Source organism: Alteromonas sp. 009811495 (assembly GCF_028865455.1).
Lineage (GTDB): Bacteria > Pseudomonadota > Gammaproteobacteria > Enterobacterales > Alteromonadaceae > Alteromonas.
In genome coordinates this window covers 3,170,995-3,228,665 of the sequence record NZ_CP113972.1, presented here as the reverse complement: position 1 = coordinate 3,228,665, position 57,671 = coordinate 3,170,995, and the positions used below count along the sequence as shown (strand labels likewise).

The 57,671-nt window shown below is 44.9% G+C and carries 47 protein-coding genes and 1 other RNA gene (2 of these 48 only partly in view); 28 read left to right on the top strand and 20 right to left on the bottom strand.

The genetic code is table 11. The features are described 5' to 3' along the window. From aceF to OZ660_RS14655, 3 genes are all read left to right on the top strand, one after another. Positions 1–942, top strand: the final stretch of a protein-coding gene (gene aceF, locus OZ660_RS14665; RefSeq protein ID WP_274741417.1) for a pyruvate dehydrogenase complex dihydrolipoyllysine-residue acetyltransferase. It extends 1,062 nt beyond the left edge of the window; 942 of the gene's 2,004 nt are visible here — the last part of the coding sequence; the start codon falls outside the window, past its left edge; its stop codon occupies positions 940–942. A gap of 132 nt (positions 943–1,074) precedes the next feature. Next, on the top strand, positions 1,075–2,496 hold the full coding sequence (gene lpdA / locus OZ660_RS14660) for a dihydrolipoyl dehydrogenase (protein WP_159626855.1): 1,422 nt from the start codon (positions 1,075–1,077) through the stop codon (positions 2,494–2,496). 227 nt (positions 2,497–2,723) lie between these two features. Continuing rightward, a complete protein-coding gene (locus OZ660_RS14655) occupies positions 2,724–3,164 on the top strand; it encodes a hypothetical protein (RefSeq protein WP_232369587.1) in 441 nt (146 codons plus the stop codon). 28 nt (positions 3,165–3,192) lie between these two features. Here the strand turns inward: OZ660_RS14655 and OZ660_RS14650 are convergent, their stop codons facing one another. After that, positions 3,193–4,275 carry a LysR family transcriptional regulator gene (locus tag OZ660_RS14650; RefSeq protein ID WP_274741416.1) on the bottom strand — a complete coding sequence of 361 codons (1,083 nt, stop codon included), beginning with the start codon at positions 4,273–4,275 and terminating at the stop codon, positions 3,193–3,195. A 642-nt stretch (positions 4,276–4,917) separates the two neighbouring features. Between OZ660_RS14650 and OZ660_RS14645 the strand changes: the two genes are divergently transcribed. The 7 genes from OZ660_RS14645 to OZ660_RS14615 all read left to right on the top strand — a co-directional run bounded on the left by OZ660_RS14645 (position 4,918) and on the right by OZ660_RS14615 (position 13,408). Then, a complete protein-coding gene (locus OZ660_RS14645) occupies positions 4,918–6,180 on the top strand; it encodes an efflux RND transporter periplasmic adaptor subunit (protein ID WP_274741415.1) in 1,263 nt (420 codons plus the stop codon). Further along, positions 6,180–9,302, top strand: a complete 3,123-nt coding sequence (locus OZ660_RS14640) for an efflux RND transporter permease subunit (protein ID WP_274741414.1) — start codon at positions 6,180–6,182, stop codon at positions 9,300–9,302. Before OZ660_RS14645 ends, OZ660_RS14640 begins: the two co-directional genes overlap by 1 nt. Before the next feature lie 167 nt (positions 9,303–9,469). Further along, a complete protein-coding gene (locus tag OZ660_RS14635; RefSeq protein WP_274741413.1) occupies positions 9,470–10,180 on the top strand; it encodes an SIMPL domain-containing protein in 711 nt (236 codons plus the stop codon). 153 nt (positions 10,181–10,333) lie between these two features. After that, positions 10,334–10,612, top strand: coding sequence for a DUF1289 domain-containing protein (locus OZ660_RS14630; protein ID WP_274741412.1), 279 nt, complete (start codon positions 10,334–10,336; stop codon positions 10,610–10,612). A 90-nt stretch (positions 10,613–10,702) separates the two neighbouring features. After that, on the top strand, positions 10,703–11,527 hold the full coding sequence (locus OZ660_RS14625) for an HDOD domain-containing protein (protein WP_274741411.1): 825 nt from the start codon (positions 10,703–10,705) through the stop codon (positions 11,525–11,527). 120 nt (positions 11,528–11,647) lie between these two features. Next, positions 11,648–12,451, top strand: a complete 804-nt coding sequence (locus OZ660_RS14620; RefSeq protein WP_159626869.1) for a DUF481 domain-containing protein — start codon at positions 11,648–11,650, stop codon at positions 12,449–12,451. Positions 12,452–12,661: 210 nt separating this feature from the next. Beyond that, the gene (locus OZ660_RS14615) at positions 12,662–13,408 is read left to right on the top strand and encodes a DUF481 domain-containing protein (protein WP_202262223.1); all 747 of its coding nucleotides are present in this window, start codon (positions 12,662–12,664) and stop codon (positions 13,406–13,408) included. A 78-nt stretch (positions 13,409–13,486) separates the two neighbouring features. Here the strand turns inward: OZ660_RS14615 and serA are convergent, their stop codons facing one another. The 8 genes from serA to ssrS all read right to left on the bottom strand — a co-directional run bounded on the left by serA (position 13,487) and on the right by ssrS (position 21,485). After that, a complete protein-coding gene (serA, locus tag OZ660_RS14610; RefSeq protein ID WP_202262222.1) occupies positions 13,487–14,716 on the bottom strand; it encodes a phosphoglycerate dehydrogenase in 1,230 nt (409 codons plus the stop codon). A 253-nt stretch (positions 14,717–14,969) separates the two neighbouring features. Then, complete coding sequence (rpiA, locus tag OZ660_RS14605; protein WP_202262221.1) at positions 14,970–15,626, bottom strand: ribose-5-phosphate isomerase RpiA; 657 nt, start codon at positions 15,624–15,626, stop codon at positions 14,970–14,972. Positions 15,627–15,781: 155 nt separating this feature from the next. Beyond that, positions 15,782–16,780 (bottom strand): hypothetical protein, encoded by a 999-nt coding sequence (locus OZ660_RS14600; RefSeq protein WP_159626873.1) that lies wholly within the window; start codon positions 16,778–16,780, stop codon positions 15,782–15,784. 295 nt (positions 16,781–17,075) lie between these two features. After that, positions 17,076–17,690 (bottom strand): 5-formyltetrahydrofolate cyclo-ligase, encoded by a 615-nt coding sequence (locus OZ660_RS14595; protein ID WP_274741410.1) that lies wholly within the window; start codon positions 17,688–17,690, stop codon positions 17,076–17,078. 24 nt (positions 17,691–17,714) lie between these two features. Continuing rightward, on the bottom strand, positions 17,715–19,340 hold the full coding sequence (locus OZ660_RS14590) for an ATP-binding protein (RefSeq protein WP_274741409.1): 1,626 nt from the start codon (positions 19,338–19,340) through the stop codon (positions 17,715–17,717). Positions 19,341–19,418: 78 nt separating this feature from the next. Further along, positions 19,419–20,360 (bottom strand): nucleoside hydrolase, encoded by a 942-nt coding sequence (locus OZ660_RS14585; protein ID WP_226432089.1) that lies wholly within the window; start codon positions 20,358–20,360, stop codon positions 19,419–19,421. Between the two features lie 24 nt (positions 20,361–20,384). Next, positions 20,385–21,281, bottom strand: a complete 897-nt coding sequence (locus OZ660_RS14580) for a ribokinase (protein ID WP_159626876.1) — start codon at positions 21,279–21,281, stop codon at positions 20,385–20,387. Between the two features lie 21 nt (positions 21,282–21,302). Next, positions 21,303–21,485: non-coding RNA, 6S RNA (ssrS, locus tag OZ660_RS14575), on the bottom strand. 597 nt (positions 21,486–22,082) lie between these two features. Between ssrS and OZ660_RS14570 the strand changes: the two genes are divergently transcribed. The 7 genes from OZ660_RS14570 to OZ660_RS14540 all read left to right on the top strand — a co-directional run bounded on the left by OZ660_RS14570 (position 22,083) and on the right by OZ660_RS14540 (position 30,542). Then, positions 22,083–22,649, top strand: a complete 567-nt coding sequence (locus OZ660_RS14570) for a UPF0149 family protein (RefSeq protein ID WP_202262218.1) — start codon at positions 22,083–22,085, stop codon at positions 22,647–22,649. 51 nt (positions 22,650–22,700) lie between these two features. Continuing rightward, positions 22,701–24,011, top strand: a complete 1,311-nt coding sequence (gene pepP, locus OZ660_RS14565) for a Xaa-Pro aminopeptidase (protein ID WP_226432087.1) — start codon at positions 22,701–22,703, stop codon at positions 24,009–24,011. A gap of 89 nt (positions 24,012–24,100) precedes the next feature. Next, positions 24,101–25,393 (top strand): 2-octaprenyl-6-methoxyphenyl hydroxylase, encoded by a 1,293-nt coding sequence (gene ubiH, locus OZ660_RS14560; protein WP_274741408.1) that lies wholly within the window; start codon positions 24,101–24,103, stop codon positions 25,391–25,393. An 18-nt stretch (positions 25,394–25,411) separates the two neighbouring features. Next, entirely contained in the window at positions 25,412–26,584 is a 1,173-nt protein-coding gene (locus tag OZ660_RS14555; RefSeq protein ID WP_274741407.1) for an FAD-dependent monooxygenase, read from the top strand. 92 nt (positions 26,585–26,676) lie between these two features. After that, the gene (locus OZ660_RS14550; RefSeq protein WP_274741406.1) at positions 26,677–28,305 is read left to right on the top strand and encodes a M28 family metallopeptidase; all 1,629 of its coding nucleotides are present in this window, start codon (positions 26,677–26,679) and stop codon (positions 28,303–28,305) included. Continuing rightward, complete coding sequence (locus OZ660_RS14545) at positions 28,305–29,180, top strand: EamA family transporter (RefSeq protein WP_202262213.1); 876 nt, start codon at positions 28,305–28,307, stop codon at positions 29,178–29,180. The genes OZ660_RS14550 and OZ660_RS14545 overlap by 1 nt, the downstream gene beginning before the upstream one ends. 72 nt (positions 29,181–29,252) lie before the next feature. Then, complete coding sequence (locus OZ660_RS14540) at positions 29,253–30,542, top strand: M24 family metallopeptidase (RefSeq protein WP_274741405.1); 1,290 nt, start codon at positions 29,253–29,255, stop codon at positions 30,540–30,542. Between the two features lie 87 nt (positions 30,543–30,629). On the opposite strand, the gene OZ660_RS14535 is transcribed toward OZ660_RS14540, so the two are convergent. The 4 genes from OZ660_RS14535 to OZ660_RS14520 form a co-directional block, all read right to left on the bottom strand. Then, positions 30,630–30,776 carry a hypothetical protein gene (locus OZ660_RS14535; protein WP_202262211.1) on the bottom strand — a complete coding sequence of 49 codons (147 nt, stop codon included), beginning with the start codon at positions 30,774–30,776 and terminating at the stop codon, positions 30,630–30,632. Positions 30,777–30,876: 100 nt separating this feature from the next. Next, positions 30,877–31,734, bottom strand: coding sequence for a LysR family transcriptional regulator (locus tag OZ660_RS14530; RefSeq protein WP_202262210.1), 858 nt, complete (start codon positions 31,732–31,734; stop codon positions 30,877–30,879). A 100-nt stretch (positions 31,735–31,834) separates the two neighbouring features. After that, positions 31,835–33,331 (bottom strand): tryptophan halogenase family protein, encoded by a 1,497-nt coding sequence (locus OZ660_RS14525; RefSeq protein WP_274741404.1) that lies wholly within the window; start codon positions 33,329–33,331, stop codon positions 31,835–31,837. Then, positions 33,331–34,356 carry a LacI family DNA-binding transcriptional regulator gene (locus OZ660_RS14520; RefSeq protein ID WP_159626934.1) on the bottom strand — a complete coding sequence of 342 codons (1,026 nt, stop codon included), beginning with the start codon at positions 34,354–34,356 and terminating at the stop codon, positions 33,331–33,333. Before OZ660_RS14520 ends, OZ660_RS14525 begins: the two co-directional genes overlap by 1 nt. Positions 34,357–34,575: 219 nt before the next feature. Between OZ660_RS14520 and OZ660_RS14515 the strand changes: the two genes are divergently transcribed. The 6 genes from OZ660_RS14515 (at position 34,576) to OZ660_RS14490 (ending at position 44,564) form a co-directional block, all read left to right on the top strand. Beyond that, positions 34,576–37,302, top strand: a complete 2,727-nt coding sequence (locus OZ660_RS14515; RefSeq protein WP_274741403.1) for a TonB-dependent receptor — start codon at positions 34,576–34,578, stop codon at positions 37,300–37,302. 141 nt (positions 37,303–37,443) lie between these two features. Beyond that, positions 37,444–39,957, top strand: a complete 2,514-nt coding sequence (locus tag OZ660_RS14510; RefSeq protein WP_274741402.1) for a family 20 glycosylhydrolase — start codon at positions 37,444–37,446, stop codon at positions 39,955–39,957. An 84-nt stretch (positions 39,958–40,041) separates the two neighbouring features. Then, a complete protein-coding gene (locus OZ660_RS14505; RefSeq protein WP_274741401.1) occupies positions 40,042–40,941 on the top strand; it encodes a BadF/BadG/BcrA/BcrD ATPase family protein in 900 nt (299 codons plus the stop codon). After that, positions 40,941–41,951, top strand: a complete 1,011-nt coding sequence (gene nagB-II / locus OZ660_RS14500; RefSeq protein ID WP_274741400.1) for a glucosamine-6-phosphate deaminase NagB-II — start codon at positions 40,941–40,943, stop codon at positions 41,949–41,951. Before OZ660_RS14505 ends, nagB-II begins: the two co-directional genes overlap by 1 nt. Then, the gene (nagA, locus tag OZ660_RS14495) at positions 41,948–43,189 is read left to right on the top strand and encodes an N-acetylglucosamine-6-phosphate deacetylase (protein ID WP_274741399.1); all 1,242 of its coding nucleotides are present in this window, start codon (positions 41,948–41,950) and stop codon (positions 43,187–43,189) included. Before nagB-II ends, nagA begins: the two co-directional genes overlap by 4 nt. A gap of 22 nt (positions 43,190–43,211) precedes the next feature. Then, complete coding sequence (locus OZ660_RS14490) at positions 43,212–44,564, top strand: sugar MFS transporter (protein ID WP_274741398.1); 1,353 nt, start codon at positions 43,212–43,214, stop codon at positions 44,562–44,564. Positions 44,565–44,566: 2 nt separating this feature from the next. On the opposite strand, the gene OZ660_RS14485 is transcribed toward OZ660_RS14490, so the two are convergent. Then, positions 44,567–45,574, bottom strand: a complete 1,008-nt coding sequence (locus OZ660_RS14485; RefSeq protein ID WP_274741397.1) for a hypothetical protein — start codon at positions 45,572–45,574, stop codon at positions 44,567–44,569. A gap of 49 nt (positions 45,575–45,623) precedes the next feature. On the opposite strand from OZ660_RS14485, the gene OZ660_RS14480 reads away from it, so the two are divergent. Next, complete coding sequence (locus OZ660_RS14480; protein WP_274741396.1) at positions 45,624–46,694, top strand: 5'-methylthioadenosine/S-adenosylhomocysteine nucleosidase; 1,071 nt, start codon at positions 45,624–45,626, stop codon at positions 46,692–46,694. A gap of 183 nt (positions 46,695–46,877) precedes the next feature. Here the strand turns inward: OZ660_RS14480 and OZ660_RS14475 are convergent, their stop codons facing one another. Beyond that, positions 46,878–47,381, bottom strand: a complete 504-nt coding sequence (locus OZ660_RS14475) for a hypothetical protein (RefSeq protein WP_274741395.1) — start codon at positions 47,379–47,381, stop codon at positions 46,878–46,880. Positions 47,382–47,639: 258 nt separating this feature from the next. Here OZ660_RS14475 and gcvT point away from each other — a divergent pair, with 258 nt between their 5' ends. The 3 genes from gcvT to gcvP all read left to right on the top strand — a co-directional run bounded on the left by gcvT (position 47,640) and on the right by gcvP (position 52,164). Beyond that, the gene (gene gcvT / locus OZ660_RS14470; RefSeq protein WP_159626894.1) at positions 47,640–48,719 is read left to right on the top strand and encodes a glycine cleavage system aminomethyltransferase GcvT; all 1,080 of its coding nucleotides are present in this window, start codon (positions 47,640–47,642) and stop codon (positions 48,717–48,719) included. A gap of 26 nt (positions 48,720–48,745) precedes the next feature. After that, a complete protein-coding gene (gene gcvH, locus OZ660_RS14465; RefSeq protein ID WP_159626895.1) occupies positions 48,746–49,135 on the top strand; it encodes a glycine cleavage system protein GcvH in 390 nt (129 codons plus the stop codon). A 119-nt stretch (positions 49,136–49,254) separates the two neighbouring features. Continuing rightward, positions 49,255–52,164: an aminomethyl-transferring glycine dehydrogenase gene (gcvP, locus tag OZ660_RS14460; protein WP_274741394.1), complete on the top strand. Its 2,910-nt coding sequence runs from the start codon at positions 49,255–49,257 to the stop codon at positions 52,162–52,164. A gap of 296 nt (positions 52,165–52,460) precedes the next feature. Here the strand turns inward: gcvP and OZ660_RS14455 are convergent, their stop codons facing one another. Continuing rightward, positions 52,461–53,792, bottom strand: coding sequence for a hypothetical protein (locus OZ660_RS14455; protein WP_274741393.1), 1,332 nt, complete (start codon positions 53,790–53,792; stop codon positions 52,461–52,463). A gap of 505 nt (positions 53,793–54,297) precedes the next feature. On the opposite strand from OZ660_RS14455, the gene OZ660_RS14450 reads away from it, so the two are divergent. Beyond that, entirely contained in the window at positions 54,298–54,921 is a 624-nt protein-coding gene (locus OZ660_RS14450; protein WP_274741392.1) for a sce7726 family protein, read from the top strand. On the opposite strand, the gene OZ660_RS14445 is transcribed toward OZ660_RS14450, so the two are convergent. The 4 genes from OZ660_RS14445 to OZ660_RS14430 form a co-directional block, all read right to left on the bottom strand. Beyond that, positions 54,901–55,974: a beta family protein gene (locus OZ660_RS14445; protein ID WP_274741391.1), complete on the bottom strand. Its 1,074-nt coding sequence runs from the start codon at positions 55,972–55,974 to the stop codon at positions 54,901–54,903. The two genes, OZ660_RS14450 and OZ660_RS14445, sit on opposite strands and share 21 nt — an antisense overlap. Then, entirely contained in the window at positions 55,971–56,513 is a 543-nt protein-coding gene (locus tag OZ660_RS14440) for an ImmA/IrrE family metallo-endopeptidase (RefSeq protein WP_274741390.1), read from the bottom strand. The genes OZ660_RS14445 and OZ660_RS14440 overlap by 4 nt, the downstream gene beginning before the upstream one ends. Beyond that, positions 56,514–57,155, bottom strand: coding sequence for a hypothetical protein (locus tag OZ660_RS14435; protein ID WP_274741389.1), 642 nt, complete (start codon positions 57,153–57,155; stop codon positions 56,514–56,516). A gap of 322 nt (positions 57,156–57,477) precedes the next feature. Beyond that, positions 57,478–57,671: the 3' end of a serine hydrolase domain-containing protein gene (locus OZ660_RS14430; RefSeq protein WP_274741388.1), read on the bottom strand. Its footprint extends 1,318 nt past the window's final position; only the last 194 of its 1,512 coding nucleotides appear in the window; the start codon falls outside the window, past its right edge — the gene reads right to left on this strand; the stop codon is at positions 57,478–57,480.

Below are 57,671 nucleotides of genomic sequence, written 5' to 3'. Positions count from 1 at the left end.
AAAGGTAATGGCAAAGCCCATGCGTCGCCTTCGGTTCGTCGTATTGCGCGTGAGTTTGGTGTAGACCTAACGTTAGTAAACGGTTCAGGTCCTAAAAACCGTATCTTGAAAGAAGACGTTCAAGCCTATGTGAAAGCTGAGCTTGCTAAGCCTCGTACAGCCGCAGCATCGGGCAATGCGCCGGTGGGTGACAATGTGCTTCAAATTGTGCCAGTGAAACCTGTTGATCACAGCAAGTTTGGTGAAATCGAAGAACAGCCGTTATCGCGTATTCAGAAGATTTCTGGTCCGTTCCTACACCGTAACTGGGCGACTATTCCGCACGTTACACAGTTCGACGAAGCAGACATCACAGAAGTTGAAGACTTCCGTAAAGAGCAAAACGCTTACCACGCGAAAATTAAGTCTGGTCTTAAGATCACGCCACTTGTATTCGTCATGAAAGCCGTTGCTAAAGCGCTTGAAAAATACGAAGTATTTAATTCTTCATTGTCTGATGACGGTGAAAGCTTGATCATCAAGAAGTTTATCAATATTGGTATCGCGGTAGAAACACCAGGTGGCTTAGTTGTTCCGGTTATTCGCGACGTGAATAAGAAAGGTATTGAGCAGCTATCACGTGAGCTTATCGAGACCTCTCAGAAAGCGCGAGAAGGTAAGCTTAAAGCGGCTGACATGCAAGGTGGTACTTTTACCATCTCTAGCCTAGGCGGTATTGGTGGTACGGCGTTTACACCTATTGTAAACGCGCCAGAAGTCGCCATATTAGGTGTATCGAAGTCTGAGATGAAGCCAAAGTGGAATGGTAAAGAATTCGAGCCGCGTTTGATGGTGCCGCTGAGCCTGTCATACGACCACCGAGTAATCGATGGTGCAGTAGGTGCGAGATTCTCTACTGAGGTTGCAGCAAACCTTACTGATTTGCGCAGAATCATACTTTAAATAAAAGGTCGAAAAAGTTTACAATATCAGTAACATTTTCGACGATTTTATAAGCCCATTTGGTGGCATTTAGGTTATGCTATTGCACAAAAGTAATAGCATGACCCTACAAGAACAGGATTGAGGTTCACAATGAGCGAAATTAAAACGCAATTGGTGGTACTGGGCGGCGGCCCTGGCGGTTATTCAGCAGCATTCCGTGCGGCTGACTTAGGTATTGAAACAGTTATCGTTGACTCTCGTGACACACTTGGTGGCGTTTGTCTTAATGTTGGCTGTATCCCTTCAAAAGCCCTTCTTCACGTTGCAAAAGTGATGAAAGAAGCGAAGCACCTTGCAAGCCATGGTGTAACGTTTGGCGAGCCAACCATCGATTTAGACAAAATCCGCGATTATAAAGACAGCGTAGTTAAGCAATTAACTAACGGTCTTGGCGGCATGTCTAAAATGCGTAAAACCAAGCACGTACAAGGCTTTGGTAAATTTACAGGCGCAAACACCCTTGAAGTAAAAAATGGTGACGACGTTACTACTATTACTTTTGAAAAAGCAATTATCGCAGCGGGTTCTGAGCCTGTAAGCCTACCGTTCATCCCAGAAGATGAGCGCGTAATTGACTCAACTGGCGCACTGGAAATGAAAGACATTCCAGAGAAAATGCTAGTACTAGGCGGTGGTATCATCGGTCTAGAAATGGGTACAGTATACGAAGCGCTTGGCTCAAACATCGACGTAGTTGAATTCTTAGACCAGCTTATTCCAGCAGCTGACAAAGACATCATGAAAGTATTCATGAAAGACTACAAAGAAAAATTCAACATCATGCTAGAAACGAAAGTTACTGCAGTTGAAGCAAAAGATGACGGTCTATACGTAACATTTGAAGGCAAGAACGCACCTGCTGAGCCAGTACGTTATGACAAAGTACTTGTTGCTGTTGGTCGTAAGCCTAACGGTAAACTAGTGGGCGCAGAAGCTGCTGGCGTTAATGTTGACGATCGCGGCTTTATTAATGTTGATAAGCAAATGCGTACTAACGTTGACCACATCTTCGCAATCGGTGACCTTGTAGGCCAGCCTATGCTTGCGCACAAAGCGGTTCACGAAGGTCACGTTGCAGCAGAAGTTATTGCTGGACAGAAGCACTACTTCGACCCACGTGCAATTCCTTCAGTTGCGTACACTGAGCCAGAAGTAGCTTGGGTTGGTTTAACTGAGAAAGAAGCGAAAGAGCAGGGCGTAAGCTACGAAACAGCGGTATTCCCATGGGCAGCCTCTGGTCGTGCAATTGCATCTGATGCAACTAACGGTATGACCAAGATGATCTTCGACAAAGACACGGGTCGCGTTATCGGCGGTGCAATGGTAGGTACCAACGCGGGTGAAATGCTTGGTGAGATTGGCCTAGCCATTGAAATGGGTGCGGATGCAGAAGATGTAGCATTAACTATCCACGCTCACCCAACGCTGAACGAATCTATCGGTCTTGCGTCTGAAATCTTCGAAGGAAGCATCACAGACTTGCCAAATCCGAAAGCGAAGAAAAAGAAGTAAACGTCTTTTTCGCTAATTAATTAAAACCCGCTCAACGAGCGGGTTTTTTGTATCTTGCACTTTTACAGCTCTGTGCTTTTCCTTTCTTTCGCTTAAGTTCTAACATAAAAAATTTCTTATTTGTTGGTTTTTTATACTAAAGGGTGATTTACGTTATTGAACGAACAATTAAAATACGCGCCTCTTAAGTTATCCCATTTAATACTCAACATACATAACAGGTTTTAATGCAAAGTACTCCACCATCTCGTTTGTCATCTCCGGCTTCATTTTCTAAACACGGTGAATATGCCATTGAACTCAACGGCTGCGTTATAAAGGCAGAATTGAAAGGTATTGCAACGCAAAAAATGCTGCAGCAATATCACGACGATGTTCTCATGCTGACAGGAAACCTTGATGGTGCGCAATGGGGCTTCATCGGCTCAATTTTTGGGACCGGTGTATTAACACCCGAAGCGGAAGAGTGGCTTGTAGTGTCTATAAAGCGCCGTATGGAGCTTGGCATGCATGCAAGTGTGGTTATTGCAGATAGGGCAAAAGTGCCAGCCTTAGTGGTTAGGCAGTTTGAGCGGGTATTTCAGCAAGCGGGAATAAAGTACTTGTTCTGTAGTAGTGAGCAGGAAGGGCTAGATTGGCTTTCTTCATTGGGATGTAAAACCAACTAACCCTGTTACTTGTTCTGTTATTGCGTGTTTAAGCAATCACTTTTTCTTTAATTTTTTGGTTGGCTGCAACTTCTTCAGTGTCAAACTCCTGCGTTTTAAGATGCGCTGGCGTGAACTCATTGCAGTCCATATTGCGCTGTTCCATAAAGCGCTTAACGGTTTTTTCGCAGTAGGCTTTACGGCAACATTGAGACAGCAACATTTCGTGACGCTGAACCCGTTCGCGTATAAATTTAACTACCAAACCTCGAAGCCATTGTAATCCTGCATCTTGGTCTTGACGCTTGTGCCACATAACAGACAGTGGCGAACTTACAATTTCAATTGGCGTTTCAAAAACCGCAAGTTCACCAGAAAATATCTCACGCTCCATTACAAGCGATGGTGCAACACAAATAAGATTACTTTCTTTTAGCAGAGGCGTTGCGTTGTAAAACTGATTAACCGACATAGCTACGCGGCGCTTTAACCCTAAGTTAGCCAATACTTGATCGGTAGGGCCTGTCACATCGCCTGTCACAGAAACCAATAGATGATCAGCGGCCACAAACTCTTCTAATGTAAGCTGGCTTTTTGCCAACGGGTGATCAGGGCGCATCACCACAACCCAGCTGGGATCAAGTACGTGTTCAGCGCGTATAACTGAATCAGGCTCTTGGTATTTGGAAAACGTTAGTTCAGCTTCTGCGTCTTTGAGTATTTTGTCCGTTTCCATATCGTAATTAGGAATAGCGTGAATATTGATACCTGGCGCTTCGTTTTCGATAACTTGGCGAAGTGGTCCCCACACCATAGAAACAATACTGTCTGTCGCGGCAATTCTGAACGTACGCTTGGCCGTTGCAGGGTTGAAGTCTGTCGGGTTTACCGCAACTTCAAGTTCACCCAACGGGCCTTGAATTTGGCTCCACAAGTTCTTGGCAAATGAAGTGGGTTGAATACCGCGTCCGTCCTTTACAAATAATTCGTCTTTCCATGCAGTTCGCATACGTGACAGGGCATTTGATACTGCCGGCTGAGTCATTGACAGCCTATCTGCGGCGCGGGTAATAGCACCTTCTGTCATTATCGCATCGAATATCATTAGTAAGTTTAAGTCATGTGGACGCATAATCGTCTCCGGTCTTTAGATGCTTCTTGCGATAATCATTTAGCCAAAAAGGAGGAAGCGCTGCGTAAACGCGCCGTAAACCCATCCTTGGGGGCTCCGCTACCGCATCCCTGCGGTAGAGGGTTTACTCCGCGCTTCCACCTCTTTGTCTCTCGACTATCGCAAAAAGCGTCAATTGCTTTTTGTGTACCAAAAGGTACGAGTAAATTACTCCGCATTGACAACGTGTGTCATCTCGCTTTGTATCTACAGGCTTCGTTATTTTGCCTTAAGTCAGGTGAAGCTCACTTGATTTCACCTTTTTATTTTTCAGATATCGCAAAATATATCGATGTCATTGCAATGACATAGTTTCGTTATAGGTTATAGCTAAATGCATTTATTTTCCAAATGAATGCGATGAGTGACAGTGTTACACTGCGCCGCTGTAGCCCGCTAATTTCCTAAGTTCTCGCTTTCTAAGCAGTTATTTGCGTGATAAAGGTGAAACCACCTTTTTTACGTCTAAATTTTGTCCGCTAGATTCTCAATATATAACATTGTGTGATGTGTTGCATATAAAAAGATAATTATTTTTATTGTTTGGTGTGGTCCATAATGCATTCCATCAAACTTTAGTCGAACTTAAGAGAGAATCTTGCAATGAAAACTTTTACCCGTTTATTGGCTGTTTTAAGCCTTACTGCGCTAGTCGCTGCATGCGGTGGTGACGAGCAGGATCCTAGTCAGTCTATGCAGGCAAACGCTGGCGTACCTGTGGATGTGGCAGCGGTTGTCACGCAACGCCTTACCGAATGGGACAACTTCACTGGTCGCTTGGAATCGCCACAAATTGTAGCGCTTCGTCCTCGTGTTTCAGGTTACATCGATTTTGTCGCATTTAAAGAAGGCGAATATGTTGAACAAGGGCAAACTCTGTTCCTTATTGACAACCGCACTTTTAAAGCAGAAGTCGCTCGCTTGACTGCACAGCTTGAAGAATCGAAAAGTCGACTGGAGCTTGCTGAGCAAAATTACAAACGCGCCCACAAACTTCGCAAGACACAAGCGGTGTCTGAAGAGGTACTTGATGCCCGTTTAGCAGAGAAAAACCAAGCGCTAGCGAGCCTTAATCAAACTCAAGCCGCTCTTGAAGTAGCGCGCTTAAACCGAGGTTTTGCGCGCGTTGAAGCACCTATTTCAGGTCGCATTTCTCGCGCTAATATTACCGAAGGCAACTTTGTAACGGCGGGTCAAACTGAACTTACTCGTATCGTGTCAACAGACCGTTTATACGCTTACTTTGACATCGACGAGCAAACGTACCTTAATTATGTATCAAGCAGCAATGCAACGTCTGTGAACGACAAGCCTGTTGCACTGCGTTTAGCCAATGAGTCTGACTACCAGCATTGGGGCCAAATTGATTTTATCGATAACCAAGTGAATGGCAGCACAGGTACATTGCGAGTTCGCGCGGTGTTCAATAACGAAGAAGGTCGCTTAATTCCTGGTTTGTTTGCCCACCTTAAACTCGCTGGAAGTACAAACGAACAGGGCATTCTTATCAAAGAAAAAGCCATTGGTACCGACTTGAATAACAAGTATGTGCTTGTGGTAAATGAAGAAAACAAAGTGGAATACCGTGCGGTTACACTGGGTGACAAAGTTGGCAGCATGCGCATTATTAAAAGTGGGCTAGCGGCTAGCGACACCATAGTGGTAGACGGATTACAACGCGTACGTCCAGGGGCGCCAGTGTCGGCGAACGAAGTACCTATGGGTGACCAAGATGCATTAGCGAGCTTGCAGGACTGGCAGTCTCAGGTAGATAACGTAACAGAAGTAACCAACATGGCGCATTACGAGGACGTACTGTCTGGTGGTTCAGTGGCATCTGGCACTGTAACAGTAGGTCTTAAGTAATGAACATCTCGCAATTCTTTATTAGCCGCCCGATTTTTGCGGGCGTGCTATCACTACTCATTTTTATTGGCGGTGCCATTGCAGTATGGCAGCTGCCCATTACAGAATATCCAGAAGTTGTTCCGCCAACAGTAGTGGTAACAGCCAACTATCCGGGCGCAAACCCAGAGGTAATAGCCGAAACCGTCGCGACACCACTTGAGCAAGAAATTAACGGCGTTGAAAACATGTTGTACATGTCTTCACAAGCAACCAGCGATGGCCGCATGACATTAACCATCACGTTTGCTATCGGCACAGACCCTGATGAGGCGACAACGCTGGTACAAAACCGTGTTAACCGTGCTACTCCACGTTTGCCACAAGAAGTGCAGCGTTTAGGTGTGGTTACTGAAAAGTCATCGCCTGACCTGACCATGGTGGTTCACTTAACATCGCCAGATAACCGCTACGACATGCTTTATTTGTCTAACTATGCCGATCAGTTCGTAAAAGACGAGCTGGCCCGTATCGACGGGGTAGGGCAAGTACGCCTGTTTGGCGCAGGCGAATTCAGCATGCGTGTGTGGCTAGACCCTAACAAACTTGCTGCGTTGCAAATGAACCCTGGCGATGTAGTAGCGGCAATCGCCGATCAAAACCAGCAAGCGGCTGCGGGTAGCCTTGGTGCACAGCCAACGGGGACTAGCGAGTTTCAGCTTTTAATTAACGTACGCGGTCGCCTTAAAGACGAATCTGAATTTGAAAATATCATCGTTAAAACCGGTGATAATGGCGAAATTACGCGCCTTAAAGATGTGGCTCGTATTGAGCTAGGTTCAGAGTTTTATGCGCTTCGCTCATTGATTAACAATAACCCAGCAGCGGCTTTACCTATTTTCCAAGCGCCGGGTTCAAATGCTATTCAAATTTCAGACGATGTGCGTTCGCGTATGGCTGAGTTATCACAGCTATTCCCAGAAGGCCTAGAATACGAAATTGCTTACGATCCTACCGTGTTTGTGCGTGGCTCAATTGAAGCAGTAATTAGCACATTACTTGAAGCGGTATTGCTTGTTGTTCTTGTGGTAGTCCTTTTCCTTCAAACATGGCGAGCATCCATTATTCCATTAGTTGCAGTACCAATTTCGTTGGTGGGTACCTTTGCGTTTATGCAGTTGATGGGCTTCTCACTTAACGCCCTGTCATTGTTTGGCTTGGTACTTGCCATTGGTATTGTTGTTGATGATGCCATCGTGGTTGTTGAGAACGTCGAGCGTAATATTTCTGAAGGCAAAACGCCGTTTGATGCCACGGTACAGGCAATGAAAGAGGTAACTGGGCCTATTATTGCAACAACACTTGTACTTGCAGCAGTGTTTGTACCGACCGCATTTATGAGTGGCTTAACAGGGCAGTTCTATAAGCAGTTTGCACTGACTATCACTATTTCAACGGTAATCTCAGCAATTAACTCGTTGACGCTAAGCCCAGCCTTGTCTGCACTATTGCTGAAGCCTCACGGTCAAGCTAACGACTGGCTTACCCGATTAATGGATAAAGTGTTTGGTCGTTTCGTATTTGCGCCTTTTAACCGTTTCTTTGACCGAGGTTCTAAGAAGTACACAGGTGCTGTAGGCGGTCTTATCCGTAAAAGCAGCGTCATTATGGTGCTTTACGCTGGGTTACTTGGCCTAACTTATTTCCAGTTCGCCAATACTCCCACTGGCTATGTACCGCCGCAAGACAAGCAGTACTTAGTCGCGTTTGCTCAGCTGCCTAATGCCGCCAGCTTAGATAGAACTGAAGAAGTTATTCGCGAGATGTCTCGTATTGCCATGGAACACCCTGGTGTTGAAGATGCCATTGCATTTCCGGGGCTAAACATTAACGGCTTTACCAATAGTCCAAGCTCAGGTGTTTTGTTTGCTACCTTGACCGACTTTGACAAGCGTACAAGTCCTGAATTATCGGGTGGCGCCATTGCGGCTCAGCTAAACCAAAACTTTGGCTCTATTAAAGGTGCGTTTGTGGCTATCTTCCCACCACCACCAGTAATGGGGTTAGGGACAATTGGCGGTTTCCGCTTGCAGGTGGAAGACAGAGGAAATCTTGGATTTGAAGAGCTAGAGCGCGTCACACAAGAAGTGATTGGCAAAGCATGGGCACATCCTGCGCTTACCGATGCTTTCACCAGCTTTACGGTTGCTGTGCCTCAACTTGATGTAGATGTAGATCGCGAAAAAGCCGTAAGCCAAGGCGTGAATATCGATACCTTGTTCACCACTATGCAGGCTTACTTGGGCTCACTGTATGTTAATGATTTCAATTTGTTTGGTCGCACGTACCAAGTGAATGTGCAGGCCGATGCGCAGTATCGTCAAGATATTGAAGATATTACGCAATTCAAAATTAGAAATGCACAAGGTGAAATGATTCCCCTAGGTTCATTTTTAAATATAGAGCACAGCGCAGGTCCAGACCGTGTTATGCACTATAACGGATATATCACGGCAGAAATCAATGGTGCGCCGGCGCCGGGTTATTCATCTGACCAAGCGAAAGCCGCTATTGAAGAAATTTTGGCTGAAACACTGCCATTGGGCATGACTTACGAGTGGACTGAATTAACGTATCAGCAAATTCTTGCAGGTAACGCATCAGCCTTCGTATTCCCACTCGTGGTGTTGTTGGTGTTCCTTGTACTTGCTGCACAATATGAAAGCTTGCGCTTGCCACTGGCCATCATTCTGATTGTACCAATGACATTGCTGAGCGCGTTAATAGGTGTGCAAGTTTACGGTGGTGATAACAACATCTTCACTCAAATTGGATTGATTGTACTGGTCGGCCTTGCCACTAAGAACGCCATTCTTATTGTCGAGTTTGCTAAAGAGCTGCAAGACAAGGGTATGGATGCGCTCTCTGCTATTAAAGAAGCGAGCCGTTTGCGTTTACGTCCTATTTTGATGACTTCAATTGCATTCATTATGGGCGTACTGCCAATGGTTATCTCTACAGGCGCAGGCGCTGAAATGCGTCAGGCGATGGGGGTAGCAGTATTCTCAGGCATGATAGGCGTAACCTTCTTCGGGCTAATCCTAACCCCAGTCTTTTACTATTTGCTAAAGCGCAACGGTTAACTCTCCCGTCTACCCAAGCGTTGCCCTCTTAAGGGGCTCTTTAGGCCACTCATTTGAGTGGCCTTTTTTTTGCCTTAATTCGCCTCAACTAGCCTTATTTACACAACAAAAAGGGTGCTATTGTCGATTAAACTTGGATAAGTATTAAATGTATTAGGGAGTTAATCGTGAAAGTAGGTGCAGCAAGTATTATTGCAATAGGAATGATTGTCGCGTTAAGCGTACTTGGTCTTCAGGTATCAGGCGCGATGAATGATATGCAGACGTGGGACAGAGTCGTCACTGTTAAAGGCCTTTCTGAAAGAGAATACATTGCCGATCAGGTAATTTGGCCCATTCAGTTTGTTGATGCGGGTAATGACCTGCCTGCACTGTACGATCAAATCGAAAAGAACAGTGCCAAGGTATCACAGTTCTTGCAAACCAAAGGGATATCAAGTGAAAGCATCACAATAGGGAAGCCGGAAATCACCGACAAGCTAGCCCAACAATACGGCGGTTCTGACAGAGCGCCTTTTCGCTACAGTGCTATTCAGACCGTCACGGTATTTTCTGAAGACGTGGAAAAAGTCAGACTGCTGATGCAACAAATAGGTGAATTGATCAAAACGGGGATTGTGTTGTCTGATCAAAGTTATCGCGCCCAACCAGACTATGTATTTACACGCTTAAACGAAGTTAAACCGGAAATGATTGAAGAGGCAACACTCAATGCACGAGAAGTCGCTGAGAAATTCGCAAAAGACTCGCAAAGTACGTTAGGAAAAATCAAGCGGGCGAATCAAGGGCGGTTTACCATCAGTAGCCGAGATAGCCATCACCCTCATATTAAAAAGGTAAGAGTAGTCTCGACCATTGACTATACGCTCATCGATTAGCGCTAGGCGTGCTATGCTATTAAAAACCAACATGTAAACAGTGCCTTCATTTTGGTACTGTTTATTTTTGTTTGACGGGCATTGCAATGAAGCTATCACTCAGTGGAAGCTTAGTAACCCTGTATTTCGCGTATCGATAAACGAGTGTATCGCATGTCAGAACAATCACCACAGTCTCAGCAGCTGGAATTTTTTGAAATTCCCAGTCCCTGTATTGGTGTATGTGAGTCTGGGCCGAGAGGGTTTTGTAAAGGTTGCTTTCGAAGTCGAGACGAGCGGCTGTATTGGCTTAAGGTGGACGATGCTACCAAACGCCAAATAATCAGTGCGTGCGCTAGACGAAAACGTGCGGTACTTGCAAGGGCGAGAAAACAAGGTGAATCAAGTTCAACTGATGAACTAGCCCAGTATAATTTATTCAGTGATCTATAAATACGTAATACGTGTTTAAGGGTAGGGTCAACCAACTGATAGATGTATAATGTCATTGTATTGGCAAGCAACCTAAGTGAGAGTAATTAGATGTCGATAGAAAAGTACGTTGCATTTGCGGCGAAATCTTTTGCGCTACCTGATATATGCGTGCGATTACGCGCAGTACTAGATGATCCGCGCTCTACGGCGGATGATTTAGGCAACCTTATTAGTGTTGATCCTTCCTTAACTGCTAAAGTGTTGCGCCTTGCTAACAGTTCACTTTTTCGTTTTCCCTCTCAGATAGAATCCGTTTCAAAAGCAATCAACGTGATTGGTGGTGAGGCGCTCTACAATATTGTTGTTGCAGAAACAGCAGGTACTGCATTTAAACACTTCGAAACCAAATACGTGAGTATTGACAAACATTGGTACTCTTCGGTGTATTGCGGCATGGTGGCAAAGAGCCTTGCCATGCGACTGAATATTCGTGGTGCAGATCGCTTTTTTGTTATGGGTATGCTGCAAAACTTAAGTGAGTTAGTGGTGGCAAAACGTGCTCCAAAGCGCTATGTCGCTTACTTAGACAGTAAAAGCAGTGGATTACCAGATGAAGGGCAACGTGCGCATTTTGGTTTTACGTTTGCACACTGCAGCGGTATCATATTGCAAAACTGGAACTTACCCCTTGGTCTTTCTCAGCCCGTTACGCACATGAACGACGGTGATCATCAAGCCTCTGATATCGATGTTGGTGTCCTTGCGCTGGCAAATAAAATTACAATTAGCCAGTTAGAACAAGAAATGTATGGTGATATTGAACTTTTTACTTCAGAGATAGCCAATACAGTAAGTCTAGATATGGAACTGGTTAGAGTATCTGCGGAGTACGCGGAAATTGAAACTGCAAAAGTGGTATCTCTAATTCAGTGAGCAAATAAAATCAGAATTATAGTGCTAGCGTCAAACCGCTAGCATGCTCTTCCAGCGGATGGACGTAAGCAAGCGCCAACATAGGCGTAATATAAAACGAAGCTCGACGTGTATCTCAATATGTTTAATAAAAAATTTATACCGCGCTTAGTAGTGTGTTTAGTTAGTTTTTGCCCCGTTTTTTCACTTCAGGCCAAAGACCTTATCCAAACGCTATATCACGCTGACTTTACCCCAGATACTGACGATGAAATTCCGCGTTTTTCTTTAGACGGCGAATTAGGGATCCTGCTTAACTCTGGTAATACGTCTGCAGCGAGTATAAAAGCCGCAGTTAATGCTGACCATGAAACTCAGCAATGGAGTAGCCTTTATTTCGCTGAGCTGCTTTACAAAGAGTCGGGCACAGCAACAACAGACCGAGAGGTGAGCGCTCAGCGGTTTTATACCAGTGCCCAATTTGACTACAAGCTGGTAGCAAACGGGCGACGTTTGTTTATGTACGGCGACTATGAAGACGACAAGTTTACCGGTTACGACCACCGTGCGTCTTTGGCCGCGGGGTGGTCGCAGCGCCTGTGGCGTAATGAAGATAGTGAGTTTCGCTACAGTATTGGCCCAGGCTACACATTTATACAAGCTGAGGAAGACAATGATAACTTGGTGAACGACGGTATCATCGTGCGTGCGTCAGCAGAGTATCGTTATCGCTGGAGTAGCGGCGCGAAGCTTCGTCAGTTTGTGAGTACCGAAGCGGGTGAAGAGAATACCAAATCGCGCTCAGAAACCTCGCTCTCTGCCAACGTATTTGGCTCGTTGGCCATGAAGCTTTCCTTTATTCTTAACCATGAGACAGACACCGCTGAAGACGTAGAACCACTCAGTACGGAAACGTCAGTGGCCTTGGTATATCAGTTCTTTTAGTCAATTAGTGTAAATTCGTCTGATTGCTCGCAGTTTTTATGGCGATGTCATTGACGGATAGAATGAGAAATGTACACTTCGCAGCAATGTTTATCAGGCCGCGCTTGGCGCGACCTTTATACTCTTAATACAAAAATTCGCGTTACACCGCCTTGCAGTTCAAAAGGTTTCGTGTGTAACAAATGGAACGATAATCAATAGGATTGTTCAATGAAAAAGCACGCGCTTGCATCTTTAATCGCACTTTCACTTTCTTCAACCGCTTTTGCTCAAGATGATGAAGTAAAACCATTCACAATGGAAGGTGAGCTAGGTTTTATCTCAACAACGGGTAACACTGATACTACGTCTATCAATGCAGGTATTACCGCAAGTCAGGAGCTTGAAAACTGGAGCAATGACTATGCTATTGAAGGTTTGTACCGCCAAGAAACGGTAGAAGGTGATGATGGCGAAGACGAAGATGTAACATCAGCGCAGAAGTTCTTTGCATCTGCTCAGGGTAACTACAAATTGGAAAACCCTGACAATCGATTATTCGTGTTCGCGTCATACGAAGATGACCGTTTTAGTAACTTTAATTACCAGTCAACAATTGCAGCGGGTTGGAACCAAAAAGTGCTTCAAACCAAAAAGCACACGCTAGAGTACTCAATCGGTCCGGGTTATTCATTTGTTGAAACTCAGGAAGATGAAAGTCAGAACAGCGTCATCGTTCGTGCTTCAACCATTTATTCATGGAAAATTTCAGATACGGCGAAGTTCACACAAACAGCCAGTACCGAAGTGGGTGAAGAGAACACGAAGTCACGTGCTGAATCAGCGCTTACTGCGACAATTAGCGGTAACCTTTCAATGCGCTTATCTTTCAAGCTAGATCACAACTCACAAGTCGCAGAAGGTGTCGAGAAGCTTGATACTGAAACAGCGGTTAGCTTGGTTTACAACTTCTTCTAAGCCAATAGTGGCTAATTGTTAGATATAAAAAAACGCTGCATTTGCAGCGTTTTTTGTTTAAAACGTCGTGCCCAACAATTAATGAAGGATACGGGTTTTTATCGTACCTTCAATTTGTTGCAATTCGGCCAATGCCTCATAGCCACGGTCTTCTTTTACATCAACTACCACGTAACCAATTTCAGCATTGGTTTGTAGGTATTGCGCTTCAATATTGATACCTTTTTGCGCAAATGCTTGGTTAATTTGCGTTAAGATACCAGGCTGGTTTTTGTGAACATGCAATAGGCGCGAACGTCCAGTGTGCTCTGGCAACGATACTTCAGGGAAGTTAACCGCAGATAACGTAGAGCCGTTGTCACTGTATTTGGCTAGTTTACCCGCTACTTCAATGCCGATATTCTCCTGCGCTTCTTGTGTACTACCACCCACGTGCGGCGTTAGAATTACATTATCGAATTTACGCAAAGGAGACTGAAATTCTTCGGTATTCGACTTAGGCTCAACAGGGAATACGTCGATAGCGGCCCCGTTTAAATGGCCACTCTCAAGCGCATTTGCCAGCGCATCAATATCTACAACCGTACCGCGAGATGCATTAATCAATATGCTGCCAGGCTTCATTTGCGCCAGTTGTTCTGCCCCAATCATATTCTGTGTTGATGGTGTTTCTGGTACGTGAAGAGAAACCACATCTGACGTGTTAAGAAGCTTTTCGAGCGACTTAACTTGGGCTGAATTGCCCAGTACCAGTTTATCTTCAATATCAAAAAACTGAACGCGCATACCCAAATGTTCGGCAAGTATGCTCAATTGCGTACCAATGTGACCATACCCAATAATACCCAGTGTTTTACCGCGTGCTTCATAAGAACCAACCGCTGTTTTTTCCCACTCGCCACGGTGCGCTTTTGCATTTTTGCTGGGCACTTGACGCAATAGAAGAATAATTTGTCCAAGTACTAATTCTGCTACAGAGCGGGTATTTGAGAACGGCGCGTTAAATACGGGGATACCTCGGCGCTGCGTTGCTTCAAGGTCAACTTGGTTTGTACCAATACAAAAGCAACCAATGGCTACTAGCTTTTGAGCTGCTTCAACTACTTTCTCTGTAATTTGAGTACGCGAGCGAATACCAACAAAGTGGGCGTCTTTGATTTTCTCAATTAGCTCATCTTCTGGAAGCGAGGTTTTAAGAAACTCAATGTTGCTATAACCATTACTTTTAAGGGTTTCCAATGCACTTTGGTGAACGCCTTCTAGCAATAAAATTCGGATTTTATCCTTCTCTAATGAAACTTTGCTCATGAACTCGCTATCTCTCGCTGATGTAATGTGGGCAATAACTACGTTTTTGTAGGGTTGCTACCAGTATGTATTCACCACTAGGGCCGCTTTATACGTTGAGTGGTCTTAACTCACTTCATTATGATAGGCGTCGTCGATTATCTTCAAGGCCATCTAGACGTCTAAACGAAAGCTATCAGAAAATAGCCAAAGATAAAAGTAGTAATTGTGCTAACACTGCACCCAGCGTGTGTGCGCAGTGTCAGCAAAAAGGCTATTTATATGTGTCAACACCCGTATCGGTAGCAGAAAGGACAATGTCTGCGCCACGAAGCGCGAATATACCGTTCGTTACTACACCTGGAATATTATTGATTTTTTGTTCAAGCTCTCGTGGGTTTAAAATTTCAAGATTGTGAACATCAAGAATTACATTGCCATTGTCGGTGACCACACCTTGTCGATATTCAGGATCACCACCAAGTTTCACTAACTCTCTAGCAACGAATGAACGTGCCATCGGAATAACTTCAACAGGCAGTGGGAATTTACCCAAAACAGGCACACGTTTACTCTCGTCAACAATACACACAAACGTTGTGGCTGCACCAGCAACAATTTTTTCACGGGTTAGCGCTGCGCCTCCACCTTTTATCATATGCTTGTGCTCAGTAACTTCGTCAGCGCCGTCGATATACACAGAAAGGTCACTTACTTCGTTAAGTTCGAAAACTTCAATGCCCAGTGCTTTCAAGCGCTCGGTAGATGCTTCAGAGCTTGATACTGCGCCTTCTATTTGGTGTTTTATTTTGCCGAGTTCTTCAATAAAGAAGTTAACGGTTGAGCCTGTACCAACACCAACAATACTGTCTGGTTTTACGTAGGCAATAGCCGCCTTTGCCACGGCCTGTTTCTTTGCATTCTGATCCATAGGGTTACTCTCTGGGTATTTTTGCTTGCAGTGTAACCGATAAAATAACGTGAACCCACCTAAACGAGTGGATATTTTGACAAGAACTTAAAAAATGAAAAACGCAGCAAAAGAAGTTTTGCTGCGTTGGGGGAAAGGTCAATATGCCCTTGTGCTTACGCCTTAGCTTCTGGCAGTCTTAATTGCATTTGTTGAGGCACTAGCTTTAATACCCAGCGACGGCAGCTATGCCAATATGCTGAAAGCAGAAGCAGTGAAGTACCAATGCACAGACCTGTGATAGCAAAGCTTGAAGACACCATGCCAAAGTCTTCCATAAGTGCTGAGAAGGTGTAAACCACATAGGTCAGGGCCGAAACCATAATGGCACGACGGTCAACGGCAATAGATATGATGGCAAGAAGCACGTACAAAGCCAAAACAATAAGCGAGATAAACAGGTCGCCGCTACCTTCAAGCACGCCTAGACTTTGAAAAATAGGGTGTACAATCATTGGCGCCGAAATAAGGTGCAGCCAAAATGCAACGTCTGAAGCGCGAGTTTGTCTTGCTGTGTCTTTGCTGTCCCAATACATAGCTAGGCCGAAGATCACTAATCCAAACGCCAAAATGAAGTGGTTAATGTATAGCAATGTTGCTGGGAACATATAAACAACGGTAGCAACAATACCAGCCGTTAGTGTTGCCGCTCCAGCCGCTACGGTAATGGGTACTCTAAAACGCATCCAATGAGCTATTGCACCAAAGGTAGTTAATAACCCTGAGCCTATGAACGCAATTTCTTTAACTTCAGGTCGAAATAGAATAGGAATGGCAAACAACCCAAGTAGGAATGACAGCAGTAATGCAATTGCCGGTAGTGCCATACGACGTTTATTCACGAAGTATTCGGCAAGTATCCAAGAGCCAACAGCCAGAGCGATACCACCAAGAGGAGGTGTTACCGCAAATCCTAACCAAGCGAGCGACGCAAGTAAAAGTGCACTGGCTATCACGACAAATATATCGTTAAAACCATTTATCAAGCGGAAGTTTTCTTCATCAACAGCATGGCTATTGCGGGTGTTGTTGATGAACTGTCGAAACTGCGTTACATCCGTTTGACTAAATATGTTCTGCTTTACCGCCAGTGTGAGGTCTTCGTCTGTATACATATCCTGTTCCTTATTCTTCTATGCGGATGGTATTGTCATTAACCATTAAAGCAATTTAAACGCCAAGGTAAAAAGTTGATATAAATCAATATTATACTGGTATTTTGGTTGCGTTTTTTTTAAATTGACCACAAAGAAATGACATAACTGACGAATAGATAGCCAACCTGACCATATCATTCAGCAAGCACTAATTCGCTTGCATAAGAACCAGAACGCTAAAAACTGAGCGGCCGGCTGTTGTTAAACGTCATGTACGAGAGTGCTAGTACAATGAATCTAGTGAGGGAGTACCTTAAAAATGAAGTATTCTTGTAGGCGTTACAATTGCATCTAGCGGAATATCCCAAGGGGCGATAGGCAGTGCTGAAACTTCTTGGATATCGTGAGCTACACCAATAAGTGTTGGTTTTGTGTTTGCCAATTGTGTAAAAGCGAGGGTTCTATCATAGTAGCCGCCACCCATACCCAGCCGATTGCCCGCAGTGTCAAATCCAACAAGTGGCATCAAAATGAAATTAATGTTTTTTGCAGGTATTACGTCGTAGCAAGCGAGTTGGGGCTCTTTAATACGATACTTATTTTCAATCATTTTGGTTTGCGCACTGTAACGCAAAAACAGCAGGTGTCCTTTGCATACAGGGTGCAAAACGGGCAAACAAAACGTGATATTGGGAAGCTCTCTCCAGCAATGACTGACAAACGCTTGTAAATCAACTTCGCCATCGTTTTGAAGATACACAGCAACGTTGCAGTGTTGGTCATGAGGAAAAAGAAGCGATAATTGTGAAACCATAGCGTTCGCCGCACGCCTTTGTGCATCAGTTGCTATGGCCTTTCTTGCGGTGCGAAGCGTTTTCCTTAACGCTGCCCGTGCGTTCATATCGGTAAGCTGTACAGAATCAACCATTGATGTTTTTAACTCAAACCACGGTTATTGATTTTGACAAAGAAAGGTATTTAGCATGCTTACCAGTTCTTTGCTGTCTATTGGCTTAGTCAGGACTGCATCTAGCCCTTTCTTATGCAAAGCATCGGCTTCTGTGATTACATCTGCGGTAAGTGCTACAACAGGCAGTTCCGGCTTTATCGCTTTAATTTGGGCGGTGGCTTCATCACCTTGAATACCGGGTAGATTCAAATCCATAAGCACGAGATCAACAGGATTGGATTTGACATATTCCACACCTTCTTCGCCAGTACTTACCAAGGCAACGGGGGTTCCAAGTTTTTCGAACAAAGTCTCGATAACAATTTGGTTTATTTCGTGATCTTCTACCACAAGTACATTAACCGTTTTATCGAACATGGCTTGCGCCACAAAGCTTTGAGGCTGGTCCTCAACAAACTGATTCGCGCTAATTTCATCAGCTGGAAGCGTAATACTTACTCTAGTGCCTTCATTGAGTTTACTGCTTACTTTGATACTGCCATCCATCAATTCAATGAGGCGCTTTGAAATATTTAATCCAAGCCCTGTGCCTTTAATTTGATAGGCATTATCCATTCGTTCATACGCAGTAAAAAGTCGCTCTTGGTCTTCTTCACTCATACCAATACCTTGGTCGGAAACAGTGAATATAAGACGACTATTTTTGTACTTAACCTGTGCCTTAACCGCTTTATCTTTGGGCGTATATTTTATGGCGTTTGACAATATGTTAAGGGCAACTTGGCCAAGTTTGGTATCGTCAAAGAAAAGTGAATCTGGAACCGACTTATCAATGTTAGTGGTAAATGTGATATTACTGTCTTGTGCACGAATAGTGGTAAGCGAAAACAAATGGGTGAAAAAATCTTTGGTGTTTACCGCTCTTGGCATTACACGCATTTTTCCTGCTTCTATTTGCTTAATGTCCAGTACCGAGTTAACAATTTCAAGCAAGCGTTCACCGCTTTTGGTGACATGAGAAAGCGGGCCGCTAAAACTTGTGGGTAATTCTAGCTTTTTGGCTTCGACTTCAAGCAAATGACTAAACGTGTTTATGGCATTAAGCGGCGTTCGAATCTCGTGACTTACATAAGACAGAAAATCTGATTTAAATTGACTAGTGCGTTCCAGCTCTCGATTTTTACGTTTAAGTTCAAGATGGGCCACCACTGACTTACTTAAGGTAAGCAACGATGCGCGCTGTTCATCGCTGAGTTCTCGCGGCTTTTGGTCAATAGCGCATAGGGTGCCGATAGCATGACCTGACGGCGTGACTAAGGGAGCGCCAGCATAAAACCGAATGTCGGGCGCGCCGGTTACCAGTGGGTTGTCGTGAAAGCGTGGATCTTGTGTAGCATCGGGAACTTCAAATATTTCCCTTTGTAAAATGGCGTGAGAGCAAAACGCTATCTCACGTGACGTTTCTTGTGCATCAAGACCTACTCTTGATTTGAACCACTGCCTATTGGGATCGACAAGACTAATGAGTGCAATTGGTGTTTCGCAAATTTGCGATGCCAATGCCGTTAGATCGTCGAATAGCTGCTCAGCCTCGGTATCGAGTACGTCGTAACTCAATAGTTCGGCTAGTCGCTCGTTTTCATTTTCAGGGATAGGCGCAGATATCATGACGTTCTTTATTCAACCTTGAAGACAATAAAAAAGGGAGCTGATCCAACAGCTCCCTTTAACATTATCACACTGAGTTTAAAGTGCGTAAGTATCTATAAAGAATTGTTCAAGTTTCGCGTGGTCGACCTTAGTCGCCACCTTAATGGTGTTCGCTTCATTCCACAATGGGCTTGGTGTTGTGCCTTTAGGCGCTACAACCGTTTGGCCTCGATCAAGCGTACCTGTACCAACGCGAACATGGCCTTCAGTAAGCTCAAATAGCTCAGGGTTACGCAGATGCGCGATAGGGAACGCATCGTGGAAGAAACATACGCGGTCTTCACGGTTTTGCGAGTAAAAGTCCATGTAGAACTGCGCACTTTCTTGAACGAAGCTACCTAGGGTTGGGTTCTTTTCTGCAAGTACGTCTACGAACGTTGGCGCAAATGGAACATCGTTAGTCACGTCTAGACCAAACATGGTCAAATCCCAATCGGCAGCAAACACAATTTCCGCGGCGTTTGCGTCGTTCCAGATATTCGCTTCAGCAACAGGTGTAACGTTGCCTCGAACAAAGGCTGCGCCGCCCATAATGCTTACACCTTTAACCAGCTTTGGCAGTTCAGGCTCTAGGCGTAGTGCTAACGCCAAGTTGCCTAGTGGACCAATAGCTACTATGGTGATTTCACCCGGGTATTTACGTGCCATGTCCACAATAAATTGCGCAGAGCTGCGTGGATCTAGTTCAGTTTTTGGTGCATCAGGCTTAATGTGACCGAAACCATAGTCGCCATGTACAAAGTGTGCGTAGGTTGATTCTGGGCCTACCCATGGCATGCCAACCCCTTTAGTTACGGGAATATCTTTCCCCGCCAACTCGCAAAGGGTCAGCGCGTTTTGTGCTGCCATATCAACAGGAACGTTACCGAAAACGGTCGTTAAACCAAGAACTTCAATATCTGGAGATTGAAAAGCGAAAAAAATCGCCATTGCATCATCAATACCCGGATCTGTATCTAAAATGATTTTATGTGCCATCAATTCATTCTCAAATGCGTGTTGCTAGTTAGCGTGTTTCGCCAAGAAACGATCTACTTCTTTTTGCGTAGGGATACTCTGTGCTGCACCTTCGCGGGTTACCGCGATAGCTGAAGCGGCACATCCACGACGAAGTGCTTGCTTGGCATCGGTATGGTTGCTGTATGCTGATAAGAAATACCCAATAAAGGTATCGCCAGCCGCTGTTGTGTCTACCGCATCAACAGAGAATGCTTTTACTTCAACATCTTCGTTTTTGCGCAGCATCATTACACCAGCTTTACCTAATGTAATAATGACTTCACAGTGTGACCATTGTGACTTAAACACAGACACAATATCTTCAAGGGATTCTTTTTCAGTAATTGCGGCTGCTTCAGTTTCATTGACAATCAGCAAATCAACACACTCAAGAGGAAGTTGTTTTACCGAATCACTCATTGGAGCAGGGTTGAAAGCAACTTTTAAGTGTTTCTCTTTCGCTTGGCGAAGCACTTCTTCAATGCTACTGGTTTCGTTTTGCGTCAGCACCCAATCAGATGGCTTCGCATCATCAAGTGCTTGCATTACTGTTTTGGCAGTAATGGTTTGGTTGGCACCGCCGAAAAGTACAATGGCGTTTTCGCCGCTTGGAGTCACTTGAATTATTGCGTGTCCAGAAGGCGTTTCAGAGCATTTAACACCGCGACAATCAACACCTTTTTTAATTAGCGCTTGTTTGAATGCTGCGTCGTTTTCGTGAATGCTGCCCACGTGGCGTACGTCAGCACCGGCTTGTGCTAACGCGATAGATTGGTTTGCACCCTTACCACCTAACAGTGTTTGGTAGTGGGTAGAGGCCAGCGTTTCACCAGGTTGCACGAAGTGTTCTACCTGATAGACGTGGTCGATATTGATAGAGCCAAAATTTATAATTGCCATTTCTTCTTCCGTCGAAAGAGGGCGCTTCCCAGAATGCCGCTGTCCATGTTTCGCCCGTGAACCGAAAAGTTCAGGGCGGAAGCATCACAACTGCCGTAGGCTTCTCGATACAAGTCGAGCCTGCACAATAGCAATCGTTTCAACTTCCTTGGTTTAAAGCATCGGCCAGGGACATGAATGAACTAGCAAACATCCCAGGAAACATTGTTGTTGTATTAAACGCAACAGGGTATATCAAACGAGTTGTTCAGTGAAGCGGATCACTTAACAAGCCTACTACTTATTTTTGCGTTGTTGATTATTACTGTTGAAAAGAAACTTTCATTTTCTTGACCAGTTGGTCAGCAATTATACACGCATATTTGATAAGCTCAATATTCAAGCCTACGCCCAAATAATGATTATTACCCGTTGAGAGTGGAATTCCTTATCCTTGTTGAGTTTCAAGACACCTTTAATAGTGGAAAATACATATTACCTAGCGTCGAACTCGTCTGAGATCTTAGATGAATAACTAGTATGTTGCCAGTGAAGAAGTGCCAAAAAGCGAAATTGTGGGTTCGTTCGCTTAGTGAGTAACCAACGTTATCAACGTAGTGAATTTTTCGAGGCTCAAACTGTTTGTTCTGTGTACGTATTGAGTCCGCCGCACAACCAAATAGTTGCAAAACTAGGTTTTACATATTGAATTTTGCTAGTATTAGTACCACAAACGAGAGTCAGGCTGCGCGCATTTGAAGATATTTATTTTTGTGTGCAGCGACGTATTCTCAACATCGAATTACAAAAAGAGATTTCTTTGTGGAAAAACAGCTCGATTACGACAGTGTAAGCAACAAGTTATCACAACACGGCATTATAGTTGATGGTGCAGAAGTGCATGGTATTTTGTGTGGCATGCTATGTGGCGGTATGTCTTTAACTGACCAAAAGTGGCTAGAGGCACTTAGCGAAACTATCAATCAAGGTGATGCGTTTTCTGATCAGGCATCACACTTACTCACCGCCCTTTTCAATCAAACATGCCAGCAACTACTTGAGCCAGAATTTGCGCTTAGCCTTCTGCTTCCAGACGATCAAGCTCCTATCAATGATAGAGGTGCAGCATTAATCAATTGGGTGCAAGGTTTTATGCTGGGCTTTGGCTTACACCAGCAAGATTTAATGCAGTGCTCTGATGATGTGAAAGAAGCATTAGAAGACTTTGCTGATATTGCGCGCATGGAAGAACCTATGGACGCCGATGAGGAGTCTGAAAAAGCGCTGTTTGAAGTGGTCGAGTACGTAAAGATTTCTGCTATTTTGTGCTACAGCGAACTCGGGCAGTCACTATTAGACGATCAGCAAGATTCACCATCGGTGCATTAACCATTAGCGTGGCTAAAAGGCTTCACATATACGATCTAGGGACTAGGGTTTATGATTAGTGCGCAAGAGTTCATTGCTCGCCAAGACCGGTTGTTGGCGCAGTGTCAACCAAATAGTGTCTGCATAGTACCAGCAGCCACTATGGTCACACGTAGTCGTGACACAGAATACCTCTTCAGGCAAAACAGTGATTTCTGGTATTTGACTGGATTTGAAGAGCCTAATGCGTGGCTTATTTTGTCGAACCATCCTCGATATGGCGAACGTTATCGAGCTATGGTGGTGCAAGCAAAAGACAAGCATGCTGAGATTTGGCACGGCAAACGCTTAGGTGCTGAAGCTGCACTTTCTCGGTTCAGTTTAGATGAAGCATTTGAGTTACAAGAGCTTGAAGAGGCCCTGCTTGAGTCAATGCAAGGTCAACAAAATGTGTACTTTGCTCTGGGGCAAAGCAGTGCCTATGACAAACTTTTCAGTGAGGCCATGAACACGCTTCGCGATGCACCTAAAGAGTCACTTGCGCCTTTAACTATTCACGACCCTCGGCCTATTTTGCACGAAATGCGTTTGTTTAAATCGGCGTGTGAAGTGGCAATGATGAAAGCCGCTGGAGAAATTACTGCTCGCGCCCACAAGCGAGCAATGCAGTTCGCTGCACCAGGGTGCTATGAGTACCAACTCGAAGCTGAAATTCATCATGAATTTGCCATGGCAGGGGCGCGTTCACCTGCATATAGCACCATTGTAGGCAGCGGCAAAAATGCCTGTATTTTGCATTACACACAAAATAATGCCCAAGTTAATGATGGCGACTTGATCTTGATCGATGCAGGGGCCGAATATCAAGGGTACGCTTCAGACATTACGCGAACGTTTCCAGCAAACGGCGTTTTTTCCCAAGCTCAACGAGACATTTACAATGTGGTGCTTAAGGCGCAGCAAAGTGTATTAGATATGCTAGGGCCCGGCATGACGTTATCTGATGCCATGCAGCACAGCGTAGAGGTGATTACCGAGGGTTTGGTTGCCTTAGGTATTTTCGAGGGAAGTGTGGCACAAAACCTTGAAGAGGAAACGTGGCGTCAGTATTACATGCATGGCTTAGGGCATTTCATTGGGCTAGATGTACATGATGTGGGCAACTATAAAATTGATGGTGAAGACAGGCCCCTTAAACCTGGTATGGTCATTACCGTTGAACCAGGTATTTATATAAGCGAAGACAGCGATGTACCCGCCCAATATAAAGGAATAGGGATCCGCATTGAAGACGATGTAGTGATCACAGCCTCTGGTGTTGAAATACTCACCGCTGATGTTCCAAAAGCAATAGATGAAATAGAAGCCCTTATGAAAAAATAAGCGGTGTGGTGGTAAGTGACTTTTAAACGCACTGCTCATATTAGTTGCAGTGCGTGACAACCAAGTGAATGTAAAGAGAGTATCAACGGGTGAAATCGGTAGATGTGGTAATTGTAGGAGGCGGTATTGTGGGTACCGTTTTGGCAAAAGGTATCGCCGAGCAAGCCGGTTTGCAGGTTACATTAATCGACGCATCTCATCCCACAATAAATAGCAGCGCAAGCAGTACATTTAACCCGTTTACCGATACACGCGTTATTGCACTGGCAAGGCGTACTGTCAACGAACTGGCCCAATTAGGTATTGAAGTCGACCGTCTTGCGAAAGCGCTTCATGGGCAGGTTCCACCAGACATAAAACATATAGAGGTCACTGACAAAGGGCATATTGGCCTTGTCGACCTCAGCTGTGACACATTCAATATTGACGCATTCGGGCAAGTGGTTTCGTTAAGTGCGCTAACGCATCTTGCCGCAGAGGCGGGCAGTAGCTATAACACCATTGCCCCGGCGAAGGTGACAACAGTTGAGCGACATCAAGCCTTTACCCAAGTGACGCTAGACAATGGCGATGTGATTCACACTAAGCTATTGGTGCTTGCCGATGGTGGTCGTTCCACACTTTCACAACAAGTAGGTATTTCAAAAACTGTCACAGACTATCAGCAAACCGCTATCGTGTTTAATGTGCATACACAAATGCCACATAACCATAAGGCATATGAGCGATTTACCGAGTCAGGCCCGCTTGCTTTCTTACCTTTTGACAGTGAAATTAATCAAACGAAAGCCTCTGGCAATGGGTTTTCCGTGGTGTGGACGGTAGATACTGAAAACGCCAATAATCTAATGGCAATGGATGACACTGACTTTATTGATGCATTGCAATCGGCGTTTGGCTATCGCCAAGGTCGCATATTGCGTGTCAGCCAAAGGTCGTGCTATCCGCTAGCGCTAGTTAAAGCAGATAACGTTTCAACACATCGCACAGTGGTCGTCGGCAACGCGGCGCAAGCGTTGCACCCAATAGCAGGTCAGGGATTTAACCTAGGTTTACGCGACATTGTTGCGCTAATAGAGGTGTTGAAAGCGTCATCAACAAAAAGCGAAACGTCAGAATTTGACGCCGGCGCGTTTGCAATAACCCATGCATATGCCAAGTCGAGAACCACCGACAGAGACGCCACCGTATTATTAACCGATACCTTAGTGCGCACGTTTTCAAACCACCATGTTCCTTTGGTAGTGGGGCGAAACATGGCATTGTTAACACTTGGTGTTTTGCCCAATACCAAAAACGCATTTGTGAGGCAAACCACAGGGTATGGCCATTACAAAAATAAAATCAGTGGTACAAACAACAACGTAGACGCGCAGCGTTAAAAGAGAGTAAAGAAAATCATGCAGCATGTTGATATTGCCATTGTTGGCGGTGGTATTGTTGGCCTAACACTGGCCGCAGCACTTAAAAATTGCGAACTACAGGTTGCGGTGATCGACAAGGCAGCGTGTTTTCAGCCATTAGATGACAAACCCAGTGCGAGGGTAAGTGCGATTAATCAAGCCAACATTTCTGCACTTAAGCGCACTGGTGTGTGGCCTTACGTTCAGCAGGATCGTGCGAGTGCTTACACTGACATGCATGTGTGGGACAAAGACAGCTTTGGTGACATTCGCTTTTCTTGCGATGAAATGGGCAGCGAAGCGCTGGGTGTTATTATGGAAAACCAAGCGCTAGTTAACGGGCTTTCAGAAGCCGTGGCACAGCAATCTAATGTTCAAATGCTAACAACGGGTATTGAAAGAATTCTCACGGGCCCAAATCAAACTATGTTGATGTTGGATAACAATGATGCATTGAGCTGCCGCTTACTGGTTGGCGCTGATGGCGCGAATTCATTTGTGCGCAAACAAGCAGGCTTGCCCATTACCTTTAAAGATTATGAGCATACCGCTATTGTTGCGAATATTCGCACGCAAGAGCCACATAACCATGTGGCGCGGCAAGCCTTTACGCCAACGGGGCCGCTGGCGTTGTTACCTATGTCAGACCCGCACGTTTGTTCTATTGTTTGGTCACAAAGCCCAGATGCAGCATCGTCTTTATTGGCCTTAAGTGATGACGGGTTTTGTCATGCATTAAGTGCAGCCAGCAACACTGTATTAGGAACCGTATCTCTTGAGACGCAACGCGCAGCGTTTCCGTTAACTATGCGATACGCCCGAGACTGGGCAAAAGACGGAGTAGTGTTAGTTGGCGATGCGGCACATACCATTCATCCATTGGCGGGGCAGGGGGCTAATTTAGGGATGCAAGACGCCTTAGCATTAGCTGAACTACTTATTAGTTTAGCCGCAGAAGGAAAAGACATTGGTCTTCACAAACACCTTCGCCCCTACGAACGTAGCCGCAAGACAGAGGCTATGAAAATGATAGCGGCAATGGATGGCTTTAAGTTCTTATTTGATGGCGACGACCCACTTAAGAAACTTATTCGGGGTGTGGGGCTTTCTGTCACAAACAAATTAGACACGGTTAAAAATGCCTTTGTCAGTCATGCGATGGGATTGTAACTATAACAATAGTTTATTGAACGTTTTTGGCATTGAGATAGCAATAAGTAAAGGATACCCTGCGGTATCCTTTTCTTTTTTGTACGAGCATCATGTTACTCAAAGCTAACCTTCGCATATTCTTACTTACTGTTGCTACAGCACTTGTCTCAAGCGCCAATGCTAATGAACTTAATATTGATTTAGAGACGTACCGCACCCATGCAAAAACGTTAGCCAGCGATGAATTTGAAGGTCGCGGCCCCTTGTCAAAAGGTGAAGAAAAAACGGTAGCTTATTTAACAAAAACCTTTGAACAACTTGGCCTTAAGCCTGCTTTTGGCGATAGCTATACGCAAGCGGTGCCCCTCGCTAAAATAACACCTACACACATGTCTTCCCTTAAAATGGGCAATTTGGAATTTAGTGCGGGCACTGAGTTTACAGCGCGTACTCAGCGCATTGCAGATAGCTATGCACTAAACAACAGCGATGTGATATTTGTTGGCTATGGCATTTATGCACCAGAATACAACTGGAATGATTATGCGGGTCTTGATGTAAAAGGCAAAACGGTGGTTATGTTGGTGAACGATCCTGGTTTTGCCTCTAAAGATCCTGCTTTGTTCCAAGGTAATGCCATGACGTACTACGGACGTTGGACATACAAATATGAAGAGGCGGCAAGGCAAGGCGCAGAGGCAGTTTTCATTGTACATGAAACCATGCCTGCTGGTTACGGTTGGGGAGTGGTAGAAAACTCTAATTCGAATACCAAATTTGCCCTTGTTGATGACAACAACAACGCTTCGCAAGTTGGCGTTATGGGGTGGTTACATTTGAACGCGGCTCGTGCGCTATTTGAAAGCGCAGGCCTTAGTTATTCTGAGTTAAAAGCCAAAGCGTCAAAGCCTGGTTTCACAGCAATACCACTTAATACCAAAGCCACTTTAAGCTTTGACAACCAAATAGCCCACGCTGAGTCACAAAACGTTGCTGGTATTTTACCGGGTAATGAAGCATCTGATGAGTGGGTAATGTTGCACGCCCATTGGGATCATTTAGGCAAAGTAGAGAAGAATGGCACAACCACCATTTACAATGGTGCAGTGGATAATGCATCTGGGGTAGCAGGTGTTCTTACTTTAGCGCAAAGCTTTGTTGAAAAATCTAAGCAAGAAGGCACAAAACGCACTTTAATGTTTAGCGCGTTTACAGCCGAAGAGACAGGGTTATTAGGTGCTGATTACTTTGCGAATAATCCACCTATTGATACTGCCAATATGGTCGCGTTTTTAAATATTGATGGAATGAACGTAAACGATGAGGTCGATTACATCCTTCAATATGGAGAAGGGTATTTATCGATAGAAGACGACCTTGCACAGACCGCACAGTTACAAGGCCGTAAAGTGAAAATGGATCCGCGACCACAAAACGGACTGTTTTTTCGCTCTGATCATTTCGCGCTTGCCAAGCAAGGTGTGCCGTCGATACTGTTCATGAGCTTAGGTGACACCGACCCTAGCTTTATCGCAAAGCGTTATCACAAAGCGGATGACGATTACTTACCCACCTGGACTCTCGGTGGTGTAGCACAAGACATGGCCCTAATAAGCTCAATGATGATTAAGTATGCCAACAGCAATGAGTGGCCATACTGGAAACGTGAATCGGACTTTAAAGCCAAGCGTGAAAAGGCCTTAAAGCAAGCTAAGCGTGTAACGACAGCGGTGAAGTGATGGCATGGGTGTGGTTTACATTGGGCGCCGTTGTTCTACAAACGGTGCGCAACGCCCTGCAAAGCAAGATCAGCAGCCATGTAAATACGTCAGGCGTCACGCTATCTCGCTTTTTGTTGGCGCCTCCCATTGCGCTGGGTTATTTGTTTTTACTAAACACTTCTTCACCTCAGCCGCTACCCCACTTTTCAATCTCGTTTTTAGGTGTTGTGCTTTGCGCATCATTGTTCCAAATAGCCGCCACGTCATTAATGGTGGTGCTGTTTAAACAAAAGAACTTCGCCATTGGGGCAGGCCTTGCGAAAAGCGAAGCTTTGGTTGCGGGCGTGGTTGGCATGTTGTTTTTTGGCAGCTATTTAACCTTGTTGGGATGGGCGGGTATTGTCATCGGTGGTGTTGCTGTTTTTGTATTAAGCAGTGGCAAAGGGCTTAAAGGAATAAGCACCAAAACTATGTTTATTGGCTTATTGTGCGGCACCTGCTTTGCGTTAACGTCATTATTGGTTCGCGAGGCCAGTCACATGCTCGACATGCCTTTTGTACACGCGGCAGCTTGGGTATTGCTGTGGGTTTTGTGCATTCAAGCGCTAAGCTTAAGTGCATTTATAAGTTCAAGAAAACCCTTTGTCTTTAAACAGCTATGGCAGGCTAAAACGTCGGTGCTCGCAATCAGCACGGTAAGCTGTTTGGGGTCGATATGTTGGTTTACTGCTATGGCACTTCAGCATGTTGCATTAGTGAAAACGTTAGGGCAGCTTGAAGTATTGCTTACGCTTCTACTGTCACATTTTTGGTTGAAAAATGCAGTAACAAGAAGAGAAGTTGCAGGGCTTCTGTTGATTGGCGTCGCAGCTATTATGGTAATGTGGGCGTAGAGCAAACGTAAAGATGCTACAGCATTACGACAGAAACAAGAAAAGATAAAACAAAATAGAGGGAATGGTGGGATGGATAAACGACACTTTTTAAAGCTTGCAGGGGCCGCGACGGCGTTAATGCCGATGGCTGCAATGGCACGTACAAGTAATGTAGATACAACAACACAACCTGATTTCAATTCCTTAAGCAATATTATCGGCGATAGTGCGCCAATCTCGGTAGAAGAGCGCCGCGCTCGAATAGACAAAGCGCAGTCGTTAATGAAGGAACACAATATTGCCGCTATTTTGCTTGAACCTGGCGCGGCCATGGACTACTTCTCGGGTGTTCAATGGTGGCGAAGTGAGCGACTTACCGCTGTTGTTATTCCGCAAAAAGGTGACATTGCCGTTGTTACTCCCTTTTTCGAAAAGCCAAGTGTAATGGAGTCGCTAAAAGTGGGTGACGATGTACGCGTCTGGCAGGAACACGAGAGTCCTTTTGATGTTGTTGCAGACATACTAAAGTCGCGCGGTATCACCTCAGGTAATATTGGTTTTGAAAACAGCGTGCGTTACTTTGTGGTAACCGGGATGTCAAAAGCCATGCCTGCAATGAATATTGTGCCTGCCGAGCCAGTGACACTGGGCTGCAGAATGTATAAAACCTCGTCTGAACTAGCTTTAATGCATAAAGCGAATGAAGTGACATTGCGCGCCTACGCGTTTGTATTTGAGAACTTGCAGGAGGGCATGAGCCAGCAAGACGTGAAAGCACTAATGAATAGTGCTCAGCAACGTTTAGGCGGCAGCAATACGTGGTGCTTGGCGTTATTTAATGATGCCAGCGCGTACCCTCATGGAACCAATGCAAAACAGGTAATCAAAGAAGGCTCAGTGGTGCTACTAGATAGCGGATGCAGTGTGCACGGTTATCAAAGCGATATCAGCCGCACTCTAGTATTTGGTAAAGCCTCGCAAAAAATTGAAGATGTATGGAACACCGTACGCGAAGGGCAGAATGTTGCGTTTGCAGCAGCGAAAGTGGGCGAACCTGCGGGTAAGGTCGACGATGCTGTACGCGGTTTTTACGCCAGCAAAGGCTACGACAAAGACTACGCGCTGCCGGGGCTAAGCCATAGAACGGGCCACGGCATTGGCATGGAAGGCCATGAGAGTGTTAACTTCGTCAGGGGCGAAAATACACCCCTTAACAAAGGAATGTGTTTCTCCAACGAACCGGGGTTGTACATACCTGGGGAGTTTGGTGTGCGCTTAGAAGACTGCTTGTATATGACAGATAGCGGGCCACGTTATTTCACTGAGCCACCACAAACCTTAACGAAGCCACTGGGTAAGCTGATTAGTTTGAAGGCATAGTAAAGCCTACCGGTTATTAAAAATAACGCCCAAACAAAAAGGCAGCGCATCTAACTATTAGACCGCTGCCTTTTTACTATCTAAATACTACGACTTCGTTTGATGTTCTGAGTCGTAGTGTTGACGAATAAATACAGGTTGTTTATTTAATCGCTCTATGCGTTTTTTCTCTTCCTTGAAAAAGTACATTAACGCAAGAACCACAGCAACAGTAAAGATTACAGTTACAATCATCTTTTGCTCTCCACGAACGCTTTTTCAATATAAATTACAAAACTTAATACGCATAGAATAACAAAAAGTATCTGTTGCTTTAGTTACGTGTTTGTAACTTTTAGGCAGCGCTATTCTTTAACCGAACCTTAAAAAACTCGGCAAGGGTTTTACTAATAACTGGGTGCTGTGTGTCTTGGTTAAATAAACAGATATTAACCTTACCAAGTTTTGGAAGGTGTGGGTGGTTAAGTGGCGTCAAATGAGCGGGTAAACTCGATTTGGCAAGGGCGGTAACGCCAAGGCCTTGCTGTATAGCTGCTACCAGGCCACCTAAATCAGCATTGGTGTAGGTGATTTTCCACGCAAAGGTTTGCTGCTTTAATTGTTCAATTACTCGACTTCGGTACATACAGCCATCAGGCGCGAGCACCAGCGGAATAGTGTTTCCAACCAAAGGGTGGGCATTATCGCCTACCCACACGACATCATCTTCCAATACCACTTCGCCTTCGGTCTCTTCTTCTGGGTTTACCAGCGCCAGAATAAGGTCGAAATGATCGCGCTGACTAGGATGAAGCAAATCCCGACTTAACGCAGACGTAACTTCAAGGGAAACATCTGGGTAGCGTTTTGAAAACTCGCCAATTAATCCAGGCAGTAATGTTGAAGCAAACTCATTAGGGATACCTAATCGCAATCGGCCGCTTAAGGGCGCAGGCGTAAGACTGCGAAAAATATTGTCATTAAGTTCTAATATTTCTTTGGCTTTTGGGTACAACCAATTGCCATCAGCGCTTGGCACATGGCGCTGCCCAACTTTGGTAAACAGTTTTCTGTCGAGTTGAGTTTCTAGCTTCTTTATTTGCAAACTAATGGCAGGCTGAGAGCGGCCAAGAAAGTCACCCGCTTTGGCGTAGCCACCAAGTTCAATAACGCTGACAAAAGTGCGTAAGGTGTCGAGTGAAAGCTGCTTCATATTGATTAGACTTATTAATGAACGGGCTTGTGTTTATTATATTTGTAAATGTATGGCGGTGAAAGTGCTACGCTTTTTAAATGTGGGCACGCTTAGCGTTTTATCCCTCACTGATTCTCGCGTTATTAATAGACTGCGCCATTATATTCAGCGCTTGCGTGTTATCTAGCGTACGTGCCGTGCCATTCGTTATTGATGAAAAACGCTGCATGCCGGCAAAAATGCAGTACCACGACGGACGCAAGTACACTAACTTATTGTCAACTTCATTAAGTGCCTGCTCGAAGTCAGCACCTTTATCCCATGCCTCTAGCAAATAGGCGAGGGTGTCTGGCACAACTAATTCAGACTGGCACGCTTTCCAATACGGGGTGTCTGTGCGGGTGGTCAAATAGTAATGGGCTGCAATGTAGTCGCGAATACCATCAAACATGCGGTTCATTTCGGTATTGTAATGCGATATGCGTTGTGCGCTTTCGCTTTGCCAGCAATCAACAAAGTGATGTAACGCATATTGCACAAGCAGAAGGGCCGTTGCCTCTAGCGGTTCAATAAAGCCCTGTGACAATCCAATACATAAGCAGTTGCCTTGCCAGTGTTCGCTAAGCCTTCCTACTTGCATGGTTAAATGGCGAGCGTCTTGTTGCGGGATTACAGCACTTGAATCATGTTGGGTTAACTGTTGTCGAAGTTCATCCTCAGCCTGCGAGGCAGTGCAAAACGCGCTGCTATATACATAGCCATTACCCGTACGGTTGGTCAGAGGAATATGCCATTGCCAACCGTGCTTTAATGCAATGGAACGGGTTTGAAGTGCTTTGGTTGGCTTTGCAAGTGCGGCGCTGGGTATAGCCACTGCGGCGTCGTTAAATAACGTGTCGGCATAACTTGAAAAGGGGCGAGCGAGTGCTTGCTTACCTAGTAGCCCTCTAAAACCAGAACAGTCTACAAATAACTCTGCGTTAAGTATTTCACCATCGCTCAGCACAATGTGATTGATACGTTGCCCGGTAGTAGCCACACTTTGAACCGTTCCAATTTTATGACTCACCCCTTTTTGCTTGGCATACTTTTTCAAAAAGTCACCTAACAGACCCGCATCAAAGTGATAGGCATAATCTAGATTGGCAGACGATGAAATGGTTTGCGGTGATATTCCTTCATTCACCATATGGGCAGCGGTAAAATAGTGTGAGGGGTTCACATCCTCGGCATGTCCGTGGCGTCTTCTATTCACTGCGTTGAAATACATATCGGCAGTAGACATATCTAGCGCGGAAAAAAACGGGTGAAAATAGCTATCGCCTGCTGATGTCCACTTTTCAAAGCTTATCCCCATTTTATAGGTGGCATTACAATGTTGCATCCATGCACTTTCAGTTACGCCCAAATAGTCAAAGAAAAAACGCAAATAGGGTGTAGAGCCTTCGCCTACGCCCACTGTACTGATATCGGCCGACTCAAGAAGCGTTATCTGCGGCGCAGGCGCCTTCGCATTGGCTTGGTTTAATTCAATAGCACGCGCTAGATAACACGCGCTCATCCAACCGGCGGTGCCGCCACCAACAATAACAATATCTTGAGGTAAGGCTTTCATCAGACTTTCTCTGTTGACGCTCGAACCACTAGCTCGGGTACAAACGTATGATTTAAATTATCAGCCGTTGATTTGGTTTTTCTTGCGCGTAAAAATTGAATCAGCGACGCCGCCGCATGCTGCGCAATTTCGTTAGTTGGCTGCGAGGCGGTGGTGAGTGGGGGAAATGTTTGGCGTGAGAACGGGCTGTTCTCGAATCCGGCAATGGCCAAGTCGTTTGGCACATCCACGCCTTTCATACGTGCACCAAAAAGCGTTCCCGCGGCAATCTCATCGTTACACGCAAATACAGCGGAAGGGTGGGGAGACATGCCAAGCAGTGTTTCTGCGCTTTTCACTCCGGTTTCAAACGAGTACGTACCTTTAATAATTAACGACTCGTCTAACGCTAGGCCCGCTTCTTCAAGTGCGGCCTTGTAGCCATTTAAACGCTCGGTGGTCGATTTGTGAATTTCTTCACCAGCAATAAAGGCGATGTGTTTATGACCTTGTTGGATCAGGTGGCGCGTAATGTCGTAGGCGGCTTTAAAGTCGTTTACCAGTACGTAAGGAAGGTGAGAGCTTAAGGTGCCATCTCCCGATAGAATGCGTACATAGCTTATGTTATTAGCGTCTAATTCGCTGAGTACCGCAGGCATTTCAGACAGTGGTGGCGATAAGATAAGCCCGGCAAGTTGCGCCGTATCTACCATTTCCACTAATTCCTTGGCGATGTTACTTGAGCTTGCATCACAAGGGTGAATCAGTAGCTCAAAGTTATTCTTGCGGCATACATCCAATATACCTTTTTGCATATCGATGATGTAGTAAGCGTTGGGGTTGTCGTATACGTAACCCAACACTGACGCGCCTTTACTTGCAAGGTCGCGAGCCGCTTTGTTTGGTGTGTATTTTAATGCGGCTATGGCGTCTTCTACGCGCTTTAATGTATCGGGTTTTACCGTTCCCTCTTTGTTTATAACTCGGGAAACGGTCTTAATAGAGACACCCGCCATTTCGGCAACACTTTTGATGGTAGCAGCCAAATTCATTCTCTCTTCAAAAAATTGGTTTAATTTTCAACAATTAAGAACTAAATATTATCTTTTTGTTAAAAAAATATTTGCAGCTTCACAATCTGTCATGTAACTTAACATTCAATGACAGCGTTGTCATCTAAAAACTGTACCTTATAACAACGCCTGTCATTTTATTATTTTAATAAATGACAGCGTTGTCATTTTGGCTGAGAAAAGGTTAATACAATGTCCAAAAACCAACAAAACAAACTAACAAGAAGTGTTCGCCTCGCCATAGCTATGGGCGCACTGACAAGTATTTCGGTACCTGTTGCTGTAGCGCAAGAAGCGGGTGAAACTGAAGTCATTGAAGTCACAGGGATCCGTGGTAGCCAAAAGGCCAACATCAACGCTAAGCGTTTCTCTAACGCGATTGTTGATGCGATCACCGCAGAAGACATTGGCAAGTTCCCAGACAAAAACGTAGCGGAAACGCTAGCACGTGTACCGGGCATCACTATTGACCGCGACTTTGGTGAAGGTCAGGGCGTAACGATTCGTGGTGTTCAGCCAGACCAAAACTTGACCTTGGTAAATGGTCAAGCGGTAGGTACAGGGCAGTGGTTTGTACTTTCAGATGCAACGCGTAACTTTAACTTCGAGATTTTGGCATCAGAAATGATTGCGGGTCTTGAAGTATACAAATCATCACAAGCTGATATTGATGAAGGTGCGCTAGGTGGTACTGTTATTCTTAAAACACGTAAGCCATTCGACTTAGATGCGCATTCAGGTCAAGTGTCAGTTGAAGGGCAGTATGGTGATATTGCCGACCAACTAGACCCAACACTGTCAGGTCTTTACAGCTGGAAGAACGAGGATGAAACCTTCGGTATTCTTTTCTCGGGTTCATATCAGGAACGTACTGTAGAGCGTGAAACTAACGAAGACTTTGGTTGGTTTGGTCCAAGTATTGCCCGTATCGACCCACTTATTGAAGCGCCCGCCGGTGCTGACAGAAAAGGTGCATTACCTTGGGGTATGGGGTCAGCTTTATTTAAACAAGATCGTGAGCGTGTTGGTTTTGATGTTACCGCACAATGGGCACCAACTGACGACTTCGATATGTCAGTACACTATCTATCATCTACGTTAAAAGCAGACAACGTAAACTCTAACCTTATTGGTATTCCATTTCGCGGTATCGCTTACATGGGCACCGACACTAACACAGGTACCGTTAGTGCAGACAACGTGGTTGAATCACTTAATGTAGTGGGTGTTGACCAGCGCCCAGTATGGGCTCGTACGTTGGCATACGACAATATCTTCCGCGACGGCTCTGAAATGTCGACTGAAATCATCGACGTTGAAGGTCACTACCTAATGGGCGACGGCAAATTACACTTCCAACTAGGTACAACCACAGGTGAAGGTGAAAACCGTGACTTCTTTACAGAGTTTTGGGCAGACGCAAGCGATCCGCGCGTTGCATTCGACTTTTACAATCCAGGTGGTGATGCGCCATACATCGACTTTACTACCTCTAGCCCGTGGTTAGCGAACCCGACTGACGAAATGTGGTTAGGTGGCATCTTTGATCAGCTAAACGCGACAGAAGATAAAGAAAACTATATTCAGTTTGATTACGAACACAGTGTCGATTGGGGCGCAGTTACCGAAGTGAAGACGGGTATCAAACGCCGTGACAGAAGCTTCTCGCAATCACGCTATAGAACAGACTTGGCTAACCTAGCACCAACGGGTGAAGGCAGCCTTGGCCCAGCATCAGCATTTTGGAGTGGCGACATGATCAATGTATCGCACTCAAATACTAATGGCGTTGGTGCAAGCTACTTCTTCCCAGACAAAGACAGCATGTACAACGCGCTATACAGCGTTGCGGAGTGTGCGGGCGATGCCACGACACTGTGCCGTCGTACTGACCAGTTCCTAGACGAGTCTTCATTTGAAATTGAAGAAGACATTACTGCGGCTTACGTTATGGCGAAATTCAGCGGTGACGGCTTCAGAGGTAATGTGGGTCTACGCTATGTGGAAACTGACTCTACCTCAAACGGTTTTGACCTAAATACTGGCGAAGCGGTTGCCTTTGATGGCGGTTATAACGAATGGCTACCTAGCATTAACTTGTCTTACGACCTAACTGACGATGTATTGCTACGTATGGCGGCGTCTCGTGTGCTAACACGTCCTGCTCCATTCCAGCTAGCACCTGCGGTTAACTTAACTCCTGAGACAAGCTCTGGCTCGGCAGGTAACCCTCAGCTTAACCCGCTGACGGCAAACCAGTTTGAAGTTGGTGCCGAATGGTACTTCAGCGAGTCTTCTGTTGCGGCAATTACCGTATTTAAGAAAGACATTAACGACTTCATCTTTACTAAAACCGTATCGCGTGAAATTGACGGTCAACAAATTAACCAGCTGAGAACACCAGAAAACGGTGGCTCTACGTCAATTGACGGCATCGAAATGCAAATTCAACACGTGTTCGATAACGGTTTTGGTGGCTATGCTAACTACACTTATACAGATGTAGCCGATGCCAAAGTAGATGAAGCGGTACCAGTAACTGATGCTGACGGTAACATTGTAGGGGCAACGATTGCGTCACGCTTAGTGAGCTTCCCGAACACGTCAAAAGACTCGTTCAACATTGGTGTGTTTTATGAAACAGACGTGTACAGCGCACGCCTTAACTATAACTACCGTTCAGAGTACTTCATTGCACAAGCCGAAATTGGCGATCAGTACCGCGACGAGCAATCACAGCTTGACGCGCAGCTAAGCTGGAATGTAACTGACACCATCACGCTTAAAGCAGAAGCACTTAACTTAACCGATGAAATTTGGGAGAACTACTACGTTCGCAGTAGCGATGGCAAACGCCTAGGCGGTACGCAAAGCGCTAACGGTCGTCGTTTCTTCATCGGCGCAAGCATGCGATTTTAAGGCAGGGGTGTAAAAATAGTTTGTGTGTTCGCTATTTTTACGTTGCAAAAGGGTAGGGCACAAGCTCTACCCTTGTTTTTAAACGCACAGCGTTTTAGTACCAGCACAGTAAATATCATAAATCAGTAAAGGATGTGTTACGTGAGATGTATTTTGGGATTATCAATGTTGTTAATGGCGTGCTCGCCAGTCGCATCAACGCAGGCTAACATTGAACAGCCACAGCTAGACGAACTTGGCCAGCACCTTAATGTTCAGTACAGCGTACTCAGCAATATTGATGACACTGCGTGCCGTGTACATATTCCCAAAGGTGATTGCTTCTCATCACAAATGACGCTGCAAAGCGCAACAAGTGCTATTCCAGCAACCACATCATTATTCTTTAGCCATATTGCGCCAGTTCGCGGCTTCGATACCGACAGCGCTATTACTATTGAACATATCAATGGCGATTTACATCGCCTAACCTTTAACGAATCTATAGCGGCTGATACAAAAGTGACAGTGACTTTGTCAGCCCCTTTCTGGCATGCCTCTCGCAGTGACGCCATGCCAAATTACTATTTAACCTATCCATCGCTTCAACCTGTTATTGTGGCATCAACTACACGGGTAAAAGAGCCGGGTACCCATTTGTTAGTTAACCAGCATACTGACGCGTGGCAAAACGAAGCGCAATACAAGCGAACGGCCTCTGATGCTATGCCGTTAATGGATAGTGCTTTTTTAGCAAAGCAGCCAACATACACCACAAAATCAACCGAGTGGGATAACCGCGTTATTCCTCAAGTTGCAGAGCGCAAAGACACGGGTGAAACCGTTGCAGTAACAGGCATTAGTGTAAAAGGCATTAGTGTAAAAGACGACGTTGTTAATGCTTTGTCACCTGCATTAGCTCAGGCGGCTTTTTTTGGATTGTCGCAGCAAGATAACGGCATACCCGTCAATATCAGCTTCACGCCTAATACGCTTGTTGAGGGTGAATATTCATTGGTTGTGAGAGACAGCCGTGTAGATATCAAGGCCAAAGATGCGGTAGCCGCTAACTATGCGCTACTCACTTTAGCGCAGCTTTATAACAAAAACCGTCAAACGCTGCCGATTACTTCAATTCATGACAAACCCCGCTTTGCTTTTCGCGGTATGCATTTAGATATTGCGCGCCATTTTCCGGGTAAAGCGGCCATTGCGTCGGTACTTACGCAAATGTTCACGTACAAACTGAACAAGCTTCATCTTCATTTAAGTGACGATGAGGGCTGGCGATTGGCTATCGACGCATTGCCGGAACTTACTGACATTGGCGCATATCGCTGTCATGACTTGTCGGAACAAACCTGTTTGTTACCACAGCTTGGCAGTGGCCCGTTTAAAAGTGCGCAAGGGAATGGTTTTTTAACGCAGCAAGATTACATCGACATTCTTCAAATGGCGCATCAGCGTGGTATTGAAGTGATCCCATCACTTGATATGCCAGGGCATGCTCGCGCTGCTATTGTGTCTATGAATGCGCGCTATCAGCGATTCATGAAAGCCGGAAACAGCGCCGAAGCAAATAAGTATATGTTGGTCGACAAGCAAGACACAACGCGCTATGAAAGCGTTCAATTTTATCGCGATAATACGATAAACCCTTGTCTTGATAGCACATACACTTTTATCGATACCATAATGGGCGCGGTGAAAGCGTTGCACGACAAAGCAAATGTGCCGCTTGAATACTTCCATGTAGGCGCTGATGAAACCGCAGGCGCGTGGGTTGAATCCCCCGTGTGCAAAGCAAAAGGGCAACAGGCCGATACTATTCTTCCCACCTTTGTTACACGCGTTCAAGAAATTGCTCAAAAGCATAACATTGCCATTGGTGGTTGGAGCGATGGCATGGAAAAAGCGGCGAAAACCTTAGATAACACTAAGGCATACACCAATGTGTGGCATCTGTTAGCGGCAGGTGGAAAAAATACCGTATCACATTTTGCCGAAGCGAATATTCCAGTAGTGCTGTCGTTCCCCGATGTGCTCTATTTTGATTTTCCTTATCAAAGTAACCCACTTGAGCCAGGTTATTACTGGGGCTCACGGGCTACCAGTACGCATAAAGTCTTCTCGCTGATGCCTGAGCACTTGCCATTGCACAGCCAAGAGTGGACGACGCGCATGGGCGAAAATTACACCAGTAATGACAGGGTAAACACCTCGTCGGTAGTGGGTATTCAAGGCCAGTTATGGAGCGAAGTAACGGTAAACCAAGACGCAGTAGAGTACATGGTGTTCCCGCGGTTATTGGCGCTTGCTGAACGCGCTTGGTATGAAGCGCCGTGGCAAAAAAAGGCACCAGTACTGGTGAAAGACGGTAGCTTACAGCAAAACCGTGATCAGGACTTCCACGCATTTGAACATGCTTTGCTTACGCAACATGCCCCCGCTTTAGTGCAACAAAATATCAATGTGCGCGTGCCAATGCCTGCGGCAAAAATAGCCGGTGGCATGCTAACCATGCAGGTAAAAGCTGGGCTGATTGGTGAATATCAAATTGCAGACGGTGACTGGATTGAGTACATCAAGCCCGTTTCGATAGAAAATGCAGATAACGTAAAAGTACGCGCAAGACTTCAAGGTACACAAAAAACGAGCCGACAAGTACTGTTATAAGTGCTTGTTTTTAATGGTTAAAAATGACAGCGTTGTCATCATTAATTGTGTGTCTTACCTATTTAATAAAAACGAGAAGTGTAAATGAGTTCTGATTTATTTTTTATTGGCATTGACGGTGGCGGCACCAAATGTCGAGCAAGATTAGAAGACAGCAAGGGCACATTGCTAGGCGAGGGCGTAAGTGGCCCCGCGAATATCATGCGCGACAGTGAGCTGGCAAAGGCATCTATGTTAGACGCTATCTCGCTTGCCATAGCATCAGCCAATACGAACTGTGACAATGCCATTGGTTTGTCACAGTGTGTGGTAGGTGCAGGCCTTGCCGGTGCAAATATTGCCAGTGCCAAGCAAGTATTTGAAACATGGACACATCCATTTCATTCGCTTCATGTGCTAAGCGATTTACACGCGGCGTGTCTGGGCGCTCACGATGGAGAAAGTGGTGCGGCGATCATTATCGGCACAGGGTCTTCGGGCACGGTGTGGCATAACCACGCATTTCACGATGTAGGTGGTCACGGTTTTCCTATTGGCGATAAAGCCAGTGGCGCATGGCTTGGGCTACAAGCCGTAAAACATACACTGCTGTGTTTAGACGAACTTGCCCCTATAGACGCATTGGCTACACAAATTTGTAGTGCGCTTAAGACGAATGACATCAATGACATTGTAAGCCAATGTGCCACGTTTAATACCCATCACTATGCGGCATTGGTTGAGCAAATGCTGCCGTTGCTTTACGCCAAAGATGAGACTGTAAGTGCGTTGTTTGAAGAAGGCGCAGCGTATATTGAGAGAATGGCGCAAAGACTATTAGCGCAACATGACTATCCTCTTGCAATGATTGGCGGTCTTAGCAACGTGTACTCCACATATTTTTCCGATTCCATTAAAGCCCGTTTAGTGGCGTGTAAGGCAACACCGCAACAAGGTGCTATCCATTACGCCAAAGCGGCTTGTTTTCAATTAAAAGGTGAGTAATGAATTTATCAATAATGGCAAAAGAAGCCCGTGAAGTGCCGACGGTTATCGCAAAGCAACTCGATAAAAACGACGGTGCCATTCGCGAACTAGCCGCAACACTTAATAAGCTTAATCCACACCTTATTTATATTATTGGCCGAGGTTCTTCTGATCATGCCGGGGTATTTGGCAAGTATTTGTTTGAAACCGAAATGGGGATCCCGGTTTGCAGTGCAGCGCTGTCGATTGCAGGTATTTTTGGCAAGCAGCTTAACTTAAACGGGGCGGTGGCGTTTGTAATTTCACAGTCGGGAAGAAGCCCCGATATATTAAAACAAACAGAGTCGGCGAAAAAAGGTGGTGCTTTCACAGTGGCGTTTGTTAACGATGAAACGTCACCTTTAGCTGAGCTTGCCGATGCCGTTATTCCCTTATCAGCAGGCGAAGAAAAAGCGGTAGCGGCCACAAAAAGTTTCATTGCTACCTTATCTGCACTTCTTCATTTGTGCGCACGTTGGCGTGAAAATGATGCACTGTTTGAGTCATTAGCTACATTGCCCGAATCACTTCAAAAGGTGATTGAATCGCCCAACCAACTTACTGCCAATTATCTTGAAAATACGCGTAATACCATAGTGTTGGGGCGCGGTTTTGGCTACGCAGTAGGTCGCGAAGTAGCACTTAAACTAAAAGAAGTGTTAGGCATTCATGCCGAGGCGTTTAGTAGCGCGGAGTTTATTCACGGCCCTGTGACATTGGTAGAGAAAAAACTAAAGTTGATAGCACTTAATATTCTGGATGAAAGTGCGCCTTTTCACGCAGATATGGTAGGAGATGTAAGAGCACGCGGCGGCGAGTGTCTTGACCTAGGTTTTACCACTGGAACTAGCGTTAGTGATGTACACCCTCGGGTTTCTGCATTGTTGCTTATGCAGCGTTTCTATTTAGACATTGAGCAAATTGCCATTGAGTGGGGCTTAAACCCTGATACACCACCAGGATTAAACAAGGTAACCAAAACCCAATGATCACCCATCTTCTTGTAGAAAAGGTGTTAGTGGACGGCGCTTGGTTACCCAACCAAGTGCTAAGTATTGAAAACGGCATCTTTAAAAATATCGCGAGCTACCCCTATGTGAGCGACGAGGTAAAAGCGGGTATTTCACAGCATATCAAAGGCGCAGTTTTACCCGGATACATTGATACGCAGGTAAACGGTGGTGGTGGGGTAATGTTTAATCATGCCCCTACTTATGAAAGCTTAAAAGTGATGGCGGCGGCGCACCTTCAATTTGGTACTACAACGCTATTCCCTACGTTAATAACTGACGATATAGACACCATTGAGCAAGCCGCTAATGCGATTAGCCAAGCAATCGCAGACAACCATGCGTCTATTGCAGGGGTACACTTTGAAGGGCCGCATTTGTCTATTGAAAAGAAAGGCGTGCATTTACCCTGTTATATTCGCAAGCTAAGTAAACGTGAAATGGCAACCTATACTCGCAAAGACTTGGGGCAAGTGCTTGTGACTGTAGCGCCAGAAAACGTATCGTGCGATGTTATTCGCGAGCTAGTGAGTCATGGCGTTATAGTGGCGCTAGGACACTCTAACGCGCCATTTGATGTGGTAGAAAAAGCTATTGAAGCAGGGGCATCTGGATTTACCCATTTATTTAACGCTATGTCACCTTTAACGTCGCGTGAGCCGGGTATGGTGGGAGCAGCAATGCTTCACAACAGTACCTGCGGCATTATTGTTGATCATCAGCACGTTCACCCTAAAACCGTGGAGCTGGCCTTTAAAACTAAAGGGCCTAGTGAGCTTATGCTTGTGACAGATGCAATGGCGCATGTGGGGGCAAGCGACAAACGCATTGCGTTTTTTGATACCCATATAACACGTACGGGCGATAAGCTAACCACACCTGATGGCACGTTAGCGGGCAGCTGCCTAGATATGCATGGTGCACTGACCAATAGTGTAAACGACATTAATATTGCGCTAGAAGATGCCAGTATGATGGCAAGCACAACCCCTGCGGTATTTGCCAAAATACATGATAGGGTAGGTGATATTGCCATAGGAAAGGCCGCTAACTTTGTTGTACTCGATAGCGCAAATACGCTTCGCCAAGTGTATCTGCAAGGTACAAAGCAATTTGCTTATTCTGCAGGCCACAGCAGCTGCGATATCAATTGCGATAATAACGACGACATAGCGCAGCTAAGTGGATTTGGCGCATCAAGCGACTCAAGAGAATAATTAAAAATAAGAGACTTTTGACATGACAACACAAGCTCAATCAAATGTACCCGACACACAAGGCATAAGCCGATTTATTCCCATTTTAAGTATTGGTTTATTGTTCTTTATTTTTGGGTTTATTACCTGGCTTAATGGCGCACTTATTCCTTTTTTACAGATGGTGTGTGAGCTAACCGAAATACAGGCCCTACTTATTGCATTTTGTTTTTATATTGCCTACGTGGTTATGGCCTTGCCCATGGCCAAGATACTAGAAAGAACCGGCTATCAAAAAGGCATGAGTTTAGGTCTAGGCATTATTGCGGTAGGTTGCTTACTGTTTGTGCCAGCCGCACTGACCGCCGTTTTTCCTATCTTTCTTTTGGCACAGTTTGTTGTAGGTAGCGGATTAACCATTCTGCAAACGGCGTCGAACCCTTTTATTGTGCGCTTAGGTAACGAAGAAAGTGCAGCCGCGCGTATTGCGTTTATGGGGTTACTGAACAAAGCGGCAGGTGTGCTTGCGCCAATTGTATTTACTAGCTTGGTATTAAGCGGCTTGCCCGATGTTAATCAAGAGTCGCTTGACGCAATGCCTGCAGACACGCGAGCAGTACTTATAAACGACATGTCGGTTTCGCTCATTCAGCCATACATCGGTATGGCCATAGCGCTTGGGCTATTGGCATTGGTGTTTATGCGGATCGCGTTGCCGTCTATTGAAAGTGACGATGATGCGCAAAGCGCAGGTGGCAATAGCGACGTTGCAACCACGCCATCGCAGAGCAAACAAATTTTGCAATTCCCGCACTTGGTATTGGGGGCGATAAGTTTGTTTTTCTATGTGGGCGTTGAAGTAGTGGCAGGTGATACCATAGGCTTGTATGGCTCGTCAATTGGCGTAGAGAACGCCACCACACTAACTTCGTTCACCATGGTCGCCATGGTAATTGGTTACGCCATTGGTTTGGTGTGTATTCCGCGTTTTATCTCTCAACAAACAGCTTTGTTAAGTTCGGCGTTACTAGGCTTAATGCTTACGGTTTGCATACTGCTTAGTTCAAATACCGATACCGGTATTTCAAACGCATTGTGGGGCTGGCTTGGAGTGCAAGCTTTACCAAATACCGTTACCTTCATTGCGCTATTAGGTTTAGCAAATGCAATGGTGTGGCCGGCTATTTGGCCGTTAGCGCTGAATAATTTGGGCAAGTACACCGCGCAAGGGTCGGCGTTACTCATCATGGGGATAGCAGGTGGTGCCATTTTGCCTATGGTGTACGGCATTGCCAGCGAAGCTATTGGCGGACAAACAGCGTATATCATTATGTTACCGTGCTATTGCTTTATTGCTTACTACGCACTTTGGGGATGCAAAAAGCAAAACTGGTGAGCCTAAACAGCTAAATCAATTTGTTGAAAGGTGCCGATACGCCCATCCTCATACAGGAAAAAACTATTGGCACGCACCGCAGCCTGTAGTTGATTGTTGGCGTCTTTTACTTCAAAAGGCGCCGCTATATTGCCTAAATACAGCGCGCCTATACCCAGTGCGCTAAGCGGCGTAATGACATCACTACCCGAAGTATCTTTTTGATAAAACGTTAGGTTAGAAAATACCGGGTCGCCTGCATCAATAAAGTGATTGTTGTCACTGTCATACTTGGCAAGCTCGTTAAAACCATTACCGGTGCGCGCACCAAATAGCTCGCTACCATCATCAATTATTCCATTCATATTGATATCAATGGCCAAAAAACCTGATGTTCCTGTTGCAAAGTGCACGTTATCTGTCTTTCCGTCGGCATCAATATCAAACGCTACTTTGTTGTGTGTAAGGTCAAGGCCCGAATGCGTTGAGTGGCCCAAATTAAGCACCAATGGATCTGAAAGTTCTACTTCGCCCACTGTCATCTCAAAGCGGTTTTGAATGTAATACTGACGTTCTGAGTAATGCGACAACGCAATGTTGATGGTATCGCCTGTGCTTGTGAGTAATTGCCCGCTGGCACTAAAATGCCCTGATTCGTGTTCTAAATAGCTTTCCTCATACTGGTATATTAGGTCTGCGGTAGTCGATTGGCGCGCCTGCGCATTACCTTGATTATCATTTTGTGTACCGGGTGCATTATCAAGGTTTGAAGGGCTTGTGAGTGTAATTTTGTGCCCGGCTAATTGCTCTACCAACATCTTCAGTTGAGCCGTTTTAACATCCAAGTGTTGCGTTTCACTATTGGCAGGGGCATCTAACGTGTTTTGCGAAAGGTTATCAGTGGTGGTGTTTTCAAAGGGGACGCTATCTGCATTCGCAGTAGGCCGAGTAGCAAGCGATTCTTTTACCGAGACAGTTTCGCTGTAACTATGCTTATAGCCAAACGTTATCTGACTTTGTGCAATTATCATTGTGTTGGCCCTATCTTTACGTTAATTCAAGGTACAACTCTGCTCAACTGTGTTATCGGCTTCAGCTAAAGAATCTTTATGGTTAGGTGAAAATAATTTCTTAACCGTTATCGGTGTTACTATTTGGAATAGCAACGAGAAAAGGCTCACGTTTTTCAAAGCTGGCACCGCGGTTGCAACTTTCGTTATTCGTAAATTTATACAGTTAAATATGGGGAGTGTACTGTTGAAATATGTGGTTGTAGTTATGGCGTTACTGGTCAGTAGCGTATGTTTGGGAAAGCAGAGCCAATTTAATTCTGTATCGGTTACCTCTGCAAGTGCACCAAAATCGCCCATCATGATCCAAGGGCCTATGCCTATTGAAGCAGAATTCTTTGCAAGTTTACTCACCGACGTTCGCATAGAAAAAGCAGGGAATGCCACGTTTTATATTGGTAGGTTGAACGACTATCCAGTGGTGGTAGCCAAAACGGGGAAGGGGCTAGAAAATACCGCTGCGGCAACGGCTATTGGTATTGAGCGTTATCGCCCCATAGCCATCATCAATCAAGGCACATCGGGCGGGCATGATCCTAAGTTAAACGTGGGTGATATAGTGCTAGGCAAACGCGCGGTAAATGCGAGTAACTTTAAAACGGCGCGTTTAGCGCAAGGACAAGGCTCAGACCCTATGCAATGGGTGCCTATGGATATTATGGCTTCAGAAGGAAGTGCCGGAGAGGGCGACAGTGCTGCGGATGCCGAGAAGGTGCGCTACTACCTAGGCAACAAAGAATTACTGGGCATTGCACAGTCGGTAAAGCAAAAGTATACCCGCGGAAAAGTGGTAGAAGGTACCATTGGCAGCGGTAACTTTTGGAACAATGAGTTAGACCGTATCGCTTGGCTTAATGAGCACCTTGGCACTAGTGTAGAAGAAATGGAAACATCAGCCGCGGCACAAATTGCATTGGCTTACGACGTACCTTTTCTGGGCATTCGCGTGTTATCAAACAACATCACCAATGGTGGGCATTATGACCCAACCACTTCGGTTGATTGCCAGCAGTTCGTTAAAGAGGTAGTTGAGAAGTTTATTGCGGATAAAAGCAAACAGTTGGGCACTAAAGACGATTAGCGTGCTATTTGAGACCTTTGGTACAAACAGAATAGGTAAACGCACATAAAGTTAATCATGTTCAGGCTTATTGTTTGGGCATCTCCTGTTTTGCGCAATTCTTGTGTGTTGCGCCCTTTTTCGGCAGTGGAAGGATCTTCTGCCGACTTTATTCTCTTTAAGTAAGTTCATCCGGCCAACATTTTATTCATTGTATTGGGATACGGATAAATAGACGCCAGCTGACTGTAATTTTGACTGCTGCCCCAATGTACGCTCTTCATTTGCACGCTCATTGGCTTGGCGTAGTAACGCCTTAAGTGCCTCTTCTAGTTTTTCGAGTTTTGCTTGCAAGTCATCAAGCTGTTTTTTCTGGTTTTCATTGTGCGGCTTTTGCTCGTTAAGTGCTTCAATAGCATCTTTAGTCTTTTCGATTTCCTCTTTGAGTTCATCCATTTTCTCTTGGTCTACGCCTAACCTATTAAATAACACTCTCTCAAAAACTTCTTCTAGAAAGCTTTTAGGGCGCTCTTCAGTTGTGGTAGATGTAACTTGTTCGCCATCCATTGCCGCCTTGGTGGCGAAGTTGTGCCCATCTGTATATTCGTTTGCCGCAGATGCACTATCAGTTTCACTTGAAACACCATCATTATTTCGCTCACCATACATGGCTTGCCAGCGATCGTAGTCGGCCTGAGACACTATCATTATCGTTCCCTAAAATGCTCAAACAATTACAGATAGGTAGCACTAAGCGAATACTGTACCAAGTTGCGCCTATCGATAGATTTTAACAACGCTACCAAAGGACTTAGCCTAGCTATCTAATATTTGATTTTCTGATGTTCGGGCAGTAATACATTTGCTTTTTAAATGTATTGATAAATATTTCCAATTTGTTGCACAAACGTTAGCTCACTATACTCAGTGTCGTTTTCTACCTTTCAATTAAAAAGAGTAAGTGGAATGTCTAATACCACCGCCCTACACGCAAAGCACCTAGAAGCGGGTGCGAAAATGGTCGATTTCTTCGGCTGGGATATGCCAATTAACTATGGTTCACAAATTGAAGAGCATCACGCTGTGCGTCAAGACGCAGGTATGTTTGATGTATCTCACATGACCATTGTTGATGTAAAAGGTGCACAAGCGAAAGCGTATCTTCAGTACCTGCTAGCTAATGACGTTGCTAAGTTGAAAGACAAAGGCAAAGCGCTATACAGCGGCATGCTGAATGAAGAAGGCGGTGTTGTAGACGACCTTATTGTTTATCACTTCGACGAAACCAACTATCGCTTGGTAGTTAACTCAGCAACGCGCGAAAAAGACATGAACTGGTTAATGAGCAAAGCAGAAGGCTTTGACGTAACCATTACCGAGCGCCCTGAGTTTGCCATGATTGCGGTTCAAGGCCCTAACGCTAAAGAAAAAGCGGCAACGCTATTTAGTGCAGCGCAAAAAGAAGCGGTTGCAGGCATGAAGCCATTTTTTGGCGTACAAGCCGAAGACCTGTTCATTGCTACCACTGGTTACACAGGTGAAGCTGGCTACGAAATTATGGTGCCAGCTGAGCAAGCAGAAAGCTTCTGGCAAGCACTACTTGATGCAGGCGTTAAGCCATGTGGTCTAGGTGCACGTGACACGCTCCGCCTTGAAGCGGGTATGAATTTATATGGTCAAGATATGGATGAAACCGTATCTCCACTAGCCGCTAACATGGGCTGGACAATTACTTGGGAACCGGCAGATCGTGACTTCGTAGGGCGTAAAGCACTAGAAGCGCAGCGTGAAGCGGGTACCGACAAGCTTGTAGGCTTGGTAATGACTGAAAAAGGCGTGCTTCGTCATGGCCTTAAAGTGAAAACAGAGAGCGGCGAAGGTGTTATTACTTCAGGTACGTTCTCTCCAACATTGGGCCACTCAATTGCCATGGCGCGAGTACCAAGTGATGTTGGTGAGACAGTTGAAGTGGAAATGCGCAAAAAGTGGGTTACAGTAAATGTGGTTAAGCCCTCCTTTGTACGCAATGGAAAAAGTGTTTTATAAGTTAACAGAGAATAACAGGAACGATTATGAGCAACATCCCAACTGATTTACGCTATGCCGCTACGCACGAATGGGTTCGCCCTGAAGGTGACGGTGTTTTCACTGTAGGTATTTCTGAGCACGCACAAGGCCTACTTGGCGATATGGTTTTCGTTGAACTACCAGATGTTGGCGACGCCGTTAGCACTGGTGACGACATTTGTGTTGCTGAATCGGTAAAAGCAGCATCTGACGTATACGCGCCAATTTCAGGTGAAATCGTTGCAGTAAACGAAGACCTAGAAGACTCGCCAGAGCTAGTAAACTCTGACCCATACGGCGACGGCTGGTTATTCAAAATCAAAGCTGACGATGCGGCTGAAGTAGAAGGTCTACTTGACGCAGAAGGCTACGAAAACAGCATTGACGAAGAGTAATTCGTTACGCAGTTTTACAGATATACAGTTTAAAAAAGGGGCCTAGGTTTAGCGCCCCTTTTTAACTTAAAGATTTAACGCGCCCTTTGCGGCAACCATTACGAGTGCTTAACAACGTTATGTCGAATACTTCCCCTACATTGGCTCAACTAGAGCAAAAAGATACATTTATCCGCCGTCACATTGGCCCGGGTAAAGGTGAAATTGAAGAAATGCTGTCTGCCATTGGTGCAAGCTCATTAGACGATTTAATCGAGCAAACTGTACCGGCAGGTATTGCGCTACCAGAGCCACTAAAATGCGGTGAAGGTGCGACAGAAGTTGAAGCATTAAGTGAATTAAAAGCGGTTGCGCAAAAGAACAAAATTAACCGTTCTTTCATTGGTATGGGTTACTACGACACACACGTACCAAACGTAATTCTGCGTAACGTGCTAGAAAACCCAGGTTGGTACACAGCATACACGCCTTACCAGCCAGAAATTGCACAAGGCCGTTTAGAAGCCATTCTTAACTTCCAACAAGTTACTATCGACCTTACTGGCCTTGAGCTAGCGTCTGCTTCACTACTAGACGAAGCGACAGCCGCGGCAGAGGCGATGGGCCTTGCCAAGCGCGTATCTAAAAATAAAAAATCGAACGCTTTCTTTATTGCTAACGACGTACACCCACAAACTATTGACGTGGTTGAAACTCGCGCGGAAATGTTCGGCTTTGAAATCATCAAAGGTGCAGCAGAAGAAGCGGCAGAGCACGACGTATTTGGTGCGCTACTTCAATACCCAACTACCACAGGTGAAGTAAAAGACATCAGCGACATCATTGCTGCGGTACAAGCGAAAAAAGGTATTGTGGCAGTAGCGGCAGACCTAATGAGCTTAGTTATGCTTAAGTCGCCAGGCGAGCTAGGCGCAGACGTTGCATTGGGTAGTGCACAGCGCTTTGGTGTACCAATGGGCTACGGTGGTCCGCACGCGGCATTCTTTGCAACGCGCGACAGCTACAAGCGTTCACTACCTGGCCGTATCATTGGTGTAAGTAAAGACACCCGTGGCCGCCAAGCACTGCGTATGGCGCTACAAACCCGTGAACAGCACATTCGCCGTGAAAAAGCGAACTCGAACATTTGTACAGCGCAGGTACTACTTGCCAACATGGCAAGCTTCTACGCGGTGTACCACGGCCCACAAGGCCTTAAAACCATTGCTGAGCGCATTCACCGTTTCGCTGACATTCTTGCTACTGGCCTAACACAAAAAGGTGCAGAAAAAGGCGTTGCCCTTAAGCACAGCACGTACTTCGACACCCTAACCGTAATGGTAGATAACAAAGAAGACGTTCTAGCTAAAGCATATGAAAAAGGCATGAACCTACGTGCTGACTTAGAAGGTGCGGTAGGTGTAGCACTAGATGAAACCACCACTCGTGAAGACATTGTTGCGCTATTCGACGTAATCCTAGGTGACGATCACGGATTAACGGTTGAAGGCCTAGACGCTGAAGTAACTACGCAAGACGTGAAGTCTATTCCTGAGTCGCTAGTACGTACAAGCGACATTCTTACGCACGAAGTATTTAACCAGTATCACTCAGAAACAGAGATGCTGCGTTACATCAAGAGCCTTGAGAATAAAGATTTGGCGCTTAACCACTCAATGATTTCATTGGGTTCGTGCACCATGAAGCTAAACGCGACTGCTGAAATGATCCCAGTGACATGGGCTGAATTTGGCCAGCTTCACCCGTTTGCACCACTAGATCAAGCGACAGGCTATCAAGAAATGATTGCCGAGCTAGCTAAGTGGTTAATTAACGTAACAGGTTACGACGCACTTTCAATGCAGCCTAACTCGGGTGCACAGGGTGAATACGCAGGCCTATTGGCTATTCAGCGTTATCACGAAAGCCGCGGTGAAGGCCACAGAAACGTGTGCCTAATTCCAAGCTCTGCACACGGTACTAACCCAGCATCTGCACAAATGGTTAGCCTAAAAGTAGTGGTCGTAGCCTGTGATTCAAACGGTAACGTAGACCTTAACGACCTTCGTAAGAAGGCTGAAGAGGTAGGTGAGAACCTGTCTTGTGCCATGATCACATACCCGTCTACCCACGGTGTATACGAAGAAACCGTACGCGAGATTTGTGACATTGTTCACGAGCACGGCGGTCAGGTTTACATGGACGGCGCGAATATGAACGCGCAGGTGGGCATTACGTCACCTGGTTTCATTGGTTCAGACGTATCGCACCTTAACCTACACAAAACCTTCTGTATTCCACACGGTGGTGGCGGCCCAGGTATGGGACCCATTGGTGTTAAGTCGCACCTTGCACCATTCCTACCAAACCACACAGTGGTAGACGTAGCAACAGCAGGTAAAGACTGTGGTGCGGTTTCGGCAGCGCCATGGGGTAGTGCATCTATTCTGCCTATTAGCTACATGTACATCAAAATGATGGGTAGCGAAGGCCTACGCCGTGCAACCGAAGTAGCTATTCTTAACGCTAACTACGTAGCGAAGAAGCTAGAAGGGCACTACAAGGTACTTTACAAAGGTAACAACGGCCGTGTTGCGCACGAATGTATTGTTGACCTGCGCCCGCTTAAAGAAGCAAGCGGTGTGACCGAAGTAGACATTGCTAAGCGCCTAAACGACTACGGCTTCCACGCGCCAACCATGAGCTTCCCAGTAGCGGGTACGCTTATGATTGAGCCTACAGAGTCAGAAGCAAAGTACGAGCTAGACCGTTTCATTAATGCCATGATTAGCATTCGCCAAGAAGTAGCGAAAGTAGAAAGCGGCGAGTGGGATGCCACTGACAACCCACTACACAATGCACCACACACGCTAGCAGATATCTGTGACAGCGACTGGAACCGCAGCTACGACCGCATGCTGGCGGCGTACCCAGCACCAGAAGTACACAGAAACAAATTCTGGCCAACGGTTAACCGTATTGATGATGTATTCGGTGACCGTAACCTAATTTGTTCTTGCCCAAGTATTGAGAGCTATTCTGAGGAATAGGGTGGTTTAGCTGCTTTGCTGTTAAAGCTGGATTGATTTGAAAGGCGAACCGAGTGGTTCGCCTTTTTTGTGTTTCAATTTTAATATTTGAATGGCTAATGTAACCGCAGAGTGCAGCTTCTTCAATTGAACCTTCAACGTCCGCTTAAGACAAGAAGCGGACAAATCAAACTTGCGTTGTTTTCGAAATTAGAAGGATTAGATTTCCCCGAGGTCGTCTAGCATCTTAGCTATTGAGTAGTTCTTCAGCTTAAATAGTATGACGGTATCTGTTAGGTGCACTCAACTTGTCATTGTCACTTAGTCCAAAGTTTGTACAGAGACCATATCCAGACAAAATTCAATGCCAAAAATGCGACGTTTATGCCTATTAGGAACTCATTTGAGTTAAGGGTGAGCTGCATGTTTATAGCCATCATGCTCGCTGTAATAGGCAAGCCTATCGAAGTTACAAAGAATAAACCTCTTGAAATGATGTCGTTATAAAGACCAATCCACAAATACTGGCGCTTATCTTGTGAATCCCTAATGATGTCCGCAAAATGGTTTAAATGAATAAAGAAATAGAGCTGAACGATGCAGATTATAAGAACCCCAAGGTCTAACAGTAATGTAGGGCTTAACTCGAAGCCAAACAAGGAAGATGTTTTAGATGAGTTTCGCTTCGCCTGGTTAAAAAACACGTCCAAACTATGTATGTTTAGTTCTGGGAAGGCCTCAGCGTCACTCATGACAACTGGGAATGCATCTTCGAAAAGAAGGCCATATTTTTCCGGTATTAAGAACACTGAGGTGAGTGGCACAACCTCAAACTCAATAACGTCGAAAGGGATTTCTAACTCGTAGTAGATTTTGTCCCACTTACTCCTAACTATCAGAGCAGCTGTACCGTCATCCCAACACGTTAGCCGTGTACTGAAGTTATCATCATAGACAAGGTTACCGCCTGACCAAGCTCTAGTTTCTATAGAAGCAAATTTTAATTCTTCTACTTCTTCATTGGTTACAGTTACATGCTCAATAACTACAGTGTGGCTTAACTGGCTTTCCACTTCCACAGTGCCCGCATCAATTATTTCCCCCCGTCTTAGTATGGCCTTGTCCTTATCGAATCCATGCACAAGAGCATATTTTTCGAGCTTCGCGCTTATGTCCCAGTACGTTTGTATATCACCTACAGTGTTTACTATCCCGTCTCTAGGTAAATCATATTCGTCCGTTTTGTCACAAAGGACCTGAGGGAAATATCCTGTGAATTGTCCCTGAAAAAGGGTGTTATCAAATCTCGCTGATGGCTTGCGTATTCCTTCTGGCTCAATTTTAATCTCGAATTCAAGGAAGTTATCCAAAGGAGAATGTGTGATATAAAATCTTTGCGAAGCACTAATTTTTTCCTCATGCCCTCTATTCTGGGATGTACTCAATGTGGCTTGAATAATATCTTCCGTCAGGTCTGAAAAATCACGGCCCGCTATTTTTCCGAAGAATTCCAGTTCCTTTTCGAGTCCTACAAACCTGGCTAAGCCGTAATTGGAGATTGCCACGAGAAGTAGGATACTGATTGATACAAGTAACCAATTTGTGGCGCGAAGGTTCCTAAAAATTTCGAGCTGGCTTTCTTTTTCCATGTGTAGCAATCCATTACTTTTAAGGTAATTACGACTTTTAGTGTACAGAGTCATGTAAAAAAAGCCATTTTGGTACGTAACTTCAAACCTAAAGGTTGGATTACTAGATTGCATCGCCACCATTGGAATACCCACAAATAAGGCGCTCATTAAGGTCAACGAACAGCATGGCTAAGCTGTATTAATCGCCCATAGATTTTGTATTACGTCAGCTATACGTATTTTTTTGCCTCAAAACACAAGCTCGAGGGCTTGGTATTAAATTTCCGAGTTGTGCCGCTTTAGGGAGGACGGCTATAACTCTCTTTTTCTCCTAATGAGTTACGTTTTCAAATTACACTGTCGTACCCAGTCAATTTTGATATACAAAAAATGATAAGAGCCAAAATGCAAAACTTAACCCGATATTTGGGAAAATACTAATAGAAAGGCGTTTATAATGTGCTTGCTGATACGTAAGTGATAAACGATAATACTGTTTGCATATACAGTTTAAGTGACATAGATGACAGAGCTAGAAATTAAAAAACTAATAGTGAGGTACTTCCTAGAAAAGTATGAAAATTTTGTTGTTGGTTCTGAATTTTCATTTCAATTTTGTGAAAGAAGAGCGGATCTAGCATTGCTGAATGATGGCTTCTTAACCGCCTTTGAAATAAAAGGTGCTCGTGACACAGTATCTAGATTGAGTTATCAAATTGAAAGTTATAAAAAGTTTTTTGATTTTTGCTTTGTTGTATGTGAACCCAGTAATTTAGCTGAAGTCCGAGCAACGATTTCAAGAGATGTAGGCATCTTATTGGTTGAAGGTGGCAAACTTACTCATGTTCGGAAATCAAAACAGTTCAAACGACACGATAAAAGAGTCTTATCCAGTGCATTAAGTGTTCAAAAGCTGAGTGCGTTATCGAAAGGAAGCAATTTAAGGTCGAAGCATGATTTATGCGAGTACGTATCAAAGAAAAACACTTTAGATTCGTTAAGGCAGTTATCTAGAGACGATTTCAACGAAAGATATGGAGTGGTCTCAAAACTATTGAAACAAGAAACCACTCTTCATTTGACGTCGGATGATATATACACTATTACAAAGAAAGCCCCGTCGTCGTTAAAGCGAAGAACCTCCTGAATCTCTGAGTAATATTCGGCTTTTAATGTAGTAGTTCATGCGAACTGATATCCAAAACGCAGGGCTGATACCTGATGGATTGTTATCTGCTGCCACTTGAATCTCTTTATCAGCCCAAACACCAAGCGGTTTGTATGACGTTGTATCTCTAACAGTGTGCTGTGCTGCTCTTACATACCCACCATTATTTCTACGGTATCTTTTATAAGTGAATGATTTTCCGTCTAAAGATGCAATATCAACTCTAGGGACAAAAGTACCGCCCTTAATCTCTATTTGTTCGGTGTTAATTGAAACGTAGTCACCATATTTGATTGGGAACTCTTGACTTATTCCCTGATAGATATCTTCTTCACAGATCCCGAACTCACCTGCAATATCTTCACCGCCAGTTTGAGCAACATTCGATGGGAAACTAGAGCAGAGCATAACAACGGATTCGATTTTATCTGCGAATAACTTCGTACCAGAACACGCTTCAAGGAAAGTATCTACTACATCTTGGATGGCTTTCCCTCTTACAAATTCAGCATCTAAAATCACGTAGAGTTTACAATTTTCGTTTAAATTACTCACTATAGGCGCTAAGTAATACTCAACATCTTTGTCACTTAGGTCATATGGTAGTCTAACCGCTAGATAATCCTTCTTAACAGAAGCACTTCTCACGAATTCTTCAACATCTTCGAACTTACCGTCATCATCTTCGTACAAATGAACCATAGGGATGATATTCAAGTCACTATGGAGATCAAATAAAAAATACTGCCACTCTTTAAAGCCATTATGTTCTGACAATAGTTGTTCAATTTGAGGGTTGGTGTAATTTTCGTCTGTACTCAAATCAAGTATAAATGGCCTATCGTTTTGAATTTTGGCAATTTGCTTCATACGACGATAAATATCGCCATCAGGTGCTTTTTTCGTTCTTCTTGACTTGGTTAGTTCGTAAATCGGCAAAATCTTTGAAAAATCATCATCATTGATGTTTTCAAAACAACGAAGTTCGCCATCTCTCGTCTTTATGATAGGAAAGTAGACATATTCATTCATAGATTATGCCCATCATAACCAAGTACCTTGGCTCTGATTCGAACGGCATGAGATGATACTTGGAAGTGCATAGCAACATCTTCAACTTTTGACGATACGTTTGCAATAAAATTATCGAAAGCATCTTTGGGCATCAATAGTGATGCTGCAAAATCATTGGCTTCAGCTTCCATCCAATTTGTTTCCCCATTTCGAAAGAAAGTTTTATCTTCAAAGCAATCACTGTTAGCAGCATGGCGTATGCGGTGTGCAATTTCGTGGGCCATGGTAAATCTTTGTCTATGCGGATGATGTAGTGAGTTAACAGTCATAACCCAACTACCTGACTTTTTCTCTTTCTTTAGTGAGCCTGATTCTTCATCTTGCATTGGCTCATATCTCACGGCAATCCCGAGGAGTTTGGCCAATTCAGATACATTTACAGGGTCAGTCTCTAGCCCCTTGCTTTCAGCAAGTGTTATTAGATGCTCAGGCGTAGACAAGTCTTCAAATTCAGTATTCGCTTGAGTTTTTCTACCAGATTTTCTAACAAATGCCATCTATTGTTCCTTTTTGACAAGTAGGGTTTCTTTGCCTTCAGATTCGGAGGTGTCCAACCTAGCAATGTGCTCCGCGATGACCTTAATTTGTTGGCGTAGACTTTGATTTTCCATTTTTAAACGTTGCACTGTCTCAACTGCATCCTCAAAGTCTCTGGCCGTAGAGTTTAGATCGCTTTGTACAATTCTCAGTCTCTCTTCCGCCTCGTTTTCAATCTTAACATTTAACATGTGAATAAAACTCTCACTACGCATATGTTTCTTAGTGATTTCTTCGGCTTTTTCTTCTGATGTACTTTTGATGTAAATAACTGATATAGCAGCGATCAAACCATTAATGGCGATAAGAAAAGTAATTATTGTTTGATAGAAGCCTGTTTGAAATGACCATACATCTTTCAGGCTAATCAATGTCCCACTTTTAACTAGTTCTCCAACAATGTGTGAGGTAAACGGGTCATTTATACTTTCAGCATTGGCAAGAGCAACGGAGTCGGCATAACCAAGGTAAGATAGTAATGATGGAGACGGCAAGCAGACAAGTAGTGTCAGGAGCGCAATACAGAAAAGTAAGCATGTGATTACGCTTACAAAAAAGACTGTCTTATAGTTGCTAGGGCTAGTAGAGGTATCTTCTGACATGCTTCCGTTCCATCAGTTATAACTTACTGTATCTTACTATACATTTGATTCATATAAAATAATTTGAGTCAATGTGGTTTCATATCAAAGAGCATGAGCCTATAGAGTAGCGCTTGTCTTTTGCTTTTTTGTCGGCAGTTTTGACTATCATTTAGCTATTAGTCACTTGCTAATATTTGATTTCCCAAAGCTCATTTTTGTCCAAAAACTTCTTACGAGCTTTCACTTCACGCTCATAGCCGCTGTCTGTCCGTGAAGGTGATGGGAAAAACGATTGGCATAAATAAGGTATAGTTCAAATAATTGCCCCATATCTTATCAACTATTCTTCCCTAACACCCCGAATATTCCCATCCATCACAAGCGCCTCAACCAGCCCATTTTCTTCATCCATTTCAAAACGAATACTACTGCCATTTTCCGCAAAAAACAGCCCTTCACCTTCATGAAAATACTCTTCATTTTCAACGTAAGGTAATGCGTTAAGCATGAAACCATTGGCTGTTTTTTCTAGCA

Bases quoted from the DNA above. Each gene is read 5' to 3' on its own strand.
- lpdA (WP_159626855.1), top strand. From the start codon at position 1,075: ATGAGCGAAATTAAAACGCAATTGGTGGTACTGGGCGGCGGCCCTGGC.
- OZ660_RS14655 (WP_232369587.1), top strand. From the start codon at position 2,724: ATGCAAAGTACTCCACCATCTCGTTTGTCATCTCCGGCTTCATTTTCT.
- OZ660_RS14650 (WP_274741416.1), bottom strand. From the start codon at position 4,275: ATGCGTCCACATGACTTAAACTTACTAATGATATTCGATGCGATAATG.
- OZ660_RS14645 (WP_274741415.1), top strand. From the start codon at position 4,918: ATGAAAACTTTTACCCGTTTATTGGCTGTTTTAAGCCTTACTGCGCTA.
- OZ660_RS14640 (WP_274741414.1), top strand. From the start codon at position 6,180: ATGAACATCTCGCAATTCTTTATTAGCCGCCCGATTTTTGCGGGCGTG.
- OZ660_RS14630 (WP_274741412.1), top strand. From the start codon at position 10,334: ATGTCAGAACAATCACCACAGTCTCAGCAGCTGGAATTTTTTGAAATT.
- OZ660_RS14625 (WP_274741411.1), top strand. From the start codon at position 10,703: ATGTCGATAGAAAAGTACGTTGCATTTGCGGCGAAATCTTTTGCGCTA.
- OZ660_RS14620 (WP_159626869.1), top strand. From the start codon at position 11,648: ATGTTTAATAAAAAATTTATACCGCGCTTAGTAGTGTGTTTAGTTAGT.
- OZ660_RS14615 (WP_202262223.1), top strand. From the start codon at position 12,662: ATGAAAAAGCACGCGCTTGCATCTTTAATCGCACTTTCACTTTCTTCA.
- serA (WP_202262222.1), bottom strand. From the start codon at position 14,716: ATGAGCAAAGTTTCATTAGAGAAGGATAAAATCCGAATTTTATTGCTA.
- rpiA (WP_202262221.1), bottom strand. From the start codon at position 15,626: ATGGATCAGAATGCAAAGAAACAGGCCGTGGCAAAGGCGGCTATTGCC.
- OZ660_RS14600 (WP_159626873.1), bottom strand. From the start codon at position 16,780: ATGTATACAGACGAAGACCTCACACTGGCGGTAAAGCAGAACATATTT.
- OZ660_RS14595 (WP_274741410.1), bottom strand. From the start codon at position 17,690: ATGGTTGATTCTGTACAGCTTACCGATATGAACGCACGGGCAGCGTTA.
- OZ660_RS14590 (WP_274741409.1), bottom strand. From the start codon at position 19,340: ATGATATCTGCGCCTATCCCTGAAAATGAAAACGAGCGACTAGCCGAA.
- OZ660_RS14585 (WP_226432089.1), bottom strand. From the start codon at position 20,360: ATGGCACATAAAATCATTTTAGATACAGATCCGGGTATTGATGATGCA.
- OZ660_RS14580 (WP_159626876.1), bottom strand. From the start codon at position 21,281: ATGGCAATTATAAATTTTGGCTCTATCAATATCGACCACGTCTATCAG.
- pepP (WP_226432087.1), top strand. From the start codon at position 22,701: ATGATTAGTGCGCAAGAGTTCATTGCTCGCCAAGACCGGTTGTTGGCG.
- OZ660_RS14555 (WP_274741407.1), top strand. From the start codon at position 25,412: ATGCAGCATGTTGATATTGCCATTGTTGGCGGTGGTATTGTTGGCCTA.
- OZ660_RS14550 (WP_274741406.1), top strand. From the start codon at position 26,677: ATGTTACTCAAAGCTAACCTTCGCATATTCTTACTTACTGTTGCTACA.
- OZ660_RS14545 (WP_202262213.1), top strand. From the start codon at position 28,305: ATGGCATGGGTGTGGTTTACATTGGGCGCCGTTGTTCTACAAACGGTG.
- OZ660_RS14540 (WP_274741405.1), top strand. From the start codon at position 29,253: ATGGATAAACGACACTTTTTAAAGCTTGCAGGGGCCGCGACGGCGTTA.
- OZ660_RS14535 (WP_202262211.1), bottom strand. From the start codon at position 30,776: ATGATTGTAACTGTAATCTTTACTGTTGCTGTGGTTCTTGCGTTAATG.
- OZ660_RS14530 (WP_202262210.1), bottom strand. From the start codon at position 31,734: ATGAAGCAGCTTTCACTCGACACCTTACGCACTTTTGTCAGCGTTATT.
- OZ660_RS14525 (WP_274741404.1), bottom strand. From the start codon at position 33,331: ATGAAAGCCTTACCTCAAGATATTGTTATTGTTGGTGGCGGCACCGCC.
- OZ660_RS14515 (WP_274741403.1), top strand. From the start codon at position 34,576: ATGTCCAAAAACCAACAAAACAAACTAACAAGAAGTGTTCGCCTCGCC.
- OZ660_RS14505 (WP_274741401.1), top strand. From the start codon at position 40,042: ATGAGTTCTGATTTATTTTTTATTGGCATTGACGGTGGCGGCACCAAA.
- nagB-II (WP_274741400.1), top strand. From the start codon at position 40,941: ATGAATTTATCAATAATGGCAAAAGAAGCCCGTGAAGTGCCGACGGTT.
- nagA (WP_274741399.1), top strand. From the start codon at position 41,948: ATGATCACCCATCTTCTTGTAGAAAAGGTGTTAGTGGACGGCGCTTGG.
- OZ660_RS14490 (WP_274741398.1), top strand. From the start codon at position 43,212: ATGACAACACAAGCTCAATCAAATGTACCCGACACACAAGGCATAAGC.
- OZ660_RS14485 (WP_274741397.1), bottom strand. From the start codon at position 45,574: ATGATAATTGCACAAAGTCAGATAACGTTTGGCTATAAGCATAGTTAC.
- OZ660_RS14475 (WP_274741395.1), bottom strand. From the start codon at position 47,381: ATGATAGTGTCTCAGGCCGACTACGATCGCTGGCAAGCCATGTATGGT.
- gcvT (WP_159626894.1), top strand. From the start codon at position 47,640: ATGTCTAATACCACCGCCCTACACGCAAAGCACCTAGAAGCGGGTGCG.
- gcvH (WP_159626895.1), top strand. From the start codon at position 48,746: ATGAGCAACATCCCAACTGATTTACGCTATGCCGCTACGCACGAATGG.
- gcvP (WP_274741394.1), top strand. From the start codon at position 49,255: ATGTCGAATACTTCCCCTACATTGGCTCAACTAGAGCAAAAAGATACA.
- OZ660_RS14455 (WP_274741393.1), bottom strand. From the start codon at position 53,792: ATGGAAAAAGAAAGCCAGCTCGAAATTTTTAGGAACCTTCGCGCCACA.
- OZ660_RS14450 (WP_274741392.1), top strand. From the start codon at position 54,298: ATGACAGAGCTAGAAATTAAAAAACTAATAGTGAGGTACTTCCTAGAA.
- OZ660_RS14445 (WP_274741391.1), bottom strand. From the start codon at position 55,974: ATGAATGAATATGTCTACTTTCCTATCATAAAGACGAGAGATGGCGAA.
- OZ660_RS14440 (WP_274741390.1), bottom strand. From the start codon at position 56,513: ATGGCATTTGTTAGAAAATCTGGTAGAAAAACTCAAGCGAATACTGAA.
- OZ660_RS14435 (WP_274741389.1), bottom strand. From the start codon at position 57,155: ATGTCAGAAGATACCTCTACTAGCCCTAGCAACTATAAGACAGTCTTT.